A 55,267-nucleotide genomic window follows, 5' to 3' on the forward strand; every position below is an offset into this window, starting at 1 on the left:
AGGCTTCTTCCTGGCACTGTCCGGCATGTAATCGCCGCCTGACTGACAGGGTATAAACACGAACGCCACGGCATCTGCCGTGGCGTTCGCGTATGGAGCGGTGACAACCGTTTTCCTATCTAAACTAATAATAAAATGAGTCAAATCGGAGGTTATATGAATGAAGTGCTACTGGCGATGGTGGCCGGCTTTATAGTTGGTTTGTTGTTTTCTTTCCTCAAATTGCCAATCCCTGCGCCTCCCGTTTTGTCCGGGGTAATGGGGATCGTCGGGGTCTATCTGGGGGGATTGGCCTACTCCTGGATCCTGACTCGTTTCTTTTCGTAAGGCTTTTATAGACCTGGATTTGCCAGATGTGAGGTACCTCTGAAATTGGCAAATCTGGCTTGCAAACAGGGGGGATCTCGGCTGAAATAGGCGTTGCCAGCAGGGTGCTGGCAATGACTAATACTCGATGAAATCGGGTGTTGGCGGTCAAATGGAATTGATTGGGAAGTCGGGTCAGATGCTGTCGGCCTTTCTCAAGTCTTCATGGAACCAAGTCCGCACTTTTGTAAGAAAGTGACAGGGCTCTTGCCTTATTTACAGTCGCAGTGCCTGCAGGGTGTTTTGAATAGCATCCCGATAGTGCCGGTGCCTTCGCACTGTAATTCCATTCCCGTATAGCTGGGGATTACTGCCTGTGCATCCATCGCTGGATGGTATGGTGGTGCCCGGTTATCTGGATTAAATCGAGACTTTGGAGAACAGAATGACTGATCTGAAAGTGGCCGCTCAGCGCGCTCTGAACCTGATGGACCTGACCACCCTGAACGATGACGACACCGATCAGAAGGTGATCGACCTGTGCCATAAGGCCAAGTCACCGGCTGGCCTGACCGCCGCCGTCTGCATCTACCCCCGTTTTATCCCTATCGCTCGCAAGACCCTGCGTGAGATCGGCGCTGCCGACGTACGCATTGCGACCGTGACCAACTTCCCGCACGGCAACGACGACATCGAGATCGCCGTGGCCGAGACCCGTGCCGCTGTCGCCTACGGTGCTGATGAAGTGGACGTGGTGTTCCCGTACCGTGCCTTCATGGCCGGCAATGAACAGATTGGTTTTGATCTGGTCAAAGCCTGTAAAGAGGCCTGTGGTGCCAACGTGCTGCTGAAAGTGATCATCGAAACCGGCGAGCTGAAAGAAGAGGCGCTGATCCGTCGCGCTTCCGAGATCTGTATCGATGCCGGTGCCGACTTCATCAAGACCTCCACCGGCAAGGTGCCGGTCAATGCGACCCCAGAAGCGGCACGCATCATGATGGAAGTGATCAAGGCCAAGAATCCGAAAGTCGGCTTCAAGCCAGCTGGTGGCGTGAAAGACGCCGCCGTTGCCGGTCAGTACCTGGCCATGGCCGAAGAGATCCTCGGCAACGACTGGGTATCCGCCCGTACCTTCCGCTTTGGTGCATCCAGCCTGCTGGCCAGTCTGCTGGCCACTTTGGGGCATGGCGACAAGCCGGCCAACACCAGCGGTTACTAATAGGTCGATGAGAGGGCGGATAGCTGTCCGCCCTGTTAGCCCCCACCATGCGGTGTGCGGGCAAAGATTCAGGCTTGTGTAACGCCAGCAATGGCGGAGGGAATGAAAGATGTTTTTGCCTCAAGAAATTATTCGCAAGAAGCGCAACGGTGAAGCGCTCAGTACCCAAGAAATTCAATTCTTCGTTCAGGGCATTACCAACAACACCATCGGTGAGGGGCAGATTGCCGCGCTGGCGATGGCGGTCTACTTCAAAGACATGACCATGGATGAGCGGGTTGCCCTGACCTGCGCCATGCGCGACTCCGGCATGGTATTGACCTGGGATCACCTCAATCTGGGTGGCCCGATTGTCGACAAGCACTCCACCGGCGGGGTGGGTGACGTTGTCTCCCTGATGCTTGGCCCGATGGTCGCTGCCTGCGGCGGTTTCGTGCCGATGATCTCCGGTCGTGGTCTGGGCCATACCGGCGGTACCCTCGACAAGCTGGATGCCATTCCCGGCTACCAGACCTCGGTCGACAACGACCGTTTCCTGAAAGTGGTGAAAGAGGCGGGCGTGGCCATCATCGGCCAGACCGGCGATCTTGCCCCTGCTGACAAGCGTATCTATGCAGTACGTGACATTACTGCAACCGTCGAATCCATCGCCATGATCACCGGATCCATCCTCTCCAAGAAGCTCGCCTCCGGGCTCGAAGCGCTGGTGATGGATGTGAAAGTGGGCTCCGGCGCCTTTATGCCAACCTTCGAAGCCTCCGAAGAGCTGGCCAAGAGCATTGTGGCCGTGGCCAACGGTGCCGGTTGCCGCACCTCTGCGCTTTTGACCGATATGAACCAGGTGCTGGCCTCCAGCGCCGGTAACGCGGTGGAAGTACGTGAAGCGGTGCGTTACCTGACAGGTGAATACCGCAACCCGCGGATCCACGAAGTGACCATGGCGCTGTGCGCCGAGATGCTGATCTCTGCCGGTCTTGCCAGCGACGAGCGCGATGCCCGCACCAAGCTGCAGGCGGTGCTGGATAACGGCAAGGCAGCCGAGATCTTCGGTCGCATGGTGACTGGTCTCGGTGGCCCGGCCGATTTCATGGAGCGTTATGACGCTTACTTGCCCAAGGCTGCCATCGTGCGCCCGGTCTTCGCGGCCAACAGCGGTTTCGTGACCGCCATGGATACACGCGAGCTGGGTCTGGCCGTGGTGGCGATGGGCGGTGGTCGCCGCGCTGCCGGTGACAAACTTGATTATGCGGTCGGTCTGACCGACTTTATCCGCCTGGGTCAAAGTGTTGATGCTGACAAGCCGATCGCGATGATCCACGCTCAGACTGAAGAGCAATATGCTCAGGCTGCCAGCATGGTGCAGGCGGCTGTTCGGATTGGTGGCGAGCGGCCGGAAGCACTGCCTGAAGTGTACCGCCGTATCACCTTGGCCGATTTGTAACAAGGGGAAGACCCATGAAACGTACCTTTATTCTGATGATGGACTCTTTCGGTATTGGCGCTGCTGCCGACGCCGACAAGTTCGGAGATGTGGGCGCCAACACCCTTGGCCATATCGCCAAGGCGTGTGCGGCAGGTGAAATTGAAGGCCGTGGCGCCCTCAATCTGCCGAACCTCAACAAGCTGGGTCTGGGCCACGCCTGCGAGCAGGCCTCCGGCTACTTCCCGGAAGGGCTGAAGAAAGATATCGATGTGGTCGGTGCCTACGGCTTTGCGCAGGAGCTCTCCTCCGGCAAGGACACACCGTCCGGTCACTGGGAGATCGCCGGCGTGCCCGTGCTGTTCGAGTGGGGCTACTTCAAGGATCACCACAACAGCTTCCCGCAGGAGCTGCTGGACGCCATCGTCGAGAAGGCTGGTCTGCCAGGTTATCTCGGCAACTGCCACGCCTCCGGTACCCAGGTGCTTGATGATCTGGGCGAAGAGCACATGAAGACCGGCAAGCCGATCCTCTACACCTCCGCCGACTCGGTGTTCCAGATTGCCTGCCATGAAGAGACCTACGGCCTCGAGAAGCTCTATGAGCTGTGCCACATCGTTCGCGAGCTGCTGGAGCCCTACAACATCGGCCGCGTGATTGCGCGTCCGTTCGTGGGCACTGGCAAGGGCAACTTCAAGCGTACCGGCAACCGCCACGACTACTCCGTGCTGCCGCCGGCGCCGACCGTGCTGGATTACATGAAAGATGCGGGTGGCCAGGTGGTCTCCATCGGCAAGATTGCAGACATCTATGCCCAGCAGGGCATCACCAAGCAGGTGAAAGGGACCGGTTTGACCGAGCTGTGGGATCGCACGCTGGAAGAGGTGAAAGCGGCCGGTGACAACACCATCGTCTTCACCAACTTCGTCGACTTCGACTCCTCCTACGGCCACCGCCGTGATGTTGCCGGTTATGCCGGTGCGCTGGAGTATTTCGATTCCCGCCTGCCGGAGCTGTTTGAGCTGCTGCAAGATGGCGATGTGGTGGTGCTGACTGCCGACCACGGCTGTGACCCGACCTGGGGTGGTACCGACCACACCCGCGAATACATTCCGGTGCTGTTCTTCGGCAAGCCGGTCAAGGCTGGCTCTGTCGGTCGTCGCGAGACCTTTGCCGATATCGGCCAGAGCATCGCGGCTTACCACGGCCTGCCGAAACTGGCGTACGGTACCAGCTTCCTGTAATTTACCCGCCCGCCACTTCGGCGGCGGGCAATTTATAAAACAATAAAACTCAACCTAGTGTGAAGGAATCAAGAGAATGGCAACTCCTCATATCAATGCGAAAGATGGCGCCTTTGCTGATACCGTGCTGATGCCGGGCGACCCCCTGCGCGCCAAGTACATCGCTGAAACTTTCCTGGAGAACGTCGAGCAGATCTGCGACGTGCGCAACATGTTCGGCTTTACCGGTACCTACAAGGGCCGTCGTATCTCCGTAATGGGCCACGGCATGGGTATCCCCTCCTGCTCCATCTACGCAAAAGAGCTGATCACCGATTACGGTGTGAAGACCCTGATCCGTGTGGGCTCCTGTGGTGCCGTGCGTGAAGACGTGAAACTGCGTGACGTGGTGATCGGTATGGGTGCCTGCACCGACTCCAAAGTAAACCGTCTGCGCTTCAAGGATCACGACTTCGCTGCCATCGCTGACTTCGACCTGGTTGCCAATGCCGTGCAGGCCGCCAAGAATAAGGGCGTTGCCGTGCGCGTCGGTAACATCTTCTCCGCCGACCTGTTCTACACCCCGGACCCCTCCATGTTCGACGTCATGGAAAAATACGGCATCCTGGGTGTCGAGATGGAAGCCGCCGGTATCTACGGCGTGGCCGCAGAGTACGGTGCCAAGGCGCTGACCATCTGCACCGTCTCCGACCATATCCGTACCGGTGAGCAGACCACCTCTGAAGAGCGTCAGCTGACCTTCAACGATATGATCGAAATCGCGCTGGATTCCGTCCTGTTGGGCGACAACTAATCCCGCAGCCTCTGGAACCATGCAAAAACGGCGACCTCTGGTCGCCGTTTCTTTATCCGTTTACTGCGCCGCATCATTGTTGGTTGGCGGCGGGGAGGGTGGAGGACTTCGTTTTTTGTGCTTGCGCACTCGCATATAGTTGCGACGAATGCCATAGGAGATAAGCAGACCTGCCAGCAGCGCAATCAGCAATATCAGCCGCTGTTTCTCCTGAATCGTTTTGAGTCTGGTGTCCTTGTCCGCCAGCATCTGCTGCTCTTCCAGGGTGATGCGCAGGTAGCCCAGTGTCTGATCGCCATCCAGGACCTCCTGTACGAACTGGATCCGCCCCTTGCCTTGTTCCGGCATCGATTTGTTATTGTCACCGATGGGTAGCAGGCTCTCCAGCGGTACGGCCTGTTCCGACTGGGCGAGGGGAATGCCGCGTCCATCATAGAGTGTGACATCGAGGATCTCCGGCTCGGTCGCCAGATCCCGGGCCAGCCGTTCCAGCTCACTGCTGTTCTCCTCCTTGATCCAGCGCTTCATGTCGCGGGCAGCATAGGCGACCAGTGCCTGGGCGCGGTTGCGTGCTTCGGTGTGCAGCGCAGCCTGGCTCTCTCCCTGCATATGAAGGAGAACAACCAGTACCCAGCAGCCGAGCAGCAGGCCGGCTACCAGACTGAGTACACGTTTGATGGGAAGATGACGCTGCAAGCGCGAGACCTCATGCTGACAATGAGTGCCGGATCTTGGCGCTTGCCTGCGCAAAAAGCAATACGCTACTCTGGGTCAGCATTGTTAACCCCCTGATCACCAAGGAAGGCGTATCTCTTATGTTGTTGTCCCGGCTCCCCCCTCTGTTATCCGATTGGCCTGCGTTGTTGTCCGGCTCACCCTGTTGGCAGCTCAACGCCGATGCGTTGCAACCGACAGAGACCCCGCAGGCGGGCGGCTGGTTGGTACTGTTTGGCAAGGGGCTGGGCGCCTCCCATCTGACGCATCTGTCACCACTGTTGGCTGCGCAGGGGCTGGTGGCCACCCTCTATCCTCCCACCGAGGTGACGGAGGTGCCGCTGCTGCTGCTTGGCTGCGATCGCTTCTCTTCCGAGTTGGTGGCCGAGCTCAAGAGCGGTGAGTGGGAGATCGATCTCTGCCACCTGCCGGCACTACCCACCCTGAGCGAACCCGGCCTGTTGGTGATGGACATGGATTCCACCGCGATCCGTATCGAGTGCATCGACGAGATCGCGCGGCTGGCGGGGGTCGGCGATCAGGTGGCGGCGGTAACAGCTGCTGCCATGCAGGGCAAACTGGAGTTCTCCGACAGTCTGCGCAACCGGGTGGCCCTGCTGGCTGGAGCGCCGGTCACCATTCTCGACGAGGTGGCCGCCAACATGCCGTGGATGCCCGGCTTGCAACTGATGGTCGATACCCTCAAAGAGGCTGGCTGGAAGGTGGCCATCGCCTCCGGCGGTTTTACCCGTTTTGCCGGCGAGTTGCAGCAGGCGCTGGGGCTCGATGCTATCTTCGCCAACGAGCTGGCGGTGGAAGGGGGTCAGCTGACTGGCAAGGTGAGCGGGCGCATCGTTGATGCCTGCGTCAAGGCCGAGGTGTTACAGCAGCTTGCTCAGAAGTACGGCATTGCTGCCGCCCAGACCGTGGCCATCGGCGATGGTGCTAACGATCTCAAGATGATGGGCGTGGCAGGTCTTGGGATTGCTATTCATGCCAAGCCGCTGGTGCGGGCGCAGGCTGCGGCCACCCTCAATCATCACGATCTGGAGGGGGTGATCTGCCTGCTGGCGGCGCGGGCCTGCAGCGAACAACGCTGGGACAAGCGCTGACTGTGTTTCAAGGAGGAAACCAATAAAAATGGAATTGTTGCAGCAGTCTCTGTTTATCCCCTGTGGCGCCCATCAACTGCATGTTCGCCACATCAAACCCCGGGTCGCCGTGCATGGCGAGCCGATCCTGATGGTGCACGGCGCCATCGAGAACGGCCGCATCTTTTACACCGAATCGGGCAAGGGGCTGGCTTGTTTTTTGGCCCGCCACGGCTATCAGGTCTATGTGGCTGATTTGCGGGGACGGGGGCTCAGCACTCCGGCCATCGCCGAGCAGGCGGAGCACGGCCAGCACGAGCTAATCACCGAGGACTTGCCCGCCCTGCATCGCTGGATTGCCGAGCGCCATCATGGCTTCAAGGTGCACTGGGTGGCCCACTCCTGGGGTGGCGTCATCATGGCCTCGACCCTGGTGCGCTTTCCCGAGCTGGCGGAGCAGGTGGCCAGTCTGCTGTTTTTTGGTACCAAACGCGGCGTGTCGGTGCACAATCCCGAGCGCTGGCTGAAGGTGGATCTGATCTGGAATCGGCTGGCCCCCTGGCTGGCTCGCCGCCGTGGTTTTCTGGCTGCTCGCACTCTGAAGATAGGTGCTGACGACGAGCCGCTGCGCTATCTGCAGGAGACCATCCCCTGGGTCAAGTGTGGCCCCTGGCGGGATCCTCACGACGGTTTTGCCTATGACGAAGGGGCGGCACGGGTCAACTGGCCGCCACTCTGGATGATCTCTGCCAGAGCCGACAAGGTATTGGGCCATCCGACCGATGTGCGCCGTTTCAGCGACGAGATAGGCTCGGCTGCTCGTCACACCCGCCTGGGGCGTGATAATGGCAACCGGCTTGACTATGACCACATCAATATGCTGACCGCCCCGCAGGCGCAGGAGGATCACTTTCCCCGGATCCTGGAATGGCTGCTCAATCCGCAGGCAGCATGACAAAAAACAGGGCACATAGTGCGCCCGTGTCGATGGGATCAGCGGGGCGGCTGCGTGATGCCGAACCGGAACAGAGTTGCCTGGGTGGTGTCGGTCAGCTCGCCAACCCCCACGACACTCCACAACTCCTCTTCCAGCCGCTTTGCCTTGTGAATGGCGAACTTGGCGATGTAGTCCAGCTCATTGGCAATGAAGTTGGTGTCGGGGCGTCCGGTGCGGGAGATGCCGACCAGCACCGAGTAGAATTCTCCCTGCTGCAGTGCCAGCTCGATGAACTGGCGCTTCTCTTTTAGGTTGCTAAAGCTGCTGGCGAGGCGGCTGGTGAAGATGGGGAGGCCTGCCTTGGTCTGGATGCTGGCAATATAGACCTCATCTTCACGCGGTTTGTCCTCCCGCTCGATGGCTCGCAACGGATTCATCAGCAGCTCCTTGAACAACTCCCCCTGAAACAGCGGATAGAGGTTCTCCTGCTCAGGTTGCTCGGCACAGGCGGTTAACAGTTGTTGCAGGCTGCGCGGAGTGAGTGACTTGCCGATGGCGGCTGGCTTGGGGGCACCCTTCAGTTTGTTGATATAGACCGGTGAGTTGAACAGGTGGTGGGTGTAAATATTGCGCAGGGCTCGCGCCAGTCCGCGATAACGGCGCTGCTCCTGCGCCGCCTTGAGCTTGTTCTGGTTGCTCTCGATCAGCAGGCTGAAGAACTGACGACCGGTATGACGATCGGAATCCCCGTCGATACAGAGGTGCAGCACGGTGCGAGTCATGTTGAGACTAACCAGCCGGTAGGAGAGATGCTGCAGATCCATGCTCTTGGATAACTCCTGCAGACGGGGCAGGGCGATGGTCACCACATCGTTTTTCTCGCCGATAAAGGCATCTTCCAGCTCGACCTGCAGGCCATGGGCAGAAATATCTCGGGTCCAGCCAAGCCATGACTTGCCATTGTGATGGATGGCAACGGCTGTTTTGTGGATATAGCGCAGCTCCTTGCGCAACTGGACATAGTGCAGGGATTCAATCTCGAAGGGGGCAACGCCCAGCTCGTGACCAAAACGTTGCAATTCATTGGCATTATTGCCCAGCTCGCCCTCCGGGCGGAACTCCTCCCGTTGGGACTCCAGACTGATCTCCTGCAGCAGGCCGCAATACCCAATCAGTTTGAGACGTTCGAGTAACAGAATATCCTGCAGTTGCGAATTTTCGACCCCCTGCAACTGCCCTACATCTGCCTCCAGCGATTCACACGCCTCCAGTGAAAACTTGTAGACACGCCAGCTGGGACGTCGGGAGCCCACCTGGAAGAAGAGGGCGGTGAGACCACTCTGGCGCAGCTCTTCAGCAGTGGCAGAGAAGAAATAGATATGGCTGCGTACCGTGTGGGTGAAGCAGTAGATGAGGGTTTCGGTCGTGGTGCCGGGAGCAGGGCAGAGGCGTTTCATCCGTTTTGCTGAGAAGAGTCCCGCCAGGGCATCGCGGTTTTTCTCGTCGCGCCAATACTCCAGCAGGTGCTGGTTGTTCTCGGTGCGCAGTGCTATCTCGAGTGAGGGACAGTCTCCTGTGCTGAAGAAGAGCGGCATGCCGGTCATCCGTGGCAGGTAGAACTGCTCATATCCCTTGATGATGGCGGCGGAGAGCAGATAGTCGACGCTGACCCGATAGCGGATCTTGTTGGCTTCGATAAAGTCGCTGAGGAAGGCATCGAAGGCGGGCTGCTCACCGGAGCGTACCAGCCTCAGCCAATACTTCCCTTCCTTGCTCTCTTCACCGAGGATCTGGTAACCGACCGGCTGATGCAGCACCGGATTGGGGTGATCCCGCTCCAGCCCGGTAAAGAAGACCTCGACCTGAGCGCCGGTCTGGTAATTGGGCAAATAGGGGACCGAGACTCTCATGCCGCCGAGGGAAAGATCGGAACTTTTGGCGAACAACTTCTCCCCGTCATGAAGTTTGATGAGCAAGGGCGAGCTGAAGTGCATCCGCTCTTGTCGTCGCCCGTAGTAACTGGCAAAGACGATGGTGTTGACGTCGTATTGCCGGAAGGGGCTGACAGGGGGTTGCAGCAGGCCATCCACCCGGGCGTGGTGATGGTTCTTTTGCCATTGTTGCAGCGCTTCGTAAACGCCAAGGGTATAGGCGTCACGGTAGAGATAGCACTGGGACTGAAACAGTCCGATGGCCTCGGCCGGCATAAAGTGGGTGATACCGTCGAACTCGTGCACCAGGCACTCGTCCTCCAGTTCATCGCGCATGTCGATAACCCTGCGGCAAGGGGAGCATTTGCGATTGAGCTCCATCTTGATCAGAAAACGGCCGTTACTGTTTTCGTCCTGGGTCAGACGGTTGAAGATCTCTTCGAAATCTTTCTCCCGCAGCAGGGGTACAAGTTGTTCAATCAGATGTTGTTGGTGTACTGAATCCATGTGTTCCTGCCACGGAAAGTCACTTTTCCGATTCTGGGTTTGATCTGTCGGTCGCAAACAAGTATATCAAGCAGGAATTCATCCTGTCCCCGAGTTATCAATGGCTAAAAATAAAACTGCTTATGTTTGTTCCGAATGTGGTGCCGACTTCACACGCTGGCAAGGTCAATGCAGCGAGTGCAAGGAGTGGAATACCATCACCGAGGTACGCCTTGGCTCCGTCACTCCCGCAGGCAAGAGTGCCCGTTACACCGGTTATGCCGGCGCGGTCGGCAGTCAGGTACAGACACTGGCAGAGATCGCCACCACCGAAATCCCCCGTTTTACTTCCGGTTTCAAGGAGTTGGATCGGGTGCTTGGTGGCGGTGTGGTGCCCGGCTCGGCGATTCTGATCGGTGGTAACCCGGGGGCGGGTAAATCGACCCTGCTGCTGCAGACCATGTGTGGTCTGGCAGAGCGGATGAAAACTCTCTATGTCACCGGTGAGGAGTCGCTCCAGCAGGTGGCAATGCGGGCCAACCGCCTTGGTTTGCCTACCGACAAGCTACGGATGCTCTCCGAGACCAGCGTTGAGCAGATCTGCCTGATTGCCCAGCAGGAGCAGCCGCAGATCATGGTGATCGACTCCATTCAGGTGATGCATGTGGCGGATGTCCAATCTTCTCCCGGTTCGGTCTCACAGGTGCGTGAGGCAGCAGCGTTACTGACCCGTTACGCCAAGCAGAACCATGTGGCCATCTTCATGGTGGGTCATGTGACCAAGGATGGCAGTCTGGCTGGCCCCAAGGTACTGGAACACTGCATCGACTGCTCTGTGCTGCTTGACGGTGGCCATGACTCCCGTTTTCGGACTCTGCGCTCTCACAAGAACCGCTTCGGTGCGGTCAACGAGCTGGGGGTCTTTGCCATGACTGAACAGGGGATGCGCGAGGTGAGCAATCCCTCCGCCATCTTCCTCAGTCGGGGGCAGGAGCAGGCGCCCGGTTCCATCGTCATGGTGATCTGGGAGGGCACCCGGCCGCTGCTGGTGGAGTTGCAGGCGCTGGTGGATTACTCCCAGCTCTCCAACCCGCGTCGGGTAGCGGTGGGGATGGATCACAACCGGCTCGCCATGTTGCTGGCGGTGCTGCACCGTCACGGTGGGCTGCAGATGGCGGATCAGGATGTCTTCATCAACGTGGTTGGCGGGGTCAAGGTCGAGGAGACCAGTGCGGATCTGGCGCTGCTACTGGCGATGGTCTCCAGTTTCCGGGATCAGGCGCTGCCCAAGGATCTGGTGGTGTTTGGCGAAGTGGGGCTCTCAGGGGAGATCCGTCCTGTCCCCTCTGGTCAGGAGCGGCTGCAGGAAGCGGCCAAACACGGTTTTCGTCGTGCCATCGTGCCGCACGCCAATGCCCCCAAGCATCCCATCGAAGGGATGGAAGTGGTGCCGGTCAAGAAGTTATCAGAGGCGCTCGAGGCGTTATAACCGTAGCAATAGAGGCTGAATGAACAGAAAAGAGCACCATGTCTGGCCGGGCGTCGTTACGACTGGTTGTGCTCCTGATGCTCGTTCAACAGCTGTTCCAGCTCCCGATGCAGCAGCTCTTCGTCACCTACGTTGAGCTCTATCATCCGCTTGAGGTGGGTGGCACTGTCGATGTCGATGTGGTGGCAGTAGAACCCCAGCTTCTTGCTGGCTTCATGGGTTAGCTCGACCTGCATCTTGATCTCGATGTCGCTGCCACTCAGGACAAAACTGAGCTGGTACTCCTTGTTGTCACGGCTCTCCCAATCATCCGGTCGGATTAACAGGGCGCCCTGCAGGGATATGTCGACAAGCTGAGTCTGCCACTTGTGCTCCCCCTGGGTGAGTTCGGCCGTGGTCAAATAGAGGATCCGTGCAAAACGGCGGCGCTCAGACATGCTCATCTCCTAGTTTGGAATCAGCTGGACACAGGGAATCATTGCTCTGAGTGTAATGCACCTTGGCTGCCAGTATCTTGAACTTGCTCCGAAAATAGCAATCAGGCTTGCTGGGCACTGAGGAACTCCACCACATGGAGTGCCTTGACCAGACGATCTTCCTGTTTGAAGCGATCCTCCAGTACCGGACCCAATTCGTTGAGGTCATCATCGAGCAGTAGCAGTTGGGCCTCGTCGGCATCACTGTATTTGTCGTTGAATTCGAGGGCAAACTCGGTAGTGGCACGAATATGGGGATAAATGCGCTTGGCCAGCTCCAGTGTTTCGCCGCTGGCTTGCTCGAAGGCGGTGACGACGTGGTGGTAGATCTCGAAATGGCCCGCGCTGACATAGTCGACTAGGCGGTCGCAAAACTGATGCAGCTCTTCTGTTTTGGGCAGGCTGCGTTGCTTGGTCCGCGCCGGAGTAAGGCCTGCCAGCTGCATGTATCCAACCAGCAACGCTTGCCTTGCATCCAGCCAGTCGTCGATAGCTTTATGCTTGCCTGCCAGCGCCTGCTTGGTCTGTTCCAGTTTCGTCAACATAATCCCTATCCCTCCGTGGGGCAAAGGCTGGCCGATTGTTCGGTATTCCGAGCCGTTTGAGCAGTGACACAACCTATAACTAGGGAAAATCTGGGCAAGCGTCAATAGCCATGGGGGGATAATGTTAAGTGGCGAAGAAATAGTCAGCGGATTGTGTCTGCGTGCTAGCAGGTTTCAGGCCTGCTCACGGTTTTTCGCGTGTGGAATGTGACTATTTCCGCAGATCTTGATGAAAACCCCAGCGTTTGACGCGTTCGGCTCGATAAAGGCTTTGCCTGTGCGTTTTTTTTTGCATAGAGTGACCCAGCGCTAAATGCCCGATCATAAAGGAAATGTTATGAACAAAGCTCAACTTGTCGATGCGATTGCCGCCAAAGCAGATCTGAGCAAAGCTCAGGCCAAAGTGGCTCTGGAAGAGATCATCAATGGTATTACCCAGAGCTTGAAAGAAGGCGATGCTGTGCAACTGGTCGGTTTTGGCACCTTCAAAGTCACCCACCGCGCAGGCCGCACCGGTCGTAACCCGCAAACTGGTAAAGAGATCCAGATTGCTGCTGCCAACGTGCCTTCATTCGTGGCTGGCAAGGCTCTGAAAGACGCCGTCAAGTAAGTCCGAAAGTCTGTTTTGTCCAATGCCAGTCAGCTTGCTGACTGGCATTGTTTTTATGGGATTCTCCCATCCTTCCTGACTTTTCCTTTTGTCGGCCTCGTTGCGGCTGAGGCCTTATGCCGTTTGCGGGTTGGATGGCAGCGGCCAGATCCGCTCATAGGCCCAGGTAAAGACCATGATGTAGACGAGGTAGAAGGCGACGAAGCCGAGATCCAGCATCAGGGCGTCCCACACTCCCAAATCGAGCCAGAACATGACGCAGGGGAGGGAGAGCATCATAAAGCTCGCCTCATAGCCAAACGCGTGCAGGAAGCGGTCCAGTGGTCGCTTGTTAGTGCGTCCGCAAAGTTTGAGCAACCCCTTGTCGAACAACAGGTTCCAGCCGTAGGTCCAGGCGGTGGCGACGATGGAGAAGAAGATGGCCAGTGAACCGACCTCGGCGACGCCCTGACCGAACAGCTGGCTGATCAGCGGTGCGACCAGTGCCAGCCCGATGCCTTCGTAGAGAACCAGATAACGAAGTCGATCGGGGGTGGTGCGTAGTTGGGTACTACTCATGGGGATGTGCCTCCTGTGGGAGGCGCATTCTAATCAGGGAGTGGTTAAAAGAGAAGCATCGGCCCGTCATGACGGGCGTTGAGGGGCATGATGATGCCCCCTCATTTGCGATACGTCTCTATTGCCAACTTGGGCGTTAGCCCTGAGTGGTCAAGTCTGCGACTCAGGCGCCGGTTGGCGTGACCCGGGTCAGCATGGCAAAGCCCTCTTCCACTTGAGTGAGCTCTACCTTGACCTCTCCCAACTCGGCGAGCGAGGCAACATGGGTGCCGCCACAGGGGATGGTGACCTCCTGGCCTTCCAGCGAGCAGTGCCAGTAACGGGAGTCGATGATCGCCTCGCCGGCCCGGCTTCGGCGAATGTCAGCTCCGCTTGCTACCCAGTCGGCCAGTTGTTGGTTGACTTTCTCTTCAATCAGCGCCAGATCTGCCAGCAGCGCCTCGCTGTTGACTCCTTTCTTGCGCAGGCTCTTGCCGATTCGGTACTGCTCCCACGATCCGCAAGGCTCGACCCGCGAGCTTTGAATAGCAAGACGATCGAAGTCGGGCTGGCCCAGTGCATCGCGCTCGCTTACCTCCTTGCGCCAGTAGGGAGTCAGTACTCGATTGAGCGCCAGCGCGGCCAGATGGCAGCCGCTATGGCCCAGACTCAGGGCGTGGCGGGCAGCGCTATCTACTTGCAATTCGACCTGGCTGCCAACGGCTAGCGCGTGGTCACCGGTCATTGGATGGACCACCACGAAACGCCACCCTTCAGCCCCCCGTTTTACCGGAATCGCAGTATCGACAAACAGCTTGCCATCCGGGCTGATAGCCCCCATCCGGCAAGGGCCAATGGCGGCTTCGCCCCCTTCCCAGCGAGCATGGCCCACATCCCCCGGCTGATCGGGCCAGAGGTGGCTCTGGGGATGAAAGGGGGTGAGGTCGGTGACCAGCAGTGTGGTGTCGCCACGCTGACAGCAGACCACGCTGGCTTGCTCCTGATGATGGCCCAGCACGAAGCTGACTCGGGTATGTTCCATGGCAAGGCTCCCGCAACGATAAATGAGAAAAGAAAGCGGCAGCATACGCCAAAGTGCGAAGAGGCTCATTAACCAGAGTTAATGAGCCCCTCTTCTCGGTTTGACGGTTCGCTAGATCATGGCGACCAGCAGGTAGGCGTTGAGCCCGATCACCAGGGCGACGATGAGGCGGCCGACCGCCTGGGTCACCGGGTGGTTGCGATACTCCCCCATCAGGGCGCGATCGCCGGTCAATATCAGCAGCGGGATGAGCGCCAGCGCGATGCCGAAGCTCAGCACCACCTGGCTCAGCACCAGGATCTCGGTGGTGTTGAGGCCCATGGCGATTACCACGAAGGCAGGGGCCATGGTGATGGCGCGGCGCAGCCAGAGCGGGATGGTGAAGCGCACGAAGCCCTGCATCACCACTTGGCCGGCCAGCGTGCCCACCACGGTAGAGCTGATGCCGGAGGCGACCAGCGAGAGGCCGAACAGAGTCGCGGCCGCCTGACCCAGCAGCGGGGTGAGGGTCTGGTAGGCCGACTCCAGCTCGGCTACTTGCTGGTTGCCAGAGCTGTGGAAGGCGGCCGCCGCCATGGCCATCATGGCCAGATTGACGAAGCCGGCGATGGTCATGGCAATCGCCACATCGACCCGGGTGGTGTGCAGCCGCTGGGGGACCGAGCCCTGATCCTGGGTGTGCTGGGTCAGTGCCGAGTGCAGGTAGATAACGTGGGGCATCACGGTGGCGCCGAGCACGCCGGCCGCCAGATAGACGGCGTCACTGTTGGGCAGGCCGGGGAAGAGGGCGCCCTCCAGCAGGCTAGGCAGATGGGGGCGGGAGAACACCAGCTCGACGATGTAGGCCGCCGCCACGAACAGCAGCAGGCCGCCCACCACGAACTCCAGCGGTTTCTGGCCGCGGGATTGCAGCATCAGGATCCCCCAGGTCACCACGGCGGTGATGCAGGCCCCTTCAAGCAAGGTCACGCCAAGCAGCAGCTTGAAGCCGACGGCGGCGCCGATAAATTCGGCGAGATCGGTGGCCATGGCGATGATCTCTGCCTGCACCCAGTAGGCCCAGACCGCCGGTTTCGGCAGTCGGTCGCGGATGTGCTCCGCCAGATTTTTGCCGGTGACGATGCCGAGTTTGGCCGAGAGGGTTTGCACCAGCATGGCCATCAAGTTGGCCCATACCACTACCCAGAGCAACTGGTAGCCAAAGGTAGAGCCCGCCTGAATATTGGTGGCGAAGTTGCCCGGGTCGATATAGCCGATGGCGGCGATAAAGGCAGGCCCGAGCAGGGTCAGTTTGAATTTGCGGGCTGGAATCGTAGTCGTCAGTGCGGGTTGCATGGCATCACCCTCCATAAGGATATGGAGAGAGAATAGATCTAAATGATAATCGTTATCAATTGTTGTTTCTGATGATTTCCATCGGGAAAAACATTTAAGGCGGTCAGTTGCAGTGAGGGATGTGATTTCGTACAATACGCCGCCCTAGAAAAGCAGCGACTAAACACCTTTATGTTCCTTGCCTCCGAGGTCTGGCTGCACCTGGGCGGAGGCTGAATTAATCCGTAAGGAGCTAAAATGCGTCATTACGAAATCGTCTTCATGGTTCATCCGGACCAGAGCGAGCAAGTTCCCGGCATGATCGAGCGTTACACCGGCGCCATCACCACCTCCGGTGGTACCATTCATCGCCTGGAAGATTGGGGCCGTCGTCAGCTGGCTTACCCGATCGACAAACTGCACAAAGCCCACTACGTTCTGATGAACGTAGAAGCAGAGCAAGCCGTTATCGATGAGCTGGAAACCAACTTCCGCTTCAACGATGCCGTTATCCGCAACATGATCATGCGCACCAAGCACGCCGTGACTGAAGTTTCTCCGATGGCCAAGGCCAAAGAAGAGCGCTTCACCCGTCGTGACGACGAGCGCCGCGAAGAAGCTACTGAAGCTGCTTCCGAAGAGTAATTCTGGATCACTGACTAGAGGATAAAGGCCATGGCACGTTATTTCCGTCGTCGTAAGTTCTGCCGCTTCACCGCCGAGAACGTTACCGAGATCGACTACAAAGATATCGTTACTCTGAAAAACTACATCACTGAATCTGGCAAGATCGTACCGAGCCGTATCACCGGTACCCGCGCCAAGTATCAGCGTCAGCTGGCACGCGCCATCAAGCGTGCTCGTTACCTGGCTCTGCTGCCGTACACCGATCTGCACAACAAGTAAGAATCGGCCCGGCACTTAAGCCTAACTCAACGAAATTTATAGAGGAAAGGTAATGCAAGTTATCCTGCTCGACAAAATCGCCAAACTGGGCGGTCTGGGTGACCAAGTTTCCGTGAAATCTGGTTATGCCCGTAACTACCTGATCCCGCAAGGCAAAGCTGTTATGGCCACCAAAGCCAACATCGAAGCTTTCGGTGCTCGTCGCGCTGAGCTGGAAGCCAAACTGGCTGCCAACAAAGCTGCTGCTGAAGAGCGTGCTGCCAAGCTGGCCGAACTGGCTACCGTGGTTATCGCTTCCAAGTCTGGCGACGAAGGCAAGCTGTTCGGTTCCATCGGTACCCGTGACGTGGCTGAAGCCATCACTGCTGCCGGCGTAGCCGTTGCCAAGAGCGAAGTCCGCATGGGCAACGTTCTGCGTAACACCGGTGACTACGAAGTTGCTGTTCAGCTGCACGCTGACGTTAAAGCAACCGTACAGATCCAGGTTGTTGCCCTGTAATAGCGATTCGCTTTTGCAGAAAAAACCCGCGCTCTTGCGCGGGTTTTTTATTTTCCGGCCCGGGGGTAGAGTGAAGGTCTGTTCCACTGGAGGAGATCATTATGGCTTGGGTAGAAGGTCGCGTCATCGAACGCATCGAATGGACACCCACCCTGTTCTCCCTGCGGGTAGCGGCCGAGCTGGTCCCCTACAAGGCAGGCCAATTCACCAAGCTGGCCCTCGAGCAGGGCGATCGCCGCATTCAGCGCGCCTACTCCTTCGTCAATCCCCCCTCTGCGCCATACCACGAGTTCTATCTGGTCGAGATCCCGAGCGGTGAGCTGACTCCGTCCCTTGGCTTGCTGCAAGCGGGCGATACATTGCTGGTGCAATCCCAGGCCACCGGCTTCCTGACGCTGGATGAGGTGCCCGCCGGGCGCGATCTCTGGCTGCTCTCGACTGGCACTGCCATCGGCCCCTTCCTCTCCATGTTGGCAGATGGGGAAGCCTTCAACCGTTTCGAGAATCTGGTGCTGGTGCACGGGGTGCGCAAAGGCGAAGAGCTGAGCTATCAGGATTTGATCGCCAGCTTTGCCGAGCAATATGGCGAGCGTTTTTGCTATGTCCCCTTTGTCAGCCGCGAGCCTTGGCCCGATGCAATGGCAGGGCGGATCCCGGCGACTATCGCCAATGGTCAGCTGCAGGCTAGAGTGGGGTTGGAGTTCTCACCCGAGCTGAGCCAAGTGCTGATCTGCGGCAATCCGGAGATGGTGAAAGAGACCCAGCAAACCTTGCTGGCGCTGGGGTTGGCCAAGAATCTGCGGCGGGCACCGGGCAATATCAGTGCGGAGAATTATTGGTAAAACAATCAGCACAGGGGCGCCAGGCCCCTGCTGGATAAGGAAAGGGGGGGTCAGTTTTTCTTGCCGTTACCCTTGTTTTTATCCTTCTGTTTGTCGTGACCCTGTCCCGGGTTATTGCCGCTGTGGATGCTGCGGTTGTAGTGATCCCGGTACTTGCCATCCATCTTGTCGCAGTTGAGTTTGATCCGGCTGTCGCCAATGCCAAGATCCAGACAGTTGTCTTGCCACCAGTCGTACTCCTTGTCATCCCAGTCGAGATTGATCTTGATGTCATCACCGGAGATCTTGATGCCATCGCTATTTTTGCTTGGCGGTGCCGCAACCGCGATGCCGTGCGCCATGAGCAGGGAAAGCAGCAGGGCGCCGCGTCGGATAACGGGGTTGTGTTTAGCTTGGGTCATCGCAAGGGTACTCCTGTTGTTACTGGTCGCTCTGCGAGTTGGCAGGGACCTGGTTGGTTTTCGGTGGCTGGTTGCGATTCTCTTCATCTTCCAGATTGAATTTGACCGCCTTGCAGTCGACGGTGGAGGTCTCCCCGATATCCAGAGTGAGGCAGTCGTTCTGGGTCCAGCCGAACTGTTTGTCATCCCAGTCCAGATTGAATTTAAGCTCATCGACGGAAAATTCGGTGCCACCGCTCTCTGGATATTGCTGTGTCGCAGCGGCGCCGCCGGTAACCAGAAGAAGGGAGAGTAGCAAGGTGGTCGTACTGTTCATGATGGCCTCGGATAATTGCAACGGTGGATGAGTGTACGGATCTGGGCTGAACCCGGGCGGAATCGCACCTCATCTCACCACATGATCAAGTCAGGGAGGAATTGTATCGCTTTTCTGCTGCCGATTTGTCCGTTTTGGTCGCACTCTGGGCAGCTGGTTGCCAATCTGAAGGAATTCAGTCATTTGCCCTTCTCTGTGCGAGTCTGGCGACTATAATCGGCAGCCAACTTTTCCTGCACAGCACACCCCTTCATCATGACCACACAGGACTCCTCCACACAGCGCTACCCCAAGGGGTGGTTCGCTCTGACGACGGTATACAGTTTTACCGGATTGGCCATTCTGGCCTCCATTATCTTCTCCCTGCTGCTGTTCCTCTCCATCGATGACAACCCGCTGATGAAGTGGCTGTTCGGCGGCTTGGCCATCATCTTCGAGCTGGGCAAGTTTTACGTCTGGTACGAGTACGGCGAGCGCAAGGCGCGGCGGGATTTGAGTGGTGCTCTCTGGTCGCTGCTGTTTTACAGCGTGCTGGCGGCCATATCCATCGGCGGCAGTATCGGTGGCATCAACAGCGCCACCAATACGGTGTTGAGCCAGCAGGCGCGCCACGAGCGGGAGCTTGCCCGTTTCGACGAGCAGATCGCCAGCATCGAGCGGCAGATCCAGCTCAACGAGGAGGCGGCCCGCAAATATATCGAGCTGGAGCGCATCTCCAGTGGCGTCTCCTCGTTGCAGCACGCCAACACCAAGCTGCGCTTGCAGCAGGATGAGCTGCGTCAGCAGCGCGATGCCAAGCCGGTCAACGAACAATCCTCCATGCTGGGGCTGATGAGCAGTCTGGCGGACGGGGTAGGGATGAGCATCAGTCAGGTGCAGTTCCTGCTGGTCTGCTTCCTCTCGGTGCTGCTCGACGTGTTCGGTGCCTTTTTCGTCAGCCTGATCGGCGAGGAGAACCGCTTTCGCCGGATGTGGCGCTGGCAGCAGGATCAAGCTCGCAGAGAGGCGCAGGAGGCGTTGGCGATGGCAGCCCAGCCTGAGCCCATGCTGCCGCCCGAGCCCGCCCCCGAGGTGCTGGCGCAGGTGCGCGGTGCGCTGGTGAGCGGTGAGCTCAAGTGCAGCAAGCGCTCGGTGGCACAGGCTTTGTCACTCTCGCTGGAGGAGGTGGATCGTGTGTTCCACCATCTGCTGTCGCAAGGGGTGCTGGGGCAGGGGAGCAATCGACACTACTACCTAAATCCGGCGCTGGAGCAGCAACCCGGATAGTGAGAAGGCCACCGGAACGCGGTGGCCTTTTTCGTTATCGAGTGGCTGTGGCACTCAGTGAGTCAGCACCATCATCAAGCTGAGGAAGGCGGCCAGTCCGCCACCGATGCCGATGATCCAGTAAAACCCCTTGGCCCCCTGTTTGAGCGGGATGCGGAAGTAGAGCAGAAATGCCCACCACCCCAGTGCCAGCAACAGAGGAATAAGAAACATTCGAGCCATGGTGTCCTCGCTGTTATTCTGTTGACCCTTGATCAATCAACAGGATGGATTGTGCAATGACGCAACTACAGATTACCGCATTCGGTGACCCCTCGGTACTCAAGCTCAACCCTTCCCTCGATAAGGTGCCAGCCGATGGCGAAATGCGGGTACGCATCTGCTTTGCGGGGGTCAATCCCATCGATGCCAAAACCCGCGCCGGTCTTGGCTGGGCGGCGGCCCAGAACAAGGACAAGCTGCCCTGGACACCGGGTTATGACATCTCCGGCGTGGTGGAGAAGATAGGCCCCGGCGTGACCTCACTGGTCGAGGGGGATCTGGTGTGCGGCATGGTCGGTTTTCCCCTCGCTGCCGGTGGCTACGGGGAGTCTGTGGTGGCAAGCGAAGGCGAGCTGGTCAAGCTCGACGGAGTGAGCCTGCAGCAGGGGGCGGCGCTGCCGCTGGCCGGTCTCACCGCCTGGCAGGGGCTGCTTGAGCACGGCGGCCTCCAGAGCGGTCAGCGGGTCTTGATCCTCGCCGGTGCCGGTGGCGTCGGCCATCTGGCGGTGCAGTTTGCCAGCGCTTATGGCGCCGAGGTGGTGGCCACCGCCAGCCCCGACAACCATGGCTTCCTGCACGCACTGGGGGCGCGCTGGATGGTGGATTACCATGATGCGAACTGGCCAGCACAGGTGGTGGCAGAGGCCAGTCAGGTCGATCTGGTGCTGGATCTGGTGGGCGGCGAGAGCGGCAAGGCGGCGCTGGCCTGCGTCAAACCGGGTGGCCGCCTGGTGACTGTGCCTACCATTACCGCCCAGCAGATCAAGGATGCTGGGGCTGCGGCGGGTATCGAGGTGGTCGGCATGCTGGTTCACCCCGACCAGAAGCAGCTGGGTCAGATGTTGATGCTGCTGCGTCAGGGGGAGGTGAAGGTCACCCTCGCCGGTGAGTTCGCTCTGGCTGAGGGGGCGCTGGCCCATCAGGCCATCGAAGGGGGCCATGTACGCGGCAAGCTGCTGCTGCGCATGCCTGCGGCCGATGGCTATCCCGGATGAGCGAGATGATGGAGATGGGGCTGGGGTGGCTCTTTTTAAGTGCATTCACCTCCGCCACCCTGCTGCCCGGCAGCTCGGAAGTGCTGCTGGGGGCCATGGCGGCCAAGGGGGAGTGGAGCATGGCTAGCCTGCTGCTGTGGGCGACGCTGGGCAATACCCTCGGTTCCATGACTACCTGGTGGCTCGGCTGGCTCGCCACCTTCAAGAAAAAACCGGAAGATTTTCAAGGCCGTGGGGAACAAAAAGCCTTAGGCTGGCTCAAACAACATGGTCACTGGTGTCTGCTGCTTGCCTGGACGCCGGTGGTCGGTGATGGTCTCTGTCTGTTGGCCGGTTGGCTGCGCCTCTCCTTCTGGCGCTCTCTCATTTTGATCGGGCTCGGCAAATTGTTCCGTTATGCCCTGGTTTTTCTGCTGGCCAGTCACATTTTCTAGCCTGTTTTTGTCACTCACGAGGTTACCGTGAACAAAGTCATACCTTTAACGATTCTGCTGGGCTTCACCCTGCCGGTGCTGGCGGCACCGACCCTGATCGCCGAACAGGGCAAGGAGGAGGGCAAGCTCGCCATCCCCTACCAGATGTACAAGCTGGACAACGGCCTGACCGTGATCCTGGCTCCCGACCGCTCCGATCCGCTGGTGCACCTCGATGTGACCTATCACGTCGGTTCATCCCGCGAGACGGTCGGCAAGTCCGGTTTCGCCCACTTCTTCGAGCACATGATGTTCCAGGGCTCCAAGCACGTCGGTGATCAGGAGCATATGCGGATCATCAACGAGGCCGGTGGTGACATGAACGGCACCACCAACAAGGACCGCACCAACTACTATGAAACTGTGCCTGCCAACCAGCTGGAAAAAGTGCTCTGGCTGGAGGCGGATCGGATGGGCTTCCTGCTCGATGCGGTGAGCCAGAAGAAGTTCGAGATCCAGCGCGCCACCGTCAAGAACGAACGGGCCCAGCGGGTCGACAACCAGCCGTACGGGCTGGTGAGCGAGAAGGTGGGGGAGGCTCTCTATCCGCGCACTCACCCCTACTCCTGGCAGCCTATCGGTTACGTGGAAGATCTCGACCGGGTCGATGTGAACGACCTCAAGCAGTTCTTCCTGCGCTGGTATGGCCCCAACAACGCCACCCTGACTCTGGGCGGCGACTTTGACAGCAAGCAGGCCCTCGAGTGGATCGAGAAGTACTTCGGCTCCATCCCGCGCGGCCCGGACGTGGCCGAGCCGGCGCCAAAGCCGGTGACCCTGCCCGAGACCCGCTACGTGACGCTGCAGGACAAGGTGCACCTGCCGCTGCTCTATATCAGTTACCCCACTGTCTCCCTTGGTGACCCGCAGGAGCCGGCGCTCGACATGTTTGCCGACGTACTCGGCGGTTCCGCCAGCTCCATGCTCTACCAGTCGCTGGTGAAAACCGGCAAGGCGATCGATGTGGGGGCGTCCCACTACTGCGAAGAGCTGGCCTGTACTCTGACCGTCTACGCCTATCCCAATCCGTCGCAGGATGGCAGCCTCAAGACCCTCAAGGGGGAGGTGGACAAGGTGATCGGCGAGTTCGCCCAGCGCGGCCTCAAACCGGAAGATCTGGAGAAGGCGATCGCCAAGTACCGTGCCTCCGCCATCTGGGGTCTGGACAGCGTCTCCGGCAAGGTGAGCCAGCTCGCCATGGGTCAGGTGTTTGCCCAGGATCCCAACTATGTGTTCAAGACTCTCGATGCCATCGGCAAGGTGACACCTGAGCAGGTGAAGGCGGCCTACGACAAGTTCATCGCCGACAAGCCTGCGGTGGTGCTGAGCGTGGTGCCCAAGGGCAAGACCGAGTGGCAGGTTGCCACCCCGAACTTTACCCCCGCCAAGCGCGAGCTGCCGGATTACAGCAAGCATGACGAAGCGCTGGCCGAACGACCGGTAAAAGACAATTTCGATCGCAGCGTGCAGCCCAAGGCGAGCGAGGCGGTGAGCGTCAAGGTGCCCGCCATTTGGCACGGCAAGCTCGACAAGAACATCGAGATCATTGGCACCAAGAGTGACGAGATCCCGGCCGTCTCCATCATGATCGCCCTGCCGGGCGGCATTCGTGCCGAAGATAAGGGGCAACTGGGGTTGGCCAATCTGACCGCCGCCATGATGGGGCAGGGCACGGTGCGCCTGACCGAGGCTCAGCTCAGCGACGAGCTGCAAAAGCTGGGCTCAAGCATTGATGTCTCCAGCGCCCAGTACAACAACCTCATCACCGTCAGCTCGCTGGCGGACAAGTTGCCCCAGACCCTGGCGCTGGTGCGCGAGGTACTGGAGCGCCCGGGCATGCGGGAGGCTGACTTCGAGCGGGTCAAGGCGCAGCTGCTGCAAGGGATGCAACAGGCCCAGCAGCAGCCCGAGTGGCTGGCCGGACAGGCGTTCCGCGAGCTGGTCTACGGCAAGCAGAACCGCCTCGGTCAACCTACCGACGGGGTAGCGGCTGATGTGGCCAAGCTGACCCTGGCGGACGTGAAGCACTTCTATCAGGCCTACTACAACCCCACCAACGCCAAAGTGGTGGTGGTCGGTGATGTGGGCCAGAAGCAGATCGAGGAGCAACTTGGCTTCCTGACAGAGTGGAAGGGGGCCACGCCAACCCTGGGAGATCTCAAGCTCAAGGGTGAGCAGGCCAAGCCGGGCATCTATCTGGTCGACAAGCCGGGGGCGCCCCAGTCGGTGATCCGCATCGGCCGTCGCGCCATGCCGTTTGATACCACGGGGGATTACTTCACCGCCGGGCTGATGAACTTCAACCTGGGTGGCAACTTCAACAGCCGCATCAACCTCAACCTGCGGGAAGACAAGGGTTACACCTATGGCGCCAGCTCGGGCTTCTCCGCCAACCGCGAGGTGGGCACCTTCGCCACAGGCGCCAATGTGCGGGCCGATGCGACTGTGGATGCCATCCGCCAGTTCCTCAAGGAGATGGACAACTACCGCAAGAGCGGCCCGACCCCGGTCGAGCTGGCCTATATGCGCAGCGCGGTTTCCCAGCAGGATGCCCTCTCTTACGAGACCTTGGGCCAGAAGGCGGGCTTCCTGCTGCAGATGGTGATGTATGACCTGAAACCGGACTATGTGCAGGCCCAGAACAACCTGATCAAAACGGTGTCGCCCGAGGCGCTGAAGGCCAGTGCCGCCCGTTGGCTCAATCCGGCCGACATGGTGATCGTGGTGGTGGGAGACAAGCAAAAGCTTGAAAAACCCCTGAAGGAGCTTCATCTTCCCATCTATCCGCTGCAGTTGCCGTAACTGACGCTTTATAAAAATCAAGAGCCGCCCCGGATGGGGCGGCCTCACATGAGCCGTGAATATGACTACAACAAGCTTGTCGCTCACCGAGTTGCTGAATGCGTTGGGATCACCGGAGCGCCTCACCGCGCTCAAGGGGATCCGGCGCGGGATCGAACGTGAATGCCTGCGCATCACGCCGGATGGCCGGCTCGCCCAGAGTGACCATCCCCGGGCGCTGGGCTCGGCCCTGACCCATCCCAATATCACCACCGACTACTCGGAGAGCCTGCTGGAGTTCATTACCCCGGCCACCGACTCCATCGACAGCCTGATGGAGCAGCTCGGCGACATCCATCACCATGTGATTCAGCATCTGGGTGACGAGCGGATTTGGCCGCTCTCCATGCCCTGCTTCGTCGGCGGGGAAGAGAGCATCCGGCTGGCCCAGTACGGCAGCTCCAATATCGGCCGGATGAAGACCCTCTACCGTCAGGGTTTGAAGAACCGCTACGGCAGCCTGATGCAGGTGATCGCCGGGGTGCACTTCAACTTCTCCATGCCGGACAGCTTCTGGAGCGAGTGGCAGGAACTGGAGTGCGTCGGTTGTTGCAGCCAGCGCTTTATCTCCGACAAGTACATGGGGCTTATTCGTAACGTCTACCGTTTCGGTTGGTTGGTCCCCTATCTGTTTGGCGCCTCTCCGGCCATCTGCGAATCCTTCCTCAAAGGGCGCAAGAGCAACCTGCCGTTCGAGAAGACCGGCAAGGGTACCCTCTATCTGCCTTACGCTACCGCGCTGCGTCTCTCCGATCTGGGCTATACCAACAGCGTCCAGGCGGGGCTCAAGATTAGCCACGACAGCCTGCCGGCCTATGTCAGCAGCCTGCGCCGGGCGATCAATACCCACAATCCCGACTTTGCCAAGATCGGGGTCAAGGTGGATGGGGAGTATCGTCAGCTCAACGACAACGTGTTGCAGCTGGAGAACGAGCTCTACGCTCCAATCCGTCCCAAGCGCACCCCGCGCAGCGGCGAGAAGCCCTCGGATGCGCTGGATCAGCGCGGCATCGAATACATCGAGCTGCGCACCGTAGACGTCAACCCCTTCACCCCGCTCGGTATCGATGCCGACCAGATCCGCTTCTTCGATCTGTTCCTGGTCTGGTGCTTGTTGCGCCCCTCTCCGGTGCTGAGTGACGAGGAGATTGCCCGCAACCGCCGCAACCAGAACAAGGTGGTGCTGGAAGGGCGCCGTCCCGGCCTGATGCTTGAAGATGAGCAGGGCAATGCCATTGGCCTCAAAGAGTACGGCCTCAAGCTGTTCGACGAGCTGGCTCAGGTGGCCGAATTGCTGGATCGCTGCTGCGGCCGTAACCACTATCGCAAAACGCTGGCAATGCACCGTGAGAAGCTGCTCAATCCGGATTTGACCTACTCCGCCCGCATGCTCAAGGAGCTGCTGGAGAGTGGCAAGGATAACGGCTGTTACGGCGACAAGCTGGCGACCCGCTATCGCGAGGAGCTGCTGGCAGGGGAACTGCAGTACTGGGATGAGGCCTACTTTGCCGGTGAGGCGAAGGATTCCCTGGCCAAACAACGGGAGCGCGAGCGCAGCGACAGCCTGTCATTCGATGACTTCCTGGCCGACTACTTCGGTACCAGTACCACCACGGCCTGAAGGCGGGTTCGTACCAACCAAAGTGCCAACGAAAAGCCGCTCGAGTGAGCGGCTTTTTTATTTCTCTGAACCTGAGCGATATCAGACGTGGTTATACATGGCCTCGATTTCGCTCTGGTACTTGGCCTCGATGATCTTGCGGCGCAGCTTCATGGTGGGGGTAAGTTCACCTAGCTCCATGGAGAAGGCGCTCGGCAGCAGGGTAAACTTCTTCACCTGCTCGAACTTGGCCAGCTCTTTTTGCAGATCGGCTATGCGGGCTTCGAAGAACTCCATCACCCGGGAGTGGCGCAGCAGCTCGGTCTTGCACTGGTACTGCAGGTTGATGGAGCGGGCGTACTCCTCCAGCGACTCGAAGCAGGGGACGATCAGCGCAGAGACGAAGTGGCGGGCATCGGCGACGATAGCGATCTGCTCGATAAAGCGATCCTTGCCGATGGTCCCTTCCACCAGTTGCGGGGCCACGTACTTGCCGTTGGAGGTCTTCATCAGCTCCTTGAGGCGCTCGGTGAAGTAGATATTGCCCTGGCTGTCGAGCTCACCGGCATCGCCGGTACGCAGGAAGCCATCCTCGGTCATCACTTCGGCGGTGGCGTCCGGCTTGTTGTAGTAGCCGCGCATCACTGTGGGGGAGCGCACCAGCAGCTCGTTGTTCTCACCCAGCTTCACTTCGATGCCGTTCAGTGCCGTGCCGATGGAGCCGAGCTTGAACTGGCTGTCTTCGTAGCAGCAGACGGTGGCAGTGGTCTCGGTCATGCCGTAGCCGTACTTGAGGTTGAGCCCCATCGCCTGGAAGAAGAGGTTCACATCGTCGGCCAGACGGGCGCCCGCCACCGGCAGGAAGCGGGTGCGGCCGCCAAAGCGGGCGCGCAGCTTGCGAAACACCAGTCGCTCGGCGAGCCAGAGCTGGCCGTAGAGCAGCGGGGAAGCGGACTTGCCCGTCTGACGGGTGGCAACCATCTGCTTGCCGACACGGGTTGCCCAGCCAAACAGGGCGCGCCGCAGAGCCGGAGCCTGAGCGACTTTGGCCTGGATCATGGCATAGGCCTTCTCGTAGAGGCGCGGCACGGCGCACATCACGGTCGGCTGCACCTCGCCAATCACATCCATCACCTTCTGCGGATCGCGGATATAGACGTTCTCGGCGCCGCAGTAGAGCACGTAATAGCTCCATACCCGCTCGAACACGTGGCTGAGCGGCAGCATGCAGAGCGACACATCCTGCTGATTGAGGTCGAGGCGGCTGTTGTGCATCTCGAAACAGGCGGCGATGTTGCTGAAGTCGAGCATGACCCCCTTGGGTTCGCCGGTGGTGCCGGAGGTATAGATCAGGGTCAGCAGGTCATCCATCCGGTACTGGGTTTCCCGTACTCGCAGTTCCTGCTCACTGGGCTGATGGTTGCCGGAGACCAGAAATGTCTGGAAGTGGCTCGCCTGCTCGCAGCCGCGCAGGTTGACGTTGCCGTCGAGGGCGATGAGCTGGCGGATCTCGCCGCTTTCAATCAGTTGCAGCGCCTGATCGAACTGAGGTTGTTCGCCAACGAACAGCACCTTGATGCCGGCATCTTTGACGATGTAGCGCAGCTGATCGAGGGTGCTGGTGGGGTAGATAGGGACGCTGACGCCGCGGGCGGCCAAGATGCCGAGATCGGCCTGCGTCCATTCCGGCATGTTGCGGGCATAGATGCCGACCATCTCGGTTGGCTGGTGGCCGGCACGGATCAGCGCCTGTGCGCAGTAGTCCATGGCCTGGCCCAGAGTACGCCAGCCGATGGCGCGCCACTGGCCATCTTGCTGAACCCGCAGGGCAGCCTTGTTGCCAAGCTGGGCAATACGTTCACGCATCAGTCGAACCAGATGAAGCTTCGGCATCAGTTAAACATCCTTTAATTACAGTTGTACGCCCGCGAGGGCACTAAAAATCGGGCTAGAGTTTAAACTCCAACATTACAGCTTACAAGTGTTCGCCGTTTGTCTTGGATCACAAAGAGCGCAAATAGCTCTCCCTTTGCGCAGACTGGCCGATACTGCAAAGGAGCAAAGGGAGAGTTAACGATATGAATCTATGGATGAAAGGGGCATTGGCCGTGATCGGGCTCATGATGGTGGGGGGCGGGGCGGCCTGGTACTTTCTGGGCAAGACACAGCAGCCTGCGAATCCCTGGTATGAAGGGGCGGAGGGATACCAGCAGGCCCAACAGCAGGCATTGGCGCTGGGCTATCCGCTGCTCTATGTGCTGGAGACCCCCAAGTGCCGTCGCTGCAAGGCATTGAACGAACGCTTCTGGCGCAGTGAAGAGATGAGAGTGCCGTTGAGCCGATTGGTCAAGGTGCGGCTCAATCCGGGCAAGGGGGATGGTAGTGAACAGATCCTGCGCCGTTTTCCCAAGGTGGCCACACCGCCCGGCATCTATATCCAGCAGCCGGGTCAACCCCTCAAACCGATCAAGATAGTGGTGGATATACAGCAGATCTGGATGCCGGGGAAAACCTGGCTGCGGGGCTTCTATATGCCGCTTTCCGCCGCCGGATTCGAGGCGGTGGTTCACACCACTCTCTCCTTGCAGGATCCGGCGATGGATAACGCCCCCCTCGATTGAGGCGGGATCAGCTGAAGTCGAACAGGCGGGACATCAGTACTGCATCTTCCCGATCATTGCCGGTGCCGTAGTAGTCGGCGCGGCGGCAATACTCGGCAAAGCCGGCGCTCTCGTAGAGGTTGATGGCGGTCTGGTTGCCTGCCCGCACCTCGAGAAACCAGGCCTCTGCCCCGGCTTGTTTGCTGCGAGTCAGGTAGGCTTGCAGCAGTGTCCGTCCCAACCCCTTGCCCTGAAATTCGGGGTGGACACAGATATTCATCAGCGAGCTGTCTCCGGCCACCAGATCCGAGATATAGAAGCCGGCCGGGCGACCATCGACCAGCATCAAGCCGTTGAGATAGCGAGGACCGAAGCAGGATAGCAGGTTGGCCTGGCTCCAGGGCTCCTTGTGGGCGGCCTGCTCTATGGGATAGACAAGGTCGAAATCGGCTTCGAGCAGGGGACGAAACTCAGGCATGTTGACTCCGGGTGACTGGGTGGAGGATGTCGGGGTTGGCAAAGACGACTTTTGTAAAATCAGGTAAAAAGAGCGGCTTCCAAGAGGGCGTTGAAGGCATGATGCAGGATCATGCCGTACTGTTCGCCAGGTGTCGGCGTAGTTGTTGCCACAGGGCGCGCTTTTGTGCGGCACTGGGGGCCAGCGGACAGATCAACGCATCGGGTCGTTCCGGGTTGGCCTCCGTCAGCCAGAGCAGCGGTGAGGCATCCGCCGTTTGCAGGTTGGCAGGCGGCAGCTCGCTGAGCAGTGAGACCTCGTCGGGGGTCATGCCGAGCAGCTGGCAGATATCCGCCAGCAGCGTGGTGGCAGGCAGCTGAGGCGCCAGCAACCAGAGTTTGCCGCTGGGCAGCGGAGCGCGGGTGGCCGGTGCTGTCTGGTCGGGCTGCACGGCATCTTGCGCAAGCTCGGGTACGAGATCTGCACCCAGCAATGCCGGACGACGCAGTTGCCAGCTTTGAATGCCCATGCGGGCCAACATGCTCTGACGAACGGGATCTTGCATCTGGGGCGACTCACTCTTGATCTGCGTTGGGGAAAATTGTGTTGCGCAGGGTACACTCGAACCGCTTTTGCTGCACCCTTTGCAACGCATCATCTGGCGCATGCGGGCATGGTGCCATCACGACACTGGCTATGCATGGGCGCAGCACGCTGCCGATACGGTATCGCACTGCCTTTGCGTTTTTTCCTGCCAGAGGCGGGTATTGTGCGGCAAGAGATACCAGAATAAACATCATAACAAGACAAAACCCAAGGTCGAGCAAATGGATATCACGCCTTGGGGCTAACATCATCCCAGCTTCGGAACACTCTCTATGTCGTCTTTAGCTCAAGCCCAGAACCCTGCGCGTCTTATTCCCATCCAGGAGCGCCTGCCCCGGCTGCTGGCAGCCCTTGGTGAGGGGCTTTATGAACGGCAGGATGCCCTGCGCCTCGGTCTGCTGGCAGCCCTCAGCGGTGAGAGTGTCTTCTTGCTGGGGCCACCCGGTATCGCCAAGAGTCTGATTGCCCGTCGCCTCAAGCTGGCCTTTCACGACGCCCGCCACTTTGAATATCTGATGACCCGTTTCAGCACACCGGAGGAGGTATTTGGCCCCCTCTCCATTCAGGCGCTGAAAGAGGATGGCAAATACCTGCGCCTCACTGCCGGCTATCTGCCGGAGGCTGAGGTGGTGTTCCTCGACGAGATCTGGAAGGCGGGTCCCGCCATTCTCAACACCCTGCTCACCGCCATCAACGAACGGCAGTTCCGCAATGGTGATAGCCAGCATCCAATCCCCATGCGGCTGCTGGTGACCGCCTCCAACGAGCTGCCGGCGCCGGACAGCGGGCTGGAAGCGCTCTACGACCGGATGCTGGTGCGGATCTGGATGGACCGGGTGCAGGAGAAAGCCAACTTTCAATCCATGCTGGCCAGCGACGGTCACGCCCACCAGAATCTGCCGGAATCCCTGCAGATCCGGGGGGATGAGTACGAGCAGTGGCAGAGCCAGATTGAGCAGGTGCGCCTGCCGGATGCCTGTTTCGAACTTATCTATCAGCTGCGCCAGCAGCTAGACAGCCAGCTGGCCCATCGCTGTTATGTGTCGGATCGCCGCTGGAAGAAGGCGGTACGGCTCATCAAGGCGAGCGCCTTCTTCAATGGCCGCGATGAGGTCGCACCGGTGGATCTGCTGCTGTTCAAGGATTGTCTCTGGCATGACGAGGAGTCCCGCACCGCCCTGCTGGAGATGATGACCGAGTTCTCCCGTCTCTACGGTTATCAGCAACTGGCCTTGACCCGCCAGCTGCTTGCCCTGCGGGATCAATTCAAACAGCTCAAACAGGGCGTGGCACAACGTCTCTGCTGCAAGGCGCGCAAGCGCAAGCAGTGGTTTGGCCGACGGGCGAGGGGGATCGAGATCCCCCTCGCCAACGCCAGACCCTTTGGCAAGCAGGTGCACTTCCATCTGCTCACCCCGGCACCGCTGGATGGCAGCGATCCCGAGCGTCTCACCAGCACCCTGGTGTTCGATCGTACCCTGCTTTCCCATTGGCATCCGACCGGCGAGGCGCTGGTGGGTTATCAATATGGCAACCCGAAAGAGGGACACTACGAGCTGGTACTTGACGATGAGCTGCGCCTGCAGGTGCTCGATATCCAGCGCCAGCAGATCCCGCTGGTATTGATGGAGCGCAACGCCATCCCCGAGGTGGTGCTGGAGCCCTGGCTGCAAGCGCTTGATGAGCTGCTTGCCCAGGTTGGCAAGGTGGTACTGGAGCTTAAACAGCAGCGTACTCTGTTCGATCGTCATCGGCAGCACCTCTTTATTGCCCAGCGCTGGCTGCAACAGGTGGAGGACAGCTTCTTCGTGCTGAGCCGGGATCTTGAACTGCTGCGCGGCGAGCTGACACAGTGGCGCGAGCGGTTGCCAAGGCTGGACGAGTAAGGAGCGCTCATGCTTGAGATTGGCATGCTGGATCTGGGACTGCTGATTGGCGAAGGGGAGCTGGCAGGGGAGGTGGCACTTTTGCTTGCTGCGTCGCCCAAGATCTCCGAGTTCATCAAGCGCTCCCCGCTGCAGGGCAAGCTGCTGAAAAAGCGCCTGCAGAGCTGGGGTGAGCAGCTTGGCGAGGAGATCCGTCACAAGCCGGTGCCGGTGGCGCTGGAGCAGGAGTACCTGCTCTATCAGGCGCACCGGCAGTTGCCGATGACCGAGCTGATTGGTCGCCTGCCCGCCCTGCTGGAGTCGCTGGATCACTACAGCCCCTTTGCCGGTGAGGCCCGTTCGCTGGTTCGCCAGCTGATGGCTCACCCCACCGAGGGGCTGCGCCAGCTCTTTATCGACAAGTGGCGTGCCAGTCTGGTGGGGAGCCTGCTGCAACTGCAGCAGCAGATCGCCGAGGCGGAGCGGGAGAAGCAGCGTCAGGAGATTGAAGATCAGCTGCTGGCGAGCCGCACCCTGGCCGATGCCCTCGATCCGAACCAGATCTCAGCCGGTGGTCTTTGGGATCTGGCGCAGGGGCACTGGCACAAACGCAGTCTGGTGCTGGTCAAGCAATACGCCCGTATGTTGCAGCGCGAGCCCTTGCTGGCGGAGATTGCCGCTCTTCTCGGGCGCAGCGAGCGGGATCGCCGGGCGCAGGAGCAGCCGGTGCCACCGGTTCAGGTGCTGGAGCTGGAGCCCGCCCCCAGCGACGATGTGCCGGACGACCTGGTGGGCATCCACCAGGCGAGCGACCTGATGCGGCTACTGCCAAGCGAGGCGGTGATGCTGGGGCTGCCGGAGCTGGAGCTGGAGTTCTACCGCCGCTATCTGGAGCGGCGCCTGCTCAGTTACCAGTCACGCGGCACCTTGCCGCGCCAGCGCATCATGCTGCGCACCCCGGAGCAGGGGGGGCAGCAGTTGCAGCAGCGGGGCCCCTTTATCGTCTGTGTCGATACCTCCGGCTCCATGGGGGGCTATCCCGAGGAGTGTGCCAAGGCACTCTTTCTTGCGCTGCTCAAGGTGGCGATGGATGAGAAGCGCGGTTGCTACCTGATGCTCTTCTCTACCGAGGTGGCGACCCTTGAGATCACCGCCGATACCGGACTGGACAAGGCGGAGCGCTTCCTCTCCATGAGCTTTCACGGTGGTACCGATCTGGTGCCTTGTCTGGAGAAGGCGCTGGTCAAACTCGATGAGCCCGCTTTTGCCAAGGCAGATGTGCTGGTTATTTCGGACTTTATCGCTCAGAGTCTGCCCCATGCCCTGCTCGAGCAGATGAACCGCTATCGCCAGCGCCAGACCCGCTTTCACGCAGTGGCCATGTCCCGGCACGCCAAACCGGCACTGTTGCGGGTCTTTGACAACAGCTGGCTGCTCGATTGCGGTCTGCGCGGCCGGCTACTGCGGCGCTGGCAGCATCATTAGTTACCGGGAGGGAGCCAGCCCCCTCTTTCGCTCTGTATCCCCCTCCTCATTCCAACGTTATGATATTGCTGTAAAATGTGAGATGAAACCCATTCAAGTCCTCTCTCCTTGCGGTAGCCTTTACAGCCGTTGTTACAGGGTGATTTTCCGGTATCGGGTCGCCTGCTGCTCTTTCCCCATTCATCCGGAGTGTTTATGAGCCGACTTGCCTTGCTGCTGTTGCTGGCGGTATTCGGGCTGGCAGCCAGACCCTTGTCCCCCGAGCAGTTGGAAAATGAACTGGAGGAGATGGAGCAGGTCCATCAGCCTATCGAGTTGCTGCGGGAGCGCGTTGCTCGCTTGCTGCGGGATGGCAGCGACTATCCACCGTCCCAGCTGATGCGGATCAGTCGTCTGGCTTGCTGGGCCCAATCTGCCGATGACATCCAGGCGTCTCGCCGTGCGATTGCGTATGCCGACAGCCAACTGGTGCTGGCTCAACAACGGGGAGATGACGCAGCCATTGCCGAGTTACTCATCTGTCGTGGCTGGTTCAATCAGCTGCTCGGCGAGGTGGCACAGGCCCGTCGGGATTATGATGAGGGGCTGCGGTTGGCAGGGGAGGCCGCTGTGCTCAAGCTGGAGGCGCTTGCGCTGTCCCACCGGGGAGCCATGTTGTCGTTTCAGGGGGCGTCAGGGCTGGGGCTGGTGGATCTCACCAGGGCGCACGACATCTACGAACGGTTGGGATTGACCACCTGGTATAACCGGGCGCAGCTCGAGATTGCCGCCGCGTTTCGCCGCATGGGTCTCTATGCCGAGGCGCTCACTACCCTGAACCGGTTGCATGAACACTTTGCCCACAACCATGACGGGTTCGGTTTGGCCAGGATGAGAGAGCAGCTGGCTCTGGTCTATCTGGAGACGGGGCGCTATCAGGAAGCGCAGCAGGAGCTCGAACGTAGTCTCGCCTTTTTGCAACAACCCGAGTACCGGATTGAACATGCGGATCGTCAAGTGATGCTGGCGGAGGCTCTGCTCGGTCTGGCGCGCCTGGAGCAGGCCGGACGCTTGCTGGCGCAGGCAGCAGGCGTGCTCACCCCTGAAGTTGATCCTATCCTCCACGCCCATCTCGAGCTGGTAATGGCCAAACTGCAGGTGAAAATGCGGGATCCGGTCCCGGCCTTGAGCGCACTGGCGAAGATTGAACCGATCCTGAAGGCTGAGGGGCACACTCGTTACCTGATGGATCTCTACGCAGTGCGCAGCGAAGCATTCGAGCTGCAACGGGACTATCCGGCTGCGCTGGCGGCCTTGCGGGATCATTTGGTGCAAGAGCAGCGCCTCGACCAGATGCAGCGAGAGCAGAGTACAGCCTGGGTGCGCGGCCAGTTTGAACTGACCCGCCAGGCGGAAGAGAACAAGCGGTTGCGGGTCGAGCAGCAGTTGCAGCGGCAGGAGCTGGCGCAGATCAAGGAGCGTCGCTTCTGGTTGCTGGTGGTGATGGTGCTCTGCGGTGGAGTGGCTCTGCTGACGATGAGGTGGTTGCTGGAGCGCAATCGTCGGATGCATCGGTTGGCCTTTACCGATGAGCTGACCGGCATCGATAACCGGCGTCGGGTGCTGGTGGATGGGCGCGAGCACTTTGAGCTGGCCCGCAGGCAGCGAATGCCCTTTTCTCTGCTGCTTTTTGATATCGATCACTTCAAGCGGATCAACGATTCGCTGGGTCATCATCAGGGAGATCGGGTACTGCAGTGGGTATCCAGAATGGTGGCAAGAGAGTTGCGGCAGCAGGATCTGCTGGGCCGTACCGGTGGAGAGGAGTTTTTGGCACTGCTGCCGGAGACGGGGCTGGAGGAGGCGTCCCGTTTGGCTGAGCGGATCCGCGCCAGGGTCGGCCAACGGGCGTTGCCCGGTTTGTCCCATCCGGTGACCATCAGCATCGGGTGTGCCTGCCAGCGCGATGATGATCAGGATCTGGCCGCGTTGATCCGGCGTGCGGATGAGGCTCTCTACCGGGCAAAAGGGGCCGGGCGCAACCGGGTGGAAACAGACGACTGACGGACTGGGTATTTTTCACTCGCGCGGGTATAATGTCGCGCAATTTTGCTTTGACTCAGGCGAGAAGACCCATGTAACGCAACCCTCCTCCCTCTCTCCACCTGGTTGGCAACACGCCAGCTGGCGTGGCTTTCGTTGCGTATACATGTGCCGTGAGCGGCATTCCGGATTTATTCCCACGGTGGTTGATGCCACCGCCCAATAGAAGAACGTTGAATTATGTCAGCTGAATTTCTGAGTGAAGTCTCCAAGAGACGCACTTTTGCGATCATTTCGCACCCGGATGCGGGTAAAACCACCATCACCGAGAAAGTCCTGTTGTTCGGACAGGCCATTCAGCGCGCCGGTACCGTCAAGGGCCGTGGCTCGGGCCAGCACGCCAAATCCGACTGGATGGAGATGGAGAAGCAGCGTGGTATCTCCATCACCACCTCGGTGATGCAGTTCCCCTATGCCGATTGTCTGGTCAACCTGCTCGACACCCCGGGTCACGAGGACTTCTCTGAAGATACCTACCGCACCCTGACCGCGGTCGACTGCTGCCTGATGGTCATCGATGCCGCCAAGGGTGTTGAAGACCGGACCCGCAAGCTGATGGAAGTGACCCGTCTGCGTGATACCCCCATCCTCACCTTCATGAACAAGTTGGACCGCGAAGTGCGCGATCCGATGGAAGTCATGGACGAGGTGGAGCGCGAGCTGAAGATCATGTGCGCCCCCATCACCTGGCCCATCGGCTGCGGCAAATCCTTCAAGGGTGTCTATCACCTCTACAAGGATGAGACCTATCTCTATCAGAGCGGTCAGGGCCACACCATCCAGGAGAAGCGGGTGGTCAAGGGGCTGAACAACCCGGATCTGGATGCCGCCGTCGGCGAAGATCTGGCCCAGCAGCTGCGTGACGAGCTGGAGCTGGTGCAGGGCGCCTCCCCCGAGTTCGATCACGATGCCTTTATCGCTGGCGAGATGACCCCGGTCTTCTTCGGTACTGCGCTTGGCAACTTCGGTGTCGACCACATGCTGGATGGCCTGACCGACTGGGCGCCGTCTCCCATGCCGCGCAAGGCCGAGAGCCGCGAAGTGGTGGCGACCGAGGAGAAGTTCTCCGGCTTCGTGTTCAAGATCCAGGCAAACATGGATCCGAAACACCGTGACCGTATCGCCTTTATGCGTATCGTGTCAGGCACTTACAGCAAGGGCATGAAGATGCGCCACGTGCGCATCGGCAAGGATGTAAACATCTCCGACGCCGTGACCTTTATGGCCGGTGACCGTGAGCAGGCGGAAGACGCCTTCGCCGGTGACATTATCGGTCTGCACAACCACGGTACCATCCAGATCGGCGACACCTTCACCCAGGGTGAGGATCTCAAGTTCACCGGTATCCCGAACTTTGCGCCGGAACTGTTCCGCCGCATCCGCCTGCGCGATCCGCTCAAGCAGAAGCAGCTGCTCAAGGGGCTGGTCCAGCTCTCCGAAGAGGGCGCTGTGCAGGTGTTCCGCCCGCTGATCAGCAACGATCTCATCGTTGGTGCGGTCGGTGTGCTGCAGTTTGACGTGGTGGTTTCGCGCCTCAAGAGCGAGTACAACGTCGAGGCCATCTACGAGGCGGTCAACGTCTCCACCGCCCGCTGGGTGGAAGGGACCGACGTCAAGAAGTTCGAAGAGTTCAAGCGCAAGAACGAGGTCAACCTGGCCCTCGATGGCGGTGACAACCTCACCTACATCGCGCCGACCATGGTCAACCTGCGCCTGGCACAGGAGCGCCACCCCGACGTGCAGTTCCGCCAGACTCGCGAGCACTGATACTGCTTACCAAATCCCGCCAGATGGCGGGATTTTTTTATGCACCAAGGAGAGGTGATGGTTGAATCGATGAATCCTGCCTGCTCGGCTCTGGCTGAGAGTTATCTGTTATCCCTGCCGGTGGCAGCACGGGCTCGTCATGTCTCAGCGGACTACTTCTGTGCTGATGAACACAATGCCAACCTCTGTGCCGAGCTGGTGGCAGCAGGCCGCAAGCGAGCGACCTGTAGCCTCGCTTACTGGTATCTGGAGAAGGGCGAGCGGATGCCGGAACAGGGTGACTTGCTGGTGGTAACAGACTGGAGTGGTCACCCCAAGGCTCTGGTTGAACTGGTGTCAGTCACCTTGTGTCCATTCGATGAGATTGATGCTGCGTTTGCCGCCGAGGAGGGGGAGGGCGATGGCTCTCTGGCTTGGTGGCGCAAAGCGCACAAGGCATTCTTCGAATGCGAGATGAAGGCGGAAGGGGGCGAATTTGATGAGCACGCCACGCTGGTGCTGGAGCGATTCCGGGTAGTGGCGCTGCCATAATAAACGAAGCTGCAAGCAGGGGAGACTCCTGTTTGCAGCTATCACTTTAGAGTGCCAGGTCCAGCACCATGCAGATCTCGCAATCCCCGTGGCCGGTGCAACCAAGGGGGCCGGGCAAGTGTTCAAAGCCCAGTGATTCGTAGAGGCTGGTGGCTTCGCGCAGTACCTCAGTGGTCTCCAGATAGCAGCGGCGATAGCCCAAACCACGAGCGGCATCCAGCGCTTGCAACACCAGCCGTTTGCCAAGGCCCAGTCCGCGCAGGGCGGGCATAAAGTACATCTTCTGCAGCTCGCAGACTCCCTCTTCTCCCGCCAATGGCGCGATACCGCCACCGCCGAGGATGGAACCGTCCGGCCCTTCGATAACCCAGTAGCGACTCTTCTCCCCCTGATAGCTCTGGGAGAGGGTGTCGAGATTGGGATCCGAGACCCCATACCCCTTGTCGGCGGTGAGGCCATATTCGGCCGAGACGGCGCGGATCACCAAGGCGATCTGGGCATTGTCCGCCGCCGTGATGGGGCGGATCTGGTAGCCCCGCTGGCGACGGGCGCGGGAGAGGGCGCTGCGATAGAGCCGCAGCCCTTGCCACAGCTGCTCCCGCTCGGGCAGGCTCAACTGCGCCAGCATCTCTTCCATCGCCCCGTCCATCTCCCGGTGCAACTCCAGCAGCATCCCCTGACCGTTGACGGTGAGGCGGGCCTCCTTGCTGCGGCCGTCGGAGGGGTGCGGGTGCCAGCTGATGAGATCCCGCTCGGCGAGGCGCGCAAGCGGGCGGCTGGCGTTGGATTTGTCGATGTGCAGCTTTTCTGCCAGCTGCTGGTTGGTGGCCGGGGCGTTTTCCAGCTCGATCAGCAGGTGAGCCTCGATGGGGGTGAGGGCCAGATAGCCGCACTGCTGGGAGAGCATGCCGAGTTCGCGAACCAGATCGCGCGACAGGGCGCGCAGGGGACGGGGATCCATATCGTGGTTTCCTGTTTAGTTGTGTATGACAACTAAAATAGCGTAAAAGTTGTAATTCGCAACCTTTTGCTGTGATGGCTTGCAGAATATGGGGTGAGCTGCAGCCCCGTTGTCGGGGCTGCCGTAGGCAGGGGGGCGTCAGGCGGCGGCTCTGATGGCCAGCTCCGGGCGGCGGGAGAAGCAGCGGGCGAGCAGCAACATGGTGGCGACGCCTATGGTGCCCAGCACCAGCCAGGGGAGGGCCGGTTGTCCCTGTTGCAGCGAGAAGTCATAGAGGGAACCGCCGCCCACGTAGCCGGTCATGCCCCCCAGCGCCAGTCCGAGGCGGCTGAAGCCCATGTAGCTGCCGCGGGCTGTGGGGTTGGCCAGCCGGGTCATCAGGGTCTCCCGGGCCGGTTCACAGATGATGATCCCCAGATAGAAGCAGGCCAGCAGTACGAAGATGCCGGAGAGAGTGCTGACGAAAGCGACCAGCCCGATCCCCACCGTCATCAGCAGGATACCTGCCATCAGTCGGCTCTCCAGCCGATAGCGCCGCTCGCTGAAACGGGCGATAGGATAGAGCAGCGCCAGTGACAGCGCCGTTTCCAGGCTGTACATCCAGCCCACTGCCGTGGTGGTGCCGGAGAGCTGCTTGACCAGAATGGGGAAAATCAGCATCACCTGTACCCACAGCATGTAATAGCCGCTTAAGATCAGCACCAGTCGGCAGAAGGCGCGATCTGCCAGTACTTGTCCCAACCCTTCCCGCATCGGAGTCGGTTTGACCGAGAGGCGGTAGGCGGGCAGCAGGGTCCAGTTGCACAGGGCCGCCAGGGTGAAGAGCCCGGCCCCCAGCAGGCAGACGTAGGTGAAGTCAAAGCGCAGCAGCCAGCTGCCGAGCAGGGCACCGGTGACGGCCCCTGCGCTCTCCAGCATCATCAGCAGGGAGATAAAGCGGCCCCGTTCATGGGGACGGGTAAATTTGATCACCAGTGCCGCCCGTGGCGGGTCGAACAGGCAACCGCCCAGTCCGGAGAGGAAGCAGGAGAAGATCAGCATGGCGCCACTGTCGGCCCAGGCCAGGGTGGCGAAGCCGACGGCGCGCAACAGCATGCCGGTGACGATGAGTGGGCGGGCGCCGAAACGGTCGGCCAGCGAGCCGCCGAAGATCCCCAGTCCCTGCTGGGTCAGCTGGCGCAGGCCGAGGGCCAGCCCCACCAGACCGGCCGCCCAGCCGAGTTGATCGACGAAGCGCAGGCTGATCATCGGCATCACCACAAAGAAACCCAGGATCACCAGTGTGGTATCCAGCGCCAGAAACCAGCGTCCCCAAAACCTCGCCCTATCGACCATAACGCCCTCTCATTCACAGATACCTTCATTCTGGAGAGGGTTTAGATATAGTGGTAGACGACAACTACCTATATTTCATATCAGGATTATTTATGTCTATGGATCTGGACGATCTGCAACTGCTGCTGGATGTGGCCGAGCTGGGCAGCTTCAGTCAGGCGGCGGCCATTCGTGGCTGGTCACAGCCGCTGGTGAGCCAGCGGATTGCCCAGCTGGAGGAGAGCCTCGGGGCACCGCTGTTTCAGCGTCATCGGCGCGGGGTGACGCCGACCCGTGCCTGCGAGGAGTTTCTCCCTGCCGCCCGCTCGGCGCTGGCCACTCTGAGTGAAGGACGGTTGGCACTGCAGGGGGCACCTGCACTGCCTTGTATCCGCCTCTCCAGTCTGCCATCCCTCACTTCGGTGGTGTTTGGCTCGCTATTGATGGAGCTGGTGGACGAGCCGTTCGAGATCCGCTGCACCACGGATCACTCCGGCGAGATCATGCAGTCGCTGCTGACCGGGGAGGCCGATATCGGCTTTGTGCTCAAGCGCCCGCCGGTTGCGGGCCTGCAGATGGAGCTGCTCTGTTGCTCCCCCATTATCGCTATCGCCTCGCCATTGCATCCGCTGGCCGGTTGTCACGGCCTCACCCTGGAGGATATTGCCGACCAGCGGCTGGCACCTCAGGTGTGGGGGCCGGGGTGTGACGTCTTTATCCAGCAGTTGCGGCGGCTGCGGCGGGCGGCCAGCCCCCTGCATGCGGTGCAGCCCGCCAGTGCGGCGCGGGATCTGGCGCTGGAACACGGGTTTATCACTTTGATGCCGGAGCTGGCCATCAAGCGGGATCTGGAGGTGGGGCGGCTGGTCAGGCTAGATGTGCGCAATCTGCCGCAAGAGCATTGGGATGTGATGATGGCGTGGCGAGGTGGCAAGCGGCCCAACCCGGCCCGGGAAACCGTGTTGGCCACCGCCCGCACGCTGGCGAAACGGTGGCGCAATGAGTAGAGCGATGCGGGACAAGGCCCGCATCGGGTGGATCAGTAGCTGGCCTTGAGGGTCACGCCGCTGAACGCTGTAAACCCTGACAGCTGCACATGCCAGGTGCCTGCCTTGGGATTGGTGAACGAGCAGCTTTCGTTATTGCCCCCCTTGTAGGGGCGGCAGTCGTAACTGCTGCTGGTGGGGGCGCTGCCAAAGCGGACGTAGAGGTCGGCATCTCCGGTACCGCCGCTGCTGCTGATCTGCAGCGACCTAGTGCCCGCCGGTACGTTCAGGGTGTAGTTGAGCTTGCCCCCCTTGCTGGCGGCGAGGTTGCTCACCGGCACGCCGTTTTGCAGCACGTTGTCGCTCGGTGGCGGCGTGCTGCCGCAGCTGGCATCGACCCCGACGGTCTGGAAGGCCCGTGCCACATCCTCCTGACTGTAACCCAGATCGGCGGTCGCCCGGCTGACGCCGCAGGCCCCTTGCTGGTAGTTGGTGTTGGCGCCCCAGTAGAGGCGGTTGGCCAGCAAGAACACTTCAAATGCCTTGCGGGTGTTCCAGCCGCTGCTGGTGGCGAGCAGGTAGAAGGCGCGGTTGTAGACCCCGGAGCTGTGGTGTACATCCATCCCCTCCTGATAATCCGCGGCATGGCCGATGGATCTGCCATCCCGGGTCGGATCCTCGAAGTAGCGTAGGGAGCCGTTGCCCTTGAAGATCTGGGCGCCGACCAGCCAGTCGTTGCTCCCCTTCATGTAGAACTCGGCCGCTTCCCCCGCCATATCGGAGAAGGCCTCGTTGATGCCGCCGGATTGTCCTGAATAGATCAGCCCGGAGTTCTGCTCGGTAAAGCCGTGGCTCACCTCGTGGGCCGCCACATCGAGGCTGACCAGCGGGTGGAAGGTGGTGGCGCCATCACCAAAGGTCATCTGGCTGCCATCCCAGAAGGCGTTCTCGTAATTCTTGCTGTAGTGAACCCGCATCTTCAGTTTGAAGGTGAGGGGCGCCGTGTTGTACCAGTTGCGGTACATGTCGAACACCACGTTGCCGAAGTAGTGGGCGTCGTTGAGGGGCGAGTAGGCGCCGTTGATCTCCTTGACACGGTTCTCCGGACAGGTGAACTGGTGGATGGCACCGCCTGAGGTGGCGTGGTTGAGGTTGATGGTATCGACGTTGGGGCTGGTCATCCGGCAGTTGTCATCCACGATGAGCGGGCCAAAGTCGGTGCCGTAAAAGTATTTGCCGGTCTTGATGTTGCCCCCCGGGCCGGTGGCGTCCTTGTGGTTGATCCCCTCCCAGCGTTTGAGCTCCTCGCCGCTCTGGGCATCAAGGATGACGAAGGGGCGGCTCGGTTTGTCACCTTCGGCGATGAAGGAGACCTGATAAACCAGCCGAGCCAGCCCGTTCTCATCCTGCATCACGTAGAGTTTGACCTGCTCGTTGCTCCCCTTGCTGCCCGCCTTGGCCTTGCTGGCGGCATCCTGTGGCGAGAGGGTGGCGGCCGGGCTTGCCACGTCCTGATCGATCTGGCGCAGCATGCGTCCACTGGCCTGCTGCAGCTGGCCGTTCAGGCTCTTGTCAGCCACCACCACCTGACCCATTACCGGGATGCCGTTCCAGACCTGCTCGTAGCGGATCCGCTGCTGGCCGTTGGGCAGCTTGACCACCCGCACCTGACGAAACTCGCCATCTTCCAGCTGCAAGGTACCACTCGCGGCACTGAGGCCTGTCATGGCCCGGATGCCGTTTGCCGTTACGTTGATCTCTACCTCTTGCGCCGCCAGTGCGGCGCTTCCCCAGCAGGCCAGCGCAACGGCCAGATAAATTTTATTCATCTCTTCTTTCCTTAAATCGATGAGATTGATAAACCGACCGAAGGTCGGGCGTTTTGAAGCTAGTGCCGGTGGGGGAAAGTGCCCCCTGTCAAAAGTGACAGCGCAGCACAAAGGGGTAGCAGGATCTGCCAAAGTGCCGTTTGGGGGCATTCGTCGGCGCCATGTGGAGAGCATTATCCGGTTTCGGACACCCACCCTCCTCTTTTGAGGGAGGAGAGTACGTGCGCTGTCACCCTCTGCGAAGCCTGCCGGAGGGGGGCCGTAAAAGTGGCTGGCGCGGCCAGTGGCGATTGGCTACATTGGGTGCTGATTCGCTATTTGATCACTGATTTGAAAGGAGAATCCCATGTTTTCATGGCAGTTGGACGACGAGCTTGCGCTGCTCTTCTTGCAGCCAGATATGGCGAGCGAACTGTTTGCCCTCTGCAATGACAACCGGGAGTACCTCTCCCAGTGGCTACCCTGGCCGCCACTGATCCAGCGCCCCGTTGACAGCGCCCTCTTCATTCGCAGTGCCATCGAGAAGTTCGCCCGCGGCGAGGGGCTCACCACTGCCATCGAGTATCAGGGGGAGGTGGTGGGGGTCATAGGTTACAACAGCATCAATCACGACCTTGGCAAGGTGGTCATCGGTTACTGGCTGGCGGAGCGCTGGCAGGGCAACGGTATCATCACCCGGGCCTGTCAGGCCCTGATCCACCACGCCTTCGAGGAGATGGGGATGGAGAAGGTGGAGATCAGCGCCGCCACCGATAACGAGCCCAGCAGGGCTGTTTGTGAACGGCTCGGGATGCAGCTGGAGGGGGTGACCCGGCGTGCAGAGCGGCTGGGCAACCGGATTGTGGACCATGCCCACTACAGCTTGCTGCGCGATGAGTGGCTAAGACAGCGGGAGTCCTGATGTCGCTGCCACATATCAAGACGGCCCGCACCCACCTGACCATACTGTCGCCGGATCAGGCCCCCATGATGCTCGACTTCTACCGGCGCAACCGTGCCCATCTCGCCCCCTGGGAGCCGCTGCGCGATGACCATTTCTACACGCTTTCTTACTGGCATAACCGGCTGCAGGATAGCTACAGCCAGTTCTTCAACGGTACCGGCGTCAATCTGGTGGCCCTCGATCCGGCTGGCGAGCGGGTGATCGCCACCTGCAACTTCAGCAATATCCTGATGGGGGTCTTCAAGGCGTGTCATCTGGGCTATGCCATCGACCAGCAGCATCAGGGGCAGGGGGTGATGGGAGAGGTGCTGTCAGCCGCCATCGACTACCTGTTTCAGGAGCACGATCTGCATCGCATCATGGCTTGCTATATGCCTGCCAATCAGCGCAGTGGCGCCTTGCTGGAGCGGCTCGGTTTCGAGCGTGAGGGATTCGCGCGGGCGTATCTGATGATCAATGGCCGCTGGGAGGATCACATCCTCACCTCGCTGATTAATCCGGCGCCCTGAACGACAGATAAAAAAACGGGCCCGAAGTTGCCTTCGGACCCGTCTTCGAATGAGGTGCAGGCTTAGTTGGCCTTGGCATCGCTCACTGCAGCTTCAACCTTGGTAGCGGCTTCGGTAGCAGCTTTTTCTACGGTTGCAGTCGCTTCGGAGGTGGCCTTCTCTACGGTAGAGGTGGCTTCGCTAGCGGCTTTTTCTACAGTGGCAGCAACTTCGGCGGCCGGAGCAGCAGCAGGAGCGGCAGCTTTTTCTTCTTTCTGACCGCAAGCAGTCAACATCAGACCCAGGATACCGGCTACCAGTACTTTGTTCATGTGCATTCCCTCAAAAAAAGATGGAGAGATGGTCTGTGCAACCATCACAGCGCCCACCGTTGCCCGGTATTGAAACAAGAAGCCGGGAGGCAGCAGGCGGGCGCAATATAGCCCCATTAGTTACCGATGAAAACGGATATCACAATGACATTTTTTCGTGCCGTGGATAAAAAGCTCCACTGCAACGACTGATATCAATACAAGATGCCGTTAAATGGCACTGATTGCACAATAAAACACCACTTTACTGCCATCTTGTGGCGGTTTAGCAAGGTCAAGGTTGGTCAAGCGCGGCCGATGACCCGCACCTTAGTCAGACAGCTTCTGACAGGGCAGCCGTTTTCCCTCAAGGTGGCTCTGACGGGCCAGATCCAGCAGCGCCATCACCGCCAGCGCTTCACTTGCTGGCACCGGGTTGCTCCCTTCGCCCTTGATGGCGGCGCAGACACCGCGATAGTAGGCGCCATAATCCCCCGCCTCACCCACCACGCTCTGCTGCTGCAACTGACCATCGACAATGCGGCTGAGCTGACCGGGTTCGCTATCCATGCCCCAATCCGCCGCCGGCGGCCGCTTGCCCAGCTTGAGTTGATCTTCCTGCACATCCATACCGAATTTCACGAACGAGCCCTGGCTGCCGTGGACGATGAAACGCGGCATGGTGGCCGAGACCAGACAGCTGCCATGCAGAATAACCCGCAGAGCACCGTAACCCAGCACCACATGGAAGTAGTCGTCCGCCTGTGCGCCGGGGCGCTGCTCGGCCAGATCGGCCTGCAACCAGTCCGGCTGGCCGAACAGCTGCAATGCCTGATCCAGCACATGGGGGCCGAGATCGAACCAGAGGCCGGAACCCGGGCCACCCGCTTCGCGCCAGCGCTGGCGCACTTCGGGGCGATAGCGATCGAAGTGGGATTCGAACTGGGCGATCTGCCCCAGCGTCCCCTCGCCAATCAAACGGCGCACGGTAAGAAAATCTCCATCCCAGCGCCGGTTGTGGAAGATACTGAGCAGCCGCTGCTGCTTTTCGGCCAGCTCGACCAGCGCTTGCGCCTCGGCCAGATCCAGTGCAAAGGGCTTGTCGATCACCACATGTTTGCCTGCCAGCAGCGCCTGGCGGGCCAGAGGAGCGTGGGTGTCGTTGGGGGTGGCGATCACCACCAGATCGACGGTCTCATCGCTTAGCACCTCCTCCAGTGAACCGACCCGGCAGCCGGGCAGATCGGCCTGCACCTTGGCGGCATCGCGGCTCACCACCCAACTGAGGGACAAGCCCGGGGTGGTGGAGAGGAAGGGGGCGTGAAAGGTCTTGCCTGCAAAGCCATAGCCCACCAGGGCTGCGTTGAGAGTGTGGCTCATCGGGAGTTCTCCGCTGACATCGAGTGAGTGGGGTTGCCATCGCAGGCTCTCTGCCGGATGGCCATTCGTTGTAAAGGCGATACAAACGAGAAGGGGGCCGATGGCCCCCTGAGTGTGCCCATCAGAGCACAGGATTTATTGCAAACACAAGCGGCGACCGCGTCGGGTCATCAGCATCACCAAGGGCGGCAGCAGCAGCCACATATGCAGCGCCAGCTGGCTCAGCGGGTCGTGCATCAGGGCGCCGGTCAGGCCAACCAACGCGCCGGATCCGCTCATCTGGAACAGGCCGAGCAGGGCGGCGGCGGTACCGGCGCAGTGGCCGAATGGTGCCAGCGCCATCCCGGCGGCCGAGCCCAGAATCATGGCAAAGCCGATGCTGGAGAGGAATACCGGCCCCATCATCGCCAGCGGATGTTCGATGTGCATCGCGAGGGTCAGGGTGATGGCCGAGAGCATCAGTACCAGCAGGCCGATACGCAGGGTGCGTCTTGGTCCTACCTTGGCAATAAAGCGCGGGGCCATGAAACAGGCCAGAATGTTAAGCGCAGCGTTGGCGGTAAACCAGTAGCTAAAGCCGCTCATATCCAGCCCCAGTTTCACCATCAGCTGCACCGGTGCGGCGGTGACATAAGCGAGGATCACCGCCATCGCCAGCATGCACAGCGCCGCGTTGAACAGGAAGCTGGGGGAGCGCAGCACCGGGCTGTAGCGAGACCAGCTGATGAGGGCCCCTTCGCTACGGGTCTCCTCCGGGCGGGTCTCCGGCATCCGCCACATCAGCCAGCTGCCGACGATGAGCGCATAACCGGCCATAAACCAGAAGTTGGCAGACCAGCCTGCCTTGGCGGTGAGCCAGCCACCGAGCAGGGGGGCCAGCGCAGGAATAAAGCAGATGGCTCCATTGAGATAGGAGATCATCTGGCCGCTCTTTTTCGGGCCGTAGCTGTCACGCACCACCGAGAAGGCGGCGACCGAGGTGGCGCAGGCGCCGAAGCCCTGCAGCACCCGGGCCAGCATCAATTCGCCGAGGCTGGCGGCAAAGCCGGCCCCCAGCGCGCTCAGGCCATAGAGCAGCACGCCGCCCAGCGCGATGGGCTTGCGACCGTAGCGATCGGCCAGCGGGCCAACAAGTAGTTGCCCCAGTCCCATGCTGAACAGGAACCAGGTGATGGTGCCCTGCATCAGGGTTACTTCGGCGCCCAGCTGCTCGGCCATCTGCGGAATGGCGGGCAGGTAGATGTCGATAGCCAGCGGACTGAACAGCACCAGTAGTACGAGTAAAAGTATCAATGGCATCTGTCACCTCTTTAGTCAGCCAGGTTAATGAATTGGGGCGCGAGTCTACTGACTCACAGTAATGAATAGAAATGGTATTTAATCACTTTGGTTATTCCATTATGGAAACATGTATTAAAAAGCTGGTTATTCGATGGTGGCAAATCCCCCGTAACCCCATCACAGCGGGTGTAATTGGCGCTTTTACTAAACGCTTGCGCCGCATAGAATGCGCAGATTATTTTTGCGGAGGTGCTCGATGAACAAGCTTGTCCTGGCAACAGGTAACCAGAAAAAGGTGAAGGAATTGGCCGCCATGCTGGCCGATATGAAGATCCAGGTGATCCCACAGAGCGAGTTTGCGGTCTCCGATGCCGATGAGACCGGCACCACCTTCGTCGAGAATGCCATCATCAAGGCCCGCCACGCCGCCCGCATTACCGGTTTGCCCGCCGTGGCCGATGACTCCGGTCTGGAAGTCGATCTGCTGCAAGGGCGCCCCGGTGTTTACTCCGCCCGCTTTGCCGGTGTGGGTGCCGGTGACAAGGCCAACATCGAGAAGCTGCTCGGCGAGCTGCAAGGTGCCCCCGAGTACCTGAAGAGCGCCCGCTTCTGGTGTGTGCTGGTCTATATGCGCCACGCTGACGATCCCACCCCCATCATCTGTCAGGCGAGCTGGGAAGGGATGATCATCGATGAGCCGCGCGGTCAACATGGCTTTGGCTATGACCCCGTCTTCTTCGTGCCGGATCACGACTGCACCGCCGCCCAGATGCCCGCCGAGCTGAAGAACCAGCTCAGCCATCGCGGTCAGGCGCTGGCCAAGCTCAAAGCGGCGCTGGCTGCGGCGCACTGAGTCACTTCGCCACTTTGTCGGTTACACACGGTCAATTACACATAGTCATCTACAATGGGGGCCTTGAGCCCCCGTTTTATTGGAAGCCCCATGCTGCAACTGCCGCCGCTCTCTCTCTATATTCATGTGCCCTGGTGCGTCCAGAAGTGCCCTTATTGTGACTTCAACTCCCATGCCCAGAAGGGGGAGTTGCCTCACCTCGAATATGTCGCCGCCCTGCTGGAGGATCTGGATCAGGATCTGAAGTGGGCGCAGGGGCGGCCGCTCTCCTCGATCTTTATCGGCGGCGGCACCCCCAGCCTGTTGACGGTGGAGGCGATGCAAACCTTGCTGGACGGGGTGCGGGCCCGCATTCCGCTCACCGCAGATTGCGAGATCACCATGGAGGCCAACCCGGGCACGGTGGAGGCGGATAAGTTCGCCGGTTTCCAGCTCGCCGGCATCAACCGTATCTCCATCGGGGTGCAGAGCTTTCAGCAGGAGAAGCTGACCCGCCTCGGTCGCATTCACGGCCCGGAAGAGGCGCGCAAGGCCGCTGCACTGGCCCATGCCATCAAGTTGCCTACCTTCAATCTGGATCTGATGCACGGTCTGCCGGATCAGAGTCTGGATGACGCCCTTTATGACCTGCAGCAGGCGATCGACTGCGCCCCGCCACACCTATCCTGGTATCAGCTCACCATAGAGCCGAACACGGCATTTGCCTCCAAACCGCCCAAACTGCCGGAAGATGACACCCTGTGGGATATCTACGAACAGGGCCACGCCATGCTTACCGCCAGCGGTTATCGCCAGTACGAAATCTCGGCTTATGCCAAAGAGGGCTATCAGTGCCATCACAACCTCAACTACTGGCGCTTTGGCGACTATCTGGGGATCGGCTGTGGCGCCCACGGCAAGGTGACCGATCTCGCGAACCAACAGATCCTGCGCACCGCCAAGGTGAAGCATCCGAAAGGGTATCTGGACAAGAGTCGCCCCTATCTGGACGAGCAGTGGCAGGTGACGGCAGACGATCTGCCGCTCGAATACTTTATGAACCGCTTCCGCCTGTTTGAACCTGCCCCCAAGGTGGAGTTCGAGGCCTATACCGGCTTGCCGCTGGAACGGGTGGAGACAGTGCTCGCCATCGCCCAAAGCAAGGAGCTGATCGAGGATTTGGGGGATAGCTGGCAGCTCACTTCTCTCGGCCATCGCTATCTGAACGTATTGCTCGAACTGTTTATGGATGAGTGAAAACTGGCTCACGATCTGGCTGCGAAGCCGTGATCAAGGTTCATGCGCTGCTCGGAAGCCTCACGTATCTCTATACGCTCCGGTTCCTGCGCTGCTCTTCACCTCGCTGACAGCTTCTCGCGACAGGTCGTGAGCCAGTTTTGGCGAACCGTGTTTCGAGATAACAATCAGGGCGCCAATGGCGCCCTGATTGTTTTGGTCGGTAGAAACCCGCTCAGTAGCAGACGCGGAGCATCTGCTGTTGGCCGGGCTCCCACCGCTTGCCGAATTTGGCCTTGCGCTGGTAACTCCCCTTGCCCTTTTTGTTGCGCTCGACCCGGCTGCGAAACAGGGGATCGGAGAGCAGGGCGTGCAGATGGTTATCCTTTATTTCGCCGTGCTGATGGGCATAGCAGCCCCCTTGCGCATTTTCCTCACGGGGGAGGGCGGGTTGGTCGACCCGAATTTTGGCCATGATGGCTCCTCTTCTTTTCTCTTGGTGTGTTGATTCTTGTGTCTGGATGGCGGTTTTCGCTGCGGGCGCCTGTTCAGGCTAGCGCCCGGCAACCGGATGCACTGGCTCCGGTTAAAAACGCGGCGATTTTGTCACCAAATCGCCGCCGGAGCAATGCGTCGGCGGCGCCGAGTCAGTCACACTGAGCCAGGCACGCTCAGTCAGGCGTACCATGTCAGCCGTGAACCGGGTCATGCAGGTCGTGGCTGTGGTGCTCGTGATGGGCCGGGGCTCCAGATTCCAGCGTCTCGAGGATGGCGCAGTGCTCGGCCGAGCGCGGCCCGCCGCAGCAGATATTGGAGAGCTCGCGCAGATTATCGCGAAAGCGGGTCAGTTCGATGATCTTCTGCTCCACCTGGGCCAGCTTGGTGTCGGCCACTGCTTTCACCTCCTGACAGGTGACTTTGGCCTTGTTGGTATCGAGGTCGAGCAGCTCGCCAATATCGGCCAGCGAGAATCCGACCGACTTGGCGCGGATAATAAACTCCAGCCGCCGCTTGTCCTGTTCGCTGTAGAGACGGTAGCCGGATTCGTTGCGGATCCCCGGTGAGATAAGCCCGTTCTTCTCGTAAAAACGCAGGGTATCTGCCTTGACCCCGCACGCCTTGGCCAGTTCACCGATCCGATACATGCTCTCTCTCCCCTTGAATATATGCCGCTACAAAAACCGGAATCCACTATCACCCCTTTGCTCATGGATTGCCAGCCAAGGGCATAAAAGGGGCAGATAAACATCTCCTGGCGACCCTTTTTCCCATAAAACACTGAAAGTGCAAACGTTTCGAGAAAATCAAGTAGAAAACGTTTAACGCCGCGCCAAATAAGGCTTTGCTGTTTCAAAAAATCCACCACGGGTCACATTTTTTGTGTAGAATACGCGCCCATAACAGAGCGCCGCACCAAGCGGGCATTTCCTAAAACGCTTTTGCCGGATGTCGGGGCGAGAGTGGTTTGCGAAATCCCCCACTTCCATTTATTTGGGGACTCTCTGTGTTGAGCCTCGCCTCCCATGGAACGGTCCCCGTTATGTTGAGGACGATAGTGTGATGGAACAAGCTCGACCCATTCGCCGTGCACTGCTGAGTGTGTCTGACAAAACTGGCATTCTGGAATTTGCCAAGGCACTCAACGAGCGTGGTGTTGCCCTGCTCTCCACGGGCGGTACCGCCAAGCTGCTTGGCGAGGCGGGTCTGCCGGTGACCGAGGTCTCCGACTACACGGGTTTCCCTGAAATGATGGATGGCAGGGTCAAGACCCTGCATCCCAAGGTTCATGGTGGCATCCTCGGCCGTCGGGATCAGGATGACGCCATCATGGCCCAGCACGCTATCTCCCCCATCGACATGGTCGTCGTCAACCTCTACCCCTTCGCTGCCACCGTGGCCAAAGCGGGCTGCACCCTGGCCGATGCAGTCGAGAACATCGACATCGGCGGCCCGACCATGGTGCGTTCTGCCGCCAAAAACCATAAAGATGTCGCTATCGTCGTCAAAGCTGCCGACTACGATCGGGTTATTCGCGAAATGGATGCCAACGGCAACAGCCTGAAACTGGCCACCCGTTTCGATCTGGCCATCGCAGCCTTCGAGCACACCGCCGCCTATGACGGCATGATCGCCAACTACTTCGGCACCATGGTTCCTTCCTACGGTGACAACAAGGAGGGTGACGAGGAGTCCCGTTTCCCGCGCACCTTCAACAGCCAGTTCATCAAGAAGCAGGACATGCGTTACGGCGAAAACAGCCATCAGGCTGCAGCTTTCTATGCCGAGGAGCATGCCGCGCCGGGTTCTGTCTCCAGCGCTACCCAGTTGCAGGGCAAGGCGCTCTCCTACAACAACATCGCCGATACCGATGCGGCGCTGGAGTGTGTGAAGGAGTTCGACGAGCCAGCCTGCGTCATCGTCAAGCATGCCAACCCCTGCGGTGTGGCCATCGGTAACGACCTGCTGAGTGCCTACGATCGCGCTTACCAGACCGACCCCACCTCTGCTTTCGGCGGCATCATCGCCTTTAACCGTGAGCTGGATGGCGCCACTGCCGCTGCCATCGTTGCCCGCCAGTTTGTCGAAGTGATCATCGCCCCGACCGTCAGCCAGGAGGCCCGCGATGCGGTCGCCGCCAAGCAGAACGTGCGTCTGCTCGAATGCGGTCAGTGGACGGCACCGGCGCAAGGCTTTGACCTCAAGCGTGTCAACGGCGGCCTGCTGGTGCAAGAGCGAGATCTCGGCATGGTGACGCTGGGCGACCTGACCGTGGTCAGCAAGCGTCAGCCGACCGAGGCCGAGCTGCAAGATCTGCTGTTCTGCTGGAAAGTGGCCAAGTTCGTCAAATCCAACGCCATCGTCTACGCCAAAGATGGCCAGACCATCGGCGTCGGCGCAGGCCAGATGAGCCGTGTTTATTCGGCCAAAATCGCCGGTATCAAGGCGGCGGACGAAGGGCTGACCGTGGCGGGCTCCGTGATGGCCTCCGATGCCTTCTTCCCGTTCCGCGACGGTATCGATGCTGCCGCGCAGGCCGGTATCTCCTGCGTGATCCAGCCCGGTGGCTCGATGCGCGATCAGGAGGTGATCGACGCCGCCGACGAACACGGTATGTGCATGGTCTTTACCAACATGCGCCATTTCCGTCATTGATGGGTCAGGGGCTGCCGATGGCGGCCCTTTTGTTGTCTCTTTTCAACTGACTATTTCCACTGACTGACGGCCCGAGTGGCCGTCCAGTGACCACAAATAGAAGCGAGCGATACGATGAAAGTACTGATCATTGGCAACGGTGGCCGCGAACATGCTCTGGCCTGGAAGGCCAAACACTCCCCACTGGTACGTCACGTTTTTGTGGCGCCGGGCAACGCAGGCACCCAGCTTGAGCCGGGTGTCGAGAACGTCGCCATCGAGGCGACCGATATCGAAGGGCTGCTGGCCTTTGCCAAAGAGAAGCAGGTCGGCCTCACCATCGTTGGGCCGGAAGCGCCGCTGGTGAAAGGGGTGGTGGATGCCTTCCGCGCCGCCGGTCAGCCCATCTTTGGCCCGACCGCTGCCGCTGCCCAGCTGGAAGGCTCCAAAGCTTTCACCAAGGATTTCCTGGCCCGTCACGCCATCCCGACTGCCGAGTACCAGAATTTCACCGAAGTGGAGCCTGCGCTCGCCTACTTGCGCGAGAAGGGCGCCCCCATCGTCATCAAGGCCGATGGTCTGGCGGCAGGTAAGGGGGTGATTGTCGCCATGACCTTGCAGGAAGCGGAAGACGCGGTGCGCGACATGCTCTCCGGCAATGCCTTTGGCGAAGCGGGCTCCCGTGTGGTGATTGAGGAGTTTCTGGAGGGGGAAGAGGCGAGCTTCATCGTCATGGTCGATGGCGAGCACGTGCTGCCGATGGCCACCAGTCAGGATCACAAGCGGGTTGGCGACGGTGATACCGGCCTCAACACCGGCGGCATGGGGGCTTACTCCCCGGCGCCGGTAGTGACCGCCGAGGTACATCGACGCGTGATGGAGCAGGTGATCATGCCGACTGTGCGAGGCATGGCGGCCGAGGGCAACGTCTACACCGGTTTCCTCTACGCCGGTCTGATGATCGACGGTGCAGGCAATCCCAAGGTGATCGAGTTCAACTGCCGCTTTGGCGATCCCGAGACCCAGCCCATCATGCTGCGGATGCAATCCGATCTGGTGGAGCTCTGCCTGGCCGCTTGCGCAGGCAAGCTGGATCAGAAAGAGGCCATCTATGATTCCCGCGCCGCCATCGGCGTGGTGTTGGCGGCGGGAGGCTATCCCGGCGATTACAGTACCAATCACCCCATCAGCGGCTTGCCGGTGGATGAAGTGGCGGGTGAGAAGGTGTTCCATGCCGGTACCCGCCTGGAGGGCGATACCAGCCTGACTGCTGGCGGTCGTGTACTGTGCGCCACCGCCCTCGGCCACACCGTTGCAGAAGCCCAGCAGCGTGCCTATCAGCTCGCTGGCCGCATCAAGTGGGATGGCGTCTTCTACCGCAAGGATATCGGCTGGCGCGCCATTGCTCGCGAACAGGAGTAACTGACGCAAGCCATTGGCCAGCTGATTCAGACCCCGCTACGGCGGGGTTTTTTGTCGCTGTTTACCGCTTTCAACCATCCCCATGGTGCGTGTCACCTGCGTTCAATCAGTTACCAAGCGCAAACAAGCGCGGCATATCCGTCACTATTTGCCACAAAAAACAGCATTTTTCACAAACGTTTCACCATGAGTCATGGCATCATGCTGGTGATGAATTCTTGTTTGGATTCATAAGTACCCCTAACAATTCGAGCATGTCGTTATATAAGGAAATCCCATGTTGAAAACCGTCCGCCCCCTGCTGCTGCCCCTGATGTTTGGCCTGATGACCCTGCCTGCAGTGGCGGGTGATCTGGAACAGCCGATGAAGAAGATTGGCTTCAACTACAAGCAGGCCGTCAAGGCTGATGATGCAGCCACCATGGAGAAGCACATCAACGAGATGAAGGCCCAGCTGGATGTGGCCAAGCAGAAGAACATGCCGGCCGCCAAGAAAGAGAAATTCCTTGAAGGGATGAACGAGGTACAGACCGAGCTGGACGCCAGCCTGGCCGCACTCAAGGCGGGTGATGAGGCCAAGGCGCGCGAACATCTGGCCAAGGTCAACGACCTGAAGAAGGAGTACCACAAATATGCCAAGCAAAAAGGGTGAGCCCTTTCGCTGGGATGCGCTGGTTCGCCTGACCCACTGGGGCTTGGCGGCGGTCTGCATCGGCAACCTCTGGGTTAACGAAGCGGGGGAGGAGTGGCACGAGTGGCTGGGTTACTGCGCCATTGGGCTGGTCTCCTTGCGTCTGCTCTGGGGGCTTACTTTTGCCCGTGGCTACGCCCGCCTTGGTGCCCTCATCCCCAGCGGTGAGGATTTTCGCCAGCAAGCGCGCGAGATGCGTGAGCGGCAGCCTCCGGCACCGGGTCATCACGGTAGCGGCAAGCTGGCCGTGTGGGCGCTCTGGCTGGTTGTGCTGGCCACTGCTGGCAGCGGCTGGTTTCAAAATACCGAGACGGGATTTGAACTGGGGGCTGACGAGTGGCATGAGTGGTGCGTGGTGGCGCTACAGGGGTTGATTGGTCTGCATCTGCTGGCCATTGTTTTCACCTCCTGGCGTCAGCGCAGCAATCTGGTTACCCGGATGCTACCTGCCATCGGGCGTCGCTCGTCCATCCAGAGCGGCAGCAACGAGCAAACCTGAGGCTCAGCATTAGGC

The 55,267-nt window shown here is 59.9% G+C and carries 55 protein-coding genes (1 of these 55 cut by a window edge); 34 read left to right on the forward strand and 21 right to left on the reverse strand.

From position 1 onward, the window contains the following. The 6 genes from G5306_RS17415 to deoD form a co-directional block, all read left to right on the forward strand. Window positions 1-31 carry the 3' portion of a NupC/NupG family nucleoside CNT transporter gene (locus G5306_RS17415; protein WP_019445565.1) on the forward strand. 1,244 nt of this gene lie to the left of the window's left edge, so only the last 31 of its 1,275 coding nucleotides appear in the window; its start codon lies off the left edge, out of view; it ends in the stop codon at window positions 29-31. Window positions 32-156: 125 nt separating this feature from the next. Next, entirely contained in the window at window positions 157-327 is a 171-nt protein-coding gene (locus tag G5306_RS17420; RefSeq protein ID WP_005340467.1) for a XapX domain-containing protein, read from the forward strand. A 424-nt stretch (window positions 328-751) separates the two neighbouring features. Next, window positions 752-1,525 carry a deoxyribose-phosphate aldolase gene (gene deoC, locus G5306_RS17425; protein WP_005340468.1) on the forward strand — a complete coding sequence of 258 codons (774 nt, stop codon included), beginning with the start codon at window positions 752-754 and terminating at the stop codon, window positions 1,523-1,525. 109 nt (window positions 1,526-1,634) lie between these two features. Next, window positions 1,635-2,966, forward strand: a complete 1,332-nt coding sequence (gene deoA / locus G5306_RS17430) for a thymidine phosphorylase (RefSeq protein WP_005358033.1) — start codon at window positions 1,635-1,637, stop codon at window positions 2,964-2,966. Window positions 2,967-2,980: 14 nt separating this feature from the next. Next, window positions 2,981-4,189, forward strand: coding sequence for a phosphopentomutase (locus G5306_RS17435; RefSeq protein ID WP_421252073.1), 1,209 nt, complete (start codon window positions 2,981-2,983; stop codon window positions 4,187-4,189). 76 nt (window positions 4,190-4,265) lie between these two features. Further along, window positions 4,266-4,982, forward strand: coding sequence for a purine-nucleoside phosphorylase (gene deoD / locus G5306_RS17440; RefSeq protein ID WP_040096807.1), 717 nt, complete (start codon window positions 4,266-4,268; stop codon window positions 4,980-4,982). Window positions 4,983-5,042: 60 nt separating this feature from the next. Here the strand turns inward: deoD and G5306_RS17445 are convergent, their stop codons facing one another. Continuing rightward, window positions 5,043-5,678, reverse strand: a complete 636-nt coding sequence (locus G5306_RS17445) for an AhpA/YtjB family protein (protein ID WP_219265291.1) — start codon at window positions 5,676-5,678, stop codon at window positions 5,043-5,045. A 119-nt stretch (window positions 5,679-5,797) separates the two neighbouring features. Here G5306_RS17445 and serB point away from each other — a divergent pair, with 119 nt between their 5' ends. Beyond that, window positions 5,798-6,808, forward strand: a complete 1,011-nt coding sequence (gene serB / locus G5306_RS17450) for a phosphoserine phosphatase SerB (protein ID WP_421313297.1) — start codon at window positions 5,798-5,800, stop codon at window positions 6,806-6,808. 28 nt (window positions 6,809-6,836) lie between these two features. After that, window positions 6,837-7,742 (forward strand): alpha/beta fold hydrolase, encoded by a 906-nt coding sequence (locus G5306_RS17455; protein WP_216952869.1) that lies wholly within the window; start codon window positions 6,837-6,839, stop codon window positions 7,740-7,742. Between the two features lie 38 nt (window positions 7,743-7,780). Here G5306_RS17455 and G5306_RS17460 read toward each other — a convergent pair whose 3' ends face one another. Further along, on the reverse strand, window positions 7,781-10,162 hold the full coding sequence (locus tag G5306_RS17460) for a PilZ domain-containing protein (protein ID WP_421206094.1): 2,382 nt from the start codon (window positions 10,160-10,162) through the stop codon (window positions 7,781-7,783). A 100-nt stretch (window positions 10,163-10,262) separates the two neighbouring features. Between G5306_RS17460 and radA the strand changes: the two genes are divergently transcribed. Continuing rightward, entirely contained in the window at window positions 10,263-11,630 is a 1,368-nt protein-coding gene (radA, locus tag G5306_RS17465; RefSeq protein ID WP_005341318.1) for a DNA repair protein RadA, read from the forward strand. Window positions 11,631-11,686: 56 nt separating this feature from the next. Here the strand turns inward: radA and G5306_RS17470 are convergent, their stop codons facing one another. Both G5306_RS17470 and rsd read right to left on the reverse strand, forming a co-directional pair. Then, window positions 11,687-12,067 carry a PilZ domain-containing protein gene (locus G5306_RS17470; RefSeq protein WP_216952871.1) on the reverse strand — a complete coding sequence of 127 codons (381 nt, stop codon included), beginning with the start codon at window positions 12,065-12,067 and terminating at the stop codon, window positions 11,687-11,689. A 101-nt stretch (window positions 12,068-12,168) separates the two neighbouring features. Beyond that, on the reverse strand, window positions 12,169-12,651 hold the full coding sequence (gene rsd, locus G5306_RS17475) for a sigma D regulator (RefSeq protein ID WP_216952872.1): 483 nt from the start codon (window positions 12,649-12,651) through the stop codon (window positions 12,169-12,171). A 337-nt stretch (window positions 12,652-12,988) separates the two neighbouring features. Between rsd and hupA the strand changes: the two genes are divergently transcribed. Beyond that, window positions 12,989-13,261 (forward strand): nucleoid-associated protein HU-alpha, encoded by a 273-nt coding sequence (hupA, locus tag G5306_RS17480; RefSeq protein WP_005340484.1) that lies wholly within the window; start codon window positions 12,989-12,991, stop codon window positions 13,259-13,261. Window positions 13,262-13,375: 114 nt separating this feature from the next. On the opposite strand, the gene G5306_RS17485 is transcribed toward hupA, so the two are convergent. The 3 genes from G5306_RS17485 to G5306_RS17495 form a co-directional block, all read right to left on the reverse strand. Beyond that, on the reverse strand, window positions 13,376-13,819 hold the full coding sequence (locus tag G5306_RS17485) for a PACE efflux transporter (protein WP_005358045.1): 444 nt from the start codon (window positions 13,817-13,819) through the stop codon (window positions 13,376-13,378). A 163-nt stretch (window positions 13,820-13,982) separates the two neighbouring features. Next, a complete protein-coding gene (locus G5306_RS17490) occupies window positions 13,983-14,840 on the reverse strand; it encodes a hypothetical protein (protein ID WP_227341919.1) in 858 nt (285 codons plus the stop codon). Between the two features lie 111 nt (window positions 14,841-14,951). Further along, entirely contained in the window at window positions 14,952-16,175 is a 1,224-nt protein-coding gene (locus G5306_RS17495) for an Nramp family divalent metal transporter (RefSeq protein ID WP_227341920.1), read from the reverse strand. A gap of 237 nt (window positions 16,176-16,412) precedes the next feature. Here G5306_RS17495 and rpsF point away from each other — a divergent pair, with 237 nt between their 5' ends. The 4 genes from rpsF to G5306_RS17515 all read left to right on the forward strand — a co-directional run bounded on the left by rpsF (window position 16,413) and on the right by G5306_RS17515 (window position 18,401). Then, window positions 16,413-16,799, forward strand: a complete 387-nt coding sequence (gene rpsF, locus G5306_RS17500; protein WP_005308887.1) for a 30S ribosomal protein S6 — start codon at window positions 16,413-16,415, stop codon at window positions 16,797-16,799. Window positions 16,800-16,829: 30 nt separating this feature from the next. Further along, window positions 16,830-17,060: a 30S ribosomal protein S18 gene (gene rpsR, locus G5306_RS17505; RefSeq protein ID WP_005308890.1), complete on the forward strand. Its 231-nt coding sequence runs from the start codon at window positions 16,830-16,832 to the stop codon at window positions 17,058-17,060. Between the two features lie 52 nt (window positions 17,061-17,112). Beyond that, window positions 17,113-17,559, forward strand: coding sequence for a 50S ribosomal protein L9 (gene rplI, locus G5306_RS17510; protein WP_005340490.1), 447 nt, complete (start codon window positions 17,113-17,115; stop codon window positions 17,557-17,559). A gap of 101 nt (window positions 17,560-17,660) precedes the next feature. Further along, complete coding sequence (locus G5306_RS17515; RefSeq protein ID WP_421206095.1) at window positions 17,661-18,401, forward strand: ferredoxin--NADP reductase; 741 nt, start codon at window positions 17,661-17,663, stop codon at window positions 18,399-18,401. A 50-nt stretch (window positions 18,402-18,451) separates the two neighbouring features. Here G5306_RS17515 and G5306_RS17520 read toward each other — a convergent pair whose 3' ends face one another. Both G5306_RS17520 and G5306_RS17525 read right to left on the reverse strand, forming a co-directional pair. Further along, a complete protein-coding gene (locus G5306_RS17520) occupies window positions 18,452-18,802 on the reverse strand; it encodes a hypothetical protein (RefSeq protein ID WP_042053367.1) in 351 nt (116 codons plus the stop codon). 19 nt (window positions 18,803-18,821) lie between these two features. Further along, window positions 18,822-19,118 carry a hypothetical protein gene (locus G5306_RS17525; RefSeq protein WP_139494910.1) on the reverse strand — a complete coding sequence of 99 codons (297 nt, stop codon included), beginning with the start codon at window positions 19,116-19,118 and terminating at the stop codon, window positions 18,822-18,824. 255 nt (window positions 19,119-19,373) lie between these two features. Here G5306_RS17525 and G5306_RS17530 point away from each other — a divergent pair, with 255 nt between their 5' ends. Continuing rightward, window positions 19,374-20,384, forward strand: coding sequence for a Preprotein translocase subunit SecY (locus G5306_RS17530; RefSeq protein ID WP_158114319.1), 1,011 nt, complete (start codon window positions 19,374-19,376; stop codon window positions 20,382-20,384). Window positions 20,385-20,438: 54 nt separating this feature from the next. Here the strand turns inward: G5306_RS17530 and G5306_RS17535 are convergent, their stop codons facing one another. Further along, window positions 20,439-20,606 (reverse strand): hypothetical protein, encoded by a 168-nt coding sequence (locus G5306_RS17535; protein ID WP_005308905.1) that lies wholly within the window; start codon window positions 20,604-20,606, stop codon window positions 20,439-20,441. Between the two features lie 56 nt (window positions 20,607-20,662). On the opposite strand from G5306_RS17535, the gene G5306_RS17540 reads away from it, so the two are divergent. The 4 genes from G5306_RS17540 (at window position 20,663) to gshA (ending at window position 26,575) form a co-directional block, all read left to right on the forward strand. Beyond that, window positions 20,663-21,640: an NADP-dependent oxidoreductase gene (locus tag G5306_RS17540; protein ID WP_421313299.1), complete on the forward strand. Its 978-nt coding sequence runs from the start codon at window positions 20,663-20,665 to the stop codon at window positions 21,638-21,640. After that, window positions 21,637-22,074: a YqaA family protein gene (locus G5306_RS17545; RefSeq protein ID WP_005348990.1), complete on the forward strand. Its 438-nt coding sequence runs from the start codon at window positions 21,637-21,639 to the stop codon at window positions 22,072-22,074. The genes G5306_RS17540 and G5306_RS17545 overlap by 4 nt, the downstream gene beginning before the upstream one ends. A 27-nt stretch (window positions 22,075-22,101) precedes the next feature. Then, complete coding sequence (locus tag G5306_RS17550; protein WP_421313301.1) at window positions 22,102-24,915, forward strand: M16 family metallopeptidase; 2,814 nt, start codon at window positions 22,102-22,104, stop codon at window positions 24,913-24,915. Between the two features lie 61 nt (window positions 24,916-24,976). Further along, a complete protein-coding gene (gene gshA, locus G5306_RS17555) occupies window positions 24,977-26,575 on the forward strand; it encodes a glutamate--cysteine ligase (RefSeq protein WP_421313303.1) in 1,599 nt (532 codons plus the stop codon). An 81-nt stretch (window positions 26,576-26,656) separates the two neighbouring features. Here the strand turns inward: gshA and G5306_RS17560 are convergent, their stop codons facing one another. After that, window positions 26,657-28,447 carry an AMP-dependent synthetase/ligase gene (locus G5306_RS17560; protein ID WP_216952881.1) on the reverse strand — a complete coding sequence of 597 codons (1,791 nt, stop codon included), beginning with the start codon at window positions 28,445-28,447 and terminating at the stop codon, window positions 26,657-26,659. Between the two features lie 227 nt (window positions 28,448-28,674). Between G5306_RS17560 and G5306_RS17565 the strand changes: the two genes are divergently transcribed. Beyond that, window positions 28,675-29,175 carry a hypothetical protein gene (locus tag G5306_RS17565; protein WP_406596058.1) on the forward strand — a complete coding sequence of 167 codons (501 nt, stop codon included), beginning with the start codon at window positions 28,675-28,677 and terminating at the stop codon, window positions 29,173-29,175. Between the two features lie 7 nt (window positions 29,176-29,182). On the opposite strand, the gene rimI is transcribed toward G5306_RS17565, so the two are convergent. Then, window positions 29,183-29,632, reverse strand: a complete 450-nt coding sequence (gene rimI, locus G5306_RS17570; RefSeq protein ID WP_216952883.1) for a ribosomal protein S18-alanine N-acetyltransferase — start codon at window positions 29,630-29,632, stop codon at window positions 29,183-29,185. 109 nt (window positions 29,633-29,741) lie between these two features. Beyond that, a complete protein-coding gene (locus G5306_RS17575; protein ID WP_227341928.1) occupies window positions 29,742-30,176 on the reverse strand; it encodes a DNA polymerase III subunit psi in 435 nt (144 codons plus the stop codon). Between the two features lie 313 nt (window positions 30,177-30,489). On the opposite strand from G5306_RS17575, the gene G5306_RS17580 reads away from it, so the two are divergent. The 5 genes from G5306_RS17580 (at window position 30,490) to G5306_RS17600 (ending at window position 37,947) form a co-directional block, all read left to right on the forward strand. Next, the gene (locus G5306_RS17580) at window positions 30,490-32,103 is read left to right on the forward strand and encodes an ATPase RavA domain-containing protein (RefSeq protein WP_266134770.1); all 1,614 of its coding nucleotides are present in this window, start codon (window positions 30,490-30,492) and stop codon (window positions 32,101-32,103) included. Window positions 32,104-32,112: 9 nt separating this feature from the next. After that, on the forward strand, window positions 32,113-33,567 hold the full coding sequence (gene viaA, locus G5306_RS17585; protein ID WP_216952886.1) for an ATPase RavA stimulator ViaA: 1,455 nt from the start codon (window positions 32,113-32,115) through the stop codon (window positions 33,565-33,567). Between the two features lie 195 nt (window positions 33,568-33,762). Beyond that, the gene (locus G5306_RS17590) at window positions 33,763-35,610 is read left to right on the forward strand and encodes a diguanylate cyclase (protein ID WP_421313305.1); all 1,848 of its coding nucleotides are present in this window, start codon (window positions 33,763-33,765) and stop codon (window positions 35,608-35,610) included. A gap of 219 nt (window positions 35,611-35,829) precedes the next feature. Further along, window positions 35,830-37,416, forward strand: coding sequence for a peptide chain release factor 3 (gene prfC / locus G5306_RS17595; protein ID WP_227016253.1), 1,587 nt, complete (start codon window positions 35,830-35,832; stop codon window positions 37,414-37,416). A gap of 57 nt (window positions 37,417-37,473) precedes the next feature. Beyond that, the gene (locus G5306_RS17600) at window positions 37,474-37,947 is read left to right on the forward strand and encodes an ASCH domain-containing protein (protein WP_216980118.1); all 474 of its coding nucleotides are present in this window, start codon (window positions 37,474-37,476) and stop codon (window positions 37,945-37,947) included. Window positions 37,948-37,993: 46 nt separating this feature from the next. Here G5306_RS17600 and G5306_RS17605 read toward each other — a convergent pair whose 3' ends face one another. Then, entirely contained in the window at window positions 37,994-38,908 is a 915-nt protein-coding gene (locus G5306_RS17605) for a bifunctional helix-turn-helix transcriptional regulator/GNAT family N-acetyltransferase (RefSeq protein ID WP_421254549.1), read from the reverse strand. A 138-nt stretch (window positions 38,909-39,046) separates the two neighbouring features. Further along, window positions 39,047-40,243, reverse strand: coding sequence for a multidrug efflux MFS transporter MdtH (mdtH, locus tag G5306_RS17610; RefSeq protein ID WP_005340523.1), 1,197 nt, complete (start codon window positions 40,241-40,243; stop codon window positions 39,047-39,049). 92 nt (window positions 40,244-40,335) lie between these two features. Between mdtH and G5306_RS17615 the strand changes: the two genes are divergently transcribed. After that, window positions 40,336-41,229, forward strand: coding sequence for a LysR family transcriptional regulator (locus G5306_RS17615; protein ID WP_005340524.1), 894 nt, complete (start codon window positions 40,336-40,338; stop codon window positions 41,227-41,229). Between the two features lie 32 nt (window positions 41,230-41,261). Here G5306_RS17615 and G5306_RS17620 read toward each other — a convergent pair whose 3' ends face one another. Further along, window positions 41,262-43,037 carry a M4 family metallopeptidase gene (locus tag G5306_RS17620; RefSeq protein WP_421313308.1) on the reverse strand — a complete coding sequence of 592 codons (1,776 nt, stop codon included), beginning with the start codon at window positions 43,035-43,037 and terminating at the stop codon, window positions 41,262-41,264. A gap of 346 nt (window positions 43,038-43,383) precedes the next feature. On the opposite strand from G5306_RS17620, the gene G5306_RS17625 reads away from it, so the two are divergent. Together G5306_RS17625 and rimJ are read left to right on the forward strand one after the other, a co-directional pair. Next, the gene (locus G5306_RS17625; protein WP_058058672.1) at window positions 43,384-43,938 is read left to right on the forward strand and encodes a GNAT family N-acetyltransferase; all 555 of its coding nucleotides are present in this window, start codon (window positions 43,384-43,386) and stop codon (window positions 43,936-43,938) included. Further along, a complete protein-coding gene (gene rimJ / locus G5306_RS17630; RefSeq protein WP_058058671.1) occupies window positions 43,938-44,489 on the forward strand; it encodes a ribosomal protein S5-alanine N-acetyltransferase in 552 nt (183 codons plus the stop codon). Before G5306_RS17625 ends, rimJ begins: the two co-directional genes overlap by 1 nt. 62 nt (window positions 44,490-44,551) lie before the next feature. Here rimJ and G5306_RS17635 read toward each other — a convergent pair whose 3' ends face one another. The 3 genes from G5306_RS17635 to G5306_RS17645 form a co-directional block, all read right to left on the reverse strand. Next, window positions 44,552-44,800: a hypothetical protein gene (locus G5306_RS17635; protein WP_005340533.1), complete on the reverse strand. Its 249-nt coding sequence runs from the start codon at window positions 44,798-44,800 to the stop codon at window positions 44,552-44,554. A gap of 309 nt (window positions 44,801-45,109) precedes the next feature. Then, a complete protein-coding gene (locus G5306_RS17640) occupies window positions 45,110-46,159 on the reverse strand; it encodes an oxidoreductase (RefSeq protein WP_421313310.1) in 1,050 nt (349 codons plus the stop codon). Between the two features lie 135 nt (window positions 46,160-46,294). Further along, a complete protein-coding gene (locus tag G5306_RS17645) occupies window positions 46,295-47,458 on the reverse strand; it encodes a multidrug effflux MFS transporter (RefSeq protein ID WP_005340537.1) in 1,164 nt (387 codons plus the stop codon). Window positions 47,459-47,696: 238 nt separating this feature from the next. On the opposite strand from G5306_RS17645, the gene rdgB reads away from it, so the two are divergent. Then, window positions 47,697-48,293, forward strand: a complete 597-nt coding sequence (gene rdgB, locus G5306_RS17650) for an RdgB/HAM1 family non-canonical purine NTP pyrophosphatase (RefSeq protein ID WP_005340539.1) — start codon at window positions 47,697-47,699, stop codon at window positions 48,291-48,293. Window positions 48,294-48,383: 90 nt separating this feature from the next. Beyond that, window positions 48,384-49,529, forward strand: a complete 1,146-nt coding sequence (gene hemW / locus G5306_RS17655) for a radical SAM family heme chaperone HemW (protein ID WP_201987902.1) — start codon at window positions 48,384-48,386, stop codon at window positions 49,527-49,529. 214 nt (window positions 49,530-49,743) lie between these two features. On the opposite strand, the gene G5306_RS17660 is transcribed toward hemW, so the two are convergent. Together G5306_RS17660 and zntR are read right to left on the reverse strand one after the other, a co-directional pair. Beyond that, window positions 49,744-49,983 (reverse strand): alternative ribosome-rescue factor A, encoded by a 240-nt coding sequence (locus tag G5306_RS17660; protein ID WP_421313312.1) that lies wholly within the window; start codon window positions 49,981-49,983, stop codon window positions 49,744-49,746. Between the two features lie 214 nt (window positions 49,984-50,197). Further along, window positions 50,198-50,653, reverse strand: coding sequence for a Zn(2+)-responsive transcriptional regulator (gene zntR / locus G5306_RS17665; protein ID WP_103251281.1), 456 nt, complete (start codon window positions 50,651-50,653; stop codon window positions 50,198-50,200). A gap of 415 nt (window positions 50,654-51,068) precedes the next feature. Between zntR and purH the strand changes: the two genes are divergently transcribed. The 4 genes from purH to G5306_RS17685 all read left to right on the forward strand — a co-directional run bounded on the left by purH (window position 51,069) and on the right by G5306_RS17685 (window position 55,252). Next, window positions 51,069-52,661: a bifunctional phosphoribosylaminoimidazolecarboxamide formyltransferase/IMP cyclohydrolase gene (gene purH, locus G5306_RS17670; RefSeq protein WP_123173754.1), complete on the forward strand. Its 1,593-nt coding sequence runs from the start codon at window positions 51,069-51,071 to the stop codon at window positions 52,659-52,661. A gap of 114 nt (window positions 52,662-52,775) precedes the next feature. Further along, window positions 52,776-54,062: a phosphoribosylamine--glycine ligase gene (gene purD / locus G5306_RS17675; RefSeq protein ID WP_201987904.1), complete on the forward strand. Its 1,287-nt coding sequence runs from the start codon at window positions 52,776-52,778 to the stop codon at window positions 54,060-54,062. 277 nt (window positions 54,063-54,339) lie between these two features. Beyond that, window positions 54,340-54,714, forward strand: a complete 375-nt coding sequence (locus tag G5306_RS17680) for a cytochrome b562 (RefSeq protein ID WP_005349056.1) — start codon at window positions 54,340-54,342, stop codon at window positions 54,712-54,714. Beyond that, window positions 54,695-55,252, forward strand: coding sequence for a cytochrome b/b6 domain-containing protein (locus G5306_RS17685; protein ID WP_421236004.1), 558 nt, complete (start codon window positions 54,695-54,697; stop codon window positions 55,250-55,252). Before G5306_RS17680 ends, G5306_RS17685 begins: the two co-directional genes overlap by 20 nt. Window positions 55,253-55,267 lie beyond the last annotated feature (15 nt).

It is taken from the genome of Aeromonas sp. 603404 (genome assembly GCF_049171775.1).
Taxonomy (GTDB): Bacteria; Pseudomonadota; Gammaproteobacteria; order Enterobacterales; family Aeromonadaceae; genus Aeromonas; species Aeromonas veronii_A.

Excerpts from the sequence above, each read along its gene's own strand:
- G5306_RS17580 (WP_266134770.1), top strand. The coding sequence starts at position 30,490 with ATGTCGTCTTTAGCTCAAGCCCAGAACCCTGCGCGTCTTATTCCCATC.
- rimJ (WP_058058671.1), top strand. The coding sequence starts at position 43,938 with ATGTCGCTGCCACATATCAAGACGGCCCGCACCCACCTGACCATACTG.
- G5306_RS17575 (WP_227341928.1), bottom strand. The coding sequence starts at position 30,176 with ATGCAAGATCCCGTTCGTCAGAGCATGTTGGCCCGCATGGGCATTCAA.
- rsd (WP_216952872.1), bottom strand. The coding sequence starts at position 12,651 with ATGTTGACGAAACTGGAACAGACCAAGCAGGCGCTGGCAGGCAAGCAT.
- G5306_RS17545 (WP_005348990.1), top strand. The coding sequence starts at position 21,637 with ATGAGCGAGATGATGGAGATGGGGCTGGGGTGGCTCTTTTTAAGTGCA.
- prfC (WP_227016253.1), top strand. The coding sequence starts at position 35,830 with ATGTCAGCTGAATTTCTGAGTGAAGTCTCCAAGAGACGCACTTTTGCG.
- G5306_RS17635 (WP_005340533.1), bottom strand. The coding sequence starts at position 44,800 with ATGAACAAAGTACTGGTAGCCGGTATCCTGGGTCTGATGTTGACTGCT.
- G5306_RS17615 (WP_005340524.1), top strand. The coding sequence starts at position 40,336 with ATGTCTATGGATCTGGACGATCTGCAACTGCTGCTGGATGTGGCCGAG.
- G5306_RS17645 (WP_005340537.1), bottom strand. The coding sequence starts at position 47,458 with ATGCCATTGATACTTTTACTCGTACTACTGGTGCTGTTCAGTCCGCTG.
- G5306_RS17490 (WP_227341919.1), bottom strand. The coding sequence starts at position 14,840 with ATGGAACATACCCGAGTCAGCTTCGTGCTGGGCCATCATCAGGAGCAA.
- G5306_RS17560 (WP_216952881.1), bottom strand. The coding sequence starts at position 28,447 with ATGCCGAAGCTTCATCTGGTTCGACTGATGCGTGAACGTATTGCCCAG.
- G5306_RS17540 (WP_421313299.1), top strand. The coding sequence starts at position 20,663 with ATGACGCAACTACAGATTACCGCATTCGGTGACCCCTCGGTACTCAAG.
- serB (WP_421313297.1), top strand. The coding sequence starts at position 5,798 with ATGTTGTTGTCCCGGCTCCCCCCTCTGTTATCCGATTGGCCTGCGTTG.
- G5306_RS17565 (WP_406596058.1), top strand. The coding sequence starts at position 28,675 with ATGATGGTGGGGGGCGGGGCGGCCTGGTACTTTCTGGGCAAGACACAG.
- G5306_RS17470 (WP_216952871.1), bottom strand. The coding sequence starts at position 12,067 with ATGTCTGAGCGCCGCCGTTTTGCACGGATCCTCTATTTGACCACGGCC.
- G5306_RS17535 (WP_005308905.1), bottom strand. The coding sequence starts at position 20,606 with ATGGCTCGAATGTTTCTTATTCCTCTGTTGCTGGCACTGGGGTGGTGG.
- G5306_RS17495 (WP_227341920.1), bottom strand. The coding sequence starts at position 16,175 with ATGCAACCCGCACTGACGACTACGATTCCAGCCCGCAAATTCAAACTG.
- G5306_RS17460 (WP_421206094.1), bottom strand. The coding sequence starts at position 10,162 with ATGGATTCAGTACACCAACAACATCTGATTGAACAACTTGTACCCCTG.
- G5306_RS17640 (WP_421313310.1), bottom strand. The coding sequence starts at position 46,159 with ATGAGCCACACTCTCAACGCAGCCCTGGTGGGCTATGGCTTTGCAGGC.
- rplI (WP_005340490.1), top strand. The coding sequence starts at position 17,113 with ATGCAAGTTATCCTGCTCGACAAAATCGCCAAACTGGGCGGTCTGGGT.
- hupA (WP_005340484.1), top strand. The coding sequence starts at position 12,989 with ATGAACAAAGCTCAACTTGTCGATGCGATTGCCGCCAAAGCAGATCTG.
- rpsR (WP_005308890.1), top strand. The coding sequence starts at position 16,830 with ATGGCACGTTATTTCCGTCGTCGTAAGTTCTGCCGCTTCACCGCCGAG.
- deoD (WP_040096807.1), top strand. The coding sequence starts at position 4,266 with ATGGCAACTCCTCATATCAATGCGAAAGATGGCGCCTTTGCTGATACC.
- G5306_RS17590 (WP_421313305.1), top strand. The coding sequence starts at position 33,763 with ATGAGCCGACTTGCCTTGCTGCTGTTGCTGGCGGTATTCGGGCTGGCA.
- rpsF (WP_005308887.1), top strand. The coding sequence starts at position 16,413 with ATGCGTCATTACGAAATCGTCTTCATGGTTCATCCGGACCAGAGCGAG.
- G5306_RS17625 (WP_058058672.1), top strand. The coding sequence starts at position 43,384 with ATGTTTTCATGGCAGTTGGACGACGAGCTTGCGCTGCTCTTCTTGCAG.
- radA (WP_005341318.1), top strand. The coding sequence starts at position 10,263 with ATGGCTAAAAATAAAACTGCTTATGTTTGTTCCGAATGTGGTGCCGAC.
- rdgB (WP_005340539.1), top strand. The coding sequence starts at position 47,697 with ATGAACAAGCTTGTCCTGGCAACAGGTAACCAGAAAAAGGTGAAGGAA.
- deoA (WP_005358033.1), top strand. The coding sequence starts at position 1,635 with ATGTTTTTGCCTCAAGAAATTATTCGCAAGAAGCGCAACGGTGAAGCG.
- zntR (WP_103251281.1), bottom strand. The coding sequence starts at position 50,653 with ATGTATCGGATCGGTGAACTGGCCAAGGCGTGCGGGGTCAAGGCAGAT.
- G5306_RS17530 (WP_158114319.1), top strand. The coding sequence starts at position 19,374 with ATGACCACACAGGACTCCTCCACACAGCGCTACCCCAAGGGGTGGTTC.
- G5306_RS17455 (WP_216952869.1), top strand. The coding sequence starts at position 6,837 with ATGGAATTGTTGCAGCAGTCTCTGTTTATCCCCTGTGGCGCCCATCAA.
- deoC (WP_005340468.1), top strand. The coding sequence starts at position 752 with ATGACTGATCTGAAAGTGGCCGCTCAGCGCGCTCTGAACCTGATGGAC.
- rimI (WP_216952883.1), bottom strand. The coding sequence starts at position 29,632 with ATGCCTGAGTTTCGTCCCCTGCTCGAAGCCGATTTCGACCTTGTCTAT.
- purH (WP_123173754.1), top strand. The coding sequence starts at position 51,069 with ATGGAACAAGCTCGACCCATTCGCCGTGCACTGCTGAGTGTGTCTGAC.
- G5306_RS17435 (WP_421252073.1), top strand. The coding sequence starts at position 2,981 with ATGAAACGTACCTTTATTCTGATGATGGACTCTTTCGGTATTGGCGCT.
- gshA (WP_421313303.1), top strand. The coding sequence starts at position 24,977 with ATGACTACAACAAGCTTGTCGCTCACCGAGTTGCTGAATGCGTTGGGA.
- G5306_RS17680 (WP_005349056.1), top strand. The coding sequence starts at position 54,340 with ATGTTGAAAACCGTCCGCCCCCTGCTGCTGCCCCTGATGTTTGGCCTG.
- mdtH (WP_005340523.1), bottom strand. The coding sequence starts at position 40,243 with ATGGTCGATAGGGCGAGGTTTTGGGGACGCTGGTTTCTGGCGCTGGAT.
- G5306_RS17485 (WP_005358045.1), bottom strand. The coding sequence starts at position 13,819 with ATGAGTAGTACCCAACTACGCACCACCCCCGATCGACTTCGTTATCTG.
- G5306_RS17620 (WP_421313308.1), bottom strand. The coding sequence starts at position 43,037 with ATGAATAAAATTTATCTGGCCGTTGCGCTGGCCTGCTGGGGAAGCGCC.
- purD (WP_201987904.1), top strand. The coding sequence starts at position 52,776 with ATGAAAGTACTGATCATTGGCAACGGTGGCCGCGAACATGCTCTGGCC.
- G5306_RS17685 (WP_421236004.1), top strand. The coding sequence starts at position 54,695 with ATGCCAAGCAAAAAGGGTGAGCCCTTTCGCTGGGATGCGCTGGTTCGC.
- G5306_RS17605 (WP_421254549.1), bottom strand. The coding sequence starts at position 38,908 with ATGGATCCCCGTCCCCTGCGCGCCCTGTCGCGCGATCTGGTTCGCGAA.
- viaA (WP_216952886.1), top strand. The coding sequence starts at position 32,113 with ATGCTTGAGATTGGCATGCTGGATCTGGGACTGCTGATTGGCGAAGGG.
- G5306_RS17600 (WP_216980118.1), top strand. The coding sequence starts at position 37,474 with ATGGTTGAATCGATGAATCCTGCCTGCTCGGCTCTGGCTGAGAGTTAT.
- G5306_RS17515 (WP_421206095.1), top strand. The coding sequence starts at position 17,661 with ATGGCTTGGGTAGAAGGTCGCGTCATCGAACGCATCGAATGGACACCC.
- G5306_RS17520 (WP_042053367.1), bottom strand. The coding sequence starts at position 18,802 with ATGACCCAAGCTAAACACAACCCCGTTATCCGACGCGGCGCCCTGCTG.
- G5306_RS17420 (WP_005340467.1), top strand. The coding sequence starts at position 157 with ATGAATGAAGTGCTACTGGCGATGGTGGCCGGCTTTATAGTTGGTTTG.
- G5306_RS17660 (WP_421313312.1), bottom strand. The coding sequence starts at position 49,983 with ATGGCCAAAATTCGGGTCGACCAACCCGCCCTCCCCCGTGAGGAAAAT.
- G5306_RS17525 (WP_139494910.1), bottom strand. The coding sequence starts at position 19,118 with ATGAACAGTACGACCACCTTGCTACTCTCCCTTCTTCTGGTTACCGGC.
- hemW (WP_201987902.1), top strand. The coding sequence starts at position 48,384 with ATGCTGCAACTGCCGCCGCTCTCTCTCTATATTCATGTGCCCTGGTGC.